Below are 57,671 nucleotides of genomic sequence, written 5' to 3' on the forward strand. Positions count from 1 at the left end.
GCTGATGGCGCGGCGGTACAGGCGGCGTGGGTCGTGACCGGCTCACGCCCCACCTGGGCCGTCACCGTGGTGGCCGAGCCCGCTCCAGACCACCGCCCGGTCATCCGCGAGCAGTACGCCGCCGCCCGGGCCTGACCGTGCGCCTCCACTCGCGAAGGGCTGTGGGAGGGGCGCCGGCCTCAGCGGGCTGGCACGTCGACCCCGGCGCGGTGCGAGGCGATCCACGAGATGAGCGCGGCGTCACGGGTGCCGGGGCGCGTTCTCGAGGTGCGGAGAGCGTCGTCGAGTCCCTTCGGACGCGTCGCCCCCGGCGCTCCGAGGCCGAGCGGCGCCCTCACGGTGCCGTCTCGCCCGTCGGCCCCGAGACGGAGTCCACCCCGACGCCCCCGACCGGCTCGCCCTGCCACGACGTCAGCGACCATCGCATGCCCGAGCCCTCGAGCACGACGACCCCGGTGTTCTCAAGCAGATGCTCGGAGACGAACCGCGCGTCGAGGTCCGCCGCCCGCATCCCGGCCCAGCAGCGGATGGCGGCACCGTGGCTGATCATCGCGACGCTCCCGTGCCCACTCGACTCCGCCTCCGCGACGACCGCGTCGTAGCGTGCCGCGAATTCGTCGCCGGTCTCGCCACCCGCCAGACGGAGCGAGGTCTCGCCGTTCGCCCAGCGGAACACCGTGCCCATGTACTCGCGGACCGCCTCCTCGTCGCCGCGCATCTCCAGCCCCGCGGCCGCGATCTCGCGGATGCCGGCCCGTTCGATCGGCTCCAGCCCGAGGGCGGAGGCGAGAGGCGCCGCCGTCTCGTGGGTGCGCCTCATCGTCGAGACGAAGAGGGCGCCGATCCGTTCCCCCGCCATGGTCGCGGGCAGGGCCTCGGCCTGTTCGTTCCCGAGCGGGGTCAGACCCGGACCGGGAAGACGGGTGTCGAGCAAGCCCGCGACGTTCGAGAGGGTCTGGCCGTGCCGGATGAGAAGGAGGCGCATCCGCCCACGGTACCCGCGAAGACACGGCGGGCCGCCCCGAAAGTGACGTTCCGCGAGGGCGGCCATTGCAGCCGCTCCTCGGCGCTGGCACGATGGGGCGTCCGCCCTCTCGATCCTGCGCGGACCCGACAGGAAGAGCACCGACATGGTCAGCGACACCGGCTTCACCAAGGACGAGCGCGCGGCGATGAAGCAGCGTGCCGCCGAGCTGCGGATCGAGGCGAGACGCCAGAAGCTCGCCGACAAGGCGACCGCAGAGCGCGAGGATGCGCTGGCCGCGATCGCCGCGATGCGCGACGACGAACGGCCCCTCGCCCAGCTGCTGCACGACGTGGTCGGCGAGGAGGCGCCCGAGCTGCTCCCGAAGACCTGGTACGGCTTTCCCGCCTATGCCCGCGAGGACGGCAAGGCCGTGATCTTCTTCCAGCCGGGCGCGAAGTTCGGCACGCGCTACTCGACGATCGGCTTCCAGGACGGGGCACAACTCGACGACGGGACCCTCTGGCCCACCGCCTACGCGATCACGGCCGCCGACGATGCGACGCGCGCCTCCGTCATCGCCCTCGTGCGCCGAGCGGCGGGCATCGCCTAGCACCATCGAGGGGGTCTGCGCCTCGCGGCAGACCCTCAGCCCGAGGACTCGCGCGGAACCAGTCGCACCGGCATGAGCCGCACGCCGGGGGTCGAGCGCCCGTGGATGGCCGCGGAAAGCTCCTCCGCTGCGGCGCGTCCGAGCGTCTCGAGCATCATGTCGACGCTCGAGAGGGGCGGACGTGCGGCCTCGACGAGCATCTCCCAGTTGTCGAAGCCGATGACGGCGATGTCTTGCGGCACGCGACGCCCGCGCTCGCGGAGGTGGTCGAGTGCGCCGCGCGCGATCTGATCGCTCGCGCAGATCACGGCGTCGAGGTCGGGATGCGCCGTCAGGAGCGTCTCGGCGCACTGCCGACCCCAGCTCTCTGACCACTGCCCGTAGAGGACGTCGCCGCCGGCGAGCGGAAGGCCGGCCTCGGCGAGGGCCGACTCCACGCCGCGGGCTCGATCGCTGGCGGCCGTGTAGCTCGGCTCGCCGTTGATGAGGGCGATCCTGCGGCGTCCGCGTTCGATCAGGTGCCGAGCGGCGAGCACGCCCGCCTGTGCGTTGTCCGGGGTGAATGACGAGTCACGAGGATCCTCCGAGGGCGCGTAGGCGTAGACCACCGGCACCGGGATCGTGCGGGTGATCGAGGGGCGCGGGTTCGTGGTGCGCCCGAGCACGACGATGCCGTCGACGCGTTTGGCGAGCAGGTTCTTGATGTGGTGCTGCTCGCGGATGGAGTCGCCGCGCGCGTCGCACAGGAACACCGAGGTCGAGCCGGCGCCGAACGCGTCCTCGGCCCCCAGCAGCACGGGCAGGACGAAACGATTGTCGAGATCGTTGGTCAGCATCCCGATCGTGCCGGTGCGGCGTGAGTTGAGCGCCTGAGCGAACGGATTCGGGGTGAACGACAGCGCTTCCGCGGCGTCGAGAACCCTCTGACGCGTTTCGGCCCTCACCTGGTCGCGCCCGTTGAGGGCCTTGGAGGCGGTGGCGATGGAGACGCCAGCGGCGGCGGCGACATCGCTGAGGGTGACCGCCCCCGTGGTTTTGCGTGGCGCCATGTGCCGTCCCTTCCGGGCACGCTCGGCGCCTCCCGCCGATCTTCCCATGTGCGACCGAAAAAAAGAAAAGACCGAAAACCTGATTCTCCTTGACGCCACAGCCTGACGTGCCTAGGTTGAACCCGCAGAAAGTGGTTTCGGTTCTCGATCGTTCGAGACCGACTTTCTGAGGAATCCATCAACGACGAAGGGATCATCCGTGATGACGAGGAAGTACGCGCGGGGCCTCGCCGCCGCCGTCATTCTGGGGACGGCCGCTGCCGCCCTGACCGGCTGCGCAGCAGGCTCAGGAGGCGACTCGACCTCCGCCGCGGGCGGCACCTACACGTTCTGGGATCCGTATCCCCAGTTCGACTCCTCCTCCGCCTGGTCGAAGCTCATCGACAGCTGCGGGACCCAGGCCGGGGTCACCATCGAGCGCACCGGCTACGACACGACCGACTTGACCAACAAGGCGCTCCTTGCCGGCCAGCAGGGCAACTCGCCCGACATGCTGCTCGTCGACAACCCTGTCGTGTCGACGCTCGCCGACGCGGGCATCCTCACGACGACCGCCGAGAGCGGCCTCTCGACGACCGGCATCGACGCGAACATCCTCGCGGCCGGCCAGAGCGGAAGCGACACGTTCGGCGTGCCGATCGGCGCCAACACGCTGGCCCTGTACTACAACAAGGCCGTCCTGCAGAAGGCAGGCGTGGACGCCTCGTCGATCAAGGACTGGGCCAGCCTCACCGACGCGCTCGGAAAGGTCACCGCCTCCGGAGGCAAGGGCATCACGTTCTCCGCCATCGGCACCGAAGAGGGCAGCTTCCAGTTCCTCCCCTGGTTCTGGGGCTCCGGTGCCGACCTGACCACGCTCGACTCTCCGCAGGCCGTCGACGCCCTGTCGCTCTGGACCGACTGGGTGAAGAAGGGCTACGCACCCAACTCCGTCATCGGCAACACGCAGACCACCAGTTGGCAGGAGTTCGCGACCGGCGAGTACGCGTTCGGCGAGAACGGCACCTGGCAGCTGGCCAACGCGAAGTCCTCGGGCATCGACTACGGCATCCTCAACATCCCGGCCATGTCCGGCGGTTCCGCGCCCGCACCGACCGGAGGCGAGTTCCTCACCATCCCCGTGCAGAAGGACACGGCCCGCTACGCCACATCCAAGGCGATCTCCGAGTGCCTGACCTCAACCGCCAACCTGGTCACGACCGACAACACCCTCTCGTACATCGCCCCGACGGCCGATGCGCAGAAGGCGCAGGTCGCCAGCAACCCCGACCTCGAGCCGTGGGTCTCGGCCGTGCAGGCCGCCAAGGGCCGCACCTCGGACGACCTGGGCACCAAGTACCCGAAGATCTCGGAGCAGCTGTGGGGCGCGGTGCAGAACGCGCTGAGCGGCTCGAAGTCGCCCCAAGACGCCCTGACGGCCGCGCAGTCGGCTGCCGCCGCCGCCACGAAGTGACCGACCGCCGGGCCGGTGCCTCACGCACCGGCCCGGCACTCAGGAGAGACAGATGACCACCGCCACCGAGACCGTCGGCCTTTCGCGCCGCGGTCGCAGCTCCACCGACGACCCTCTCGCAGCCAAGGCCTCGACCAGGCGCTCGCATCGCCCCGACCGTAGTCGGCTCGCGGCGGCAGCGTTCCTCCTCCCGCTGGTCGTCTACCTGCTCGTCTTCTACGCCTTCCCCCTCTATCGCAACGTCGAGCTGAGCCTGAAGAACTACACGGTCCGCTCGTTCGTGCAGGGCAACGCCCCCTTCGTCGGGCTCGACAACTACATCAAGGTCTTCCAGGACTCGACCTTCGGGCCGGCCCTGCTGCACACGGCGATCTTCACCGTCGTGTCGATCGTGTTCCAGTTCGGCCTCGGGCTCGCGCTGGCCGTGTTCTTCTACCGAGTGTTCCCGCTGTCCTCCACTCTGCGGGCACTGTTCCTCGTGCCGTGGCTGCTTCCCCTGATCGTGTCGGCGTCGACCTGGTCATGGATGCTGAACAGCGACTCCGGCATCGTCAACTCGTTCCTGGAGTCGTTCGGCATCGGCCAGATCAACTGGCTCACCTCGCCGAGCACCTCGCTGCTCGCGGTCCTCATCGCGAACATCTGGATCGGCATCCCGTTCAATCTGGTGATCCTCTATTCCGGCCTGCAGAACATCTCGCAGGACCTCTACGAGGCCGCCTCCCTCGACGGGGCGAACGGACTGCAGAAGTTCTGGCGTATCACCCTCCCCCTGCTGCGCCCCGTCTCGGCGATCACGATCCTCCTCGGTCTCGTCTACACCCTGAAGGTGTTCGACATCATCTGGATCATGACCAAGGGCGGTCCGGCCGACTCCTCGACCACCCTCGCCACCTGGACCTATCAGCTCGGATTCGGCTCGATGCTCCCCGATTTCGGGCCTGCAGCGGCGGTCGGCAACCTGCTGATCGTGCTCGCGCTCTTCTTCGGCCTCGTGTACATCCGCGTCCAGCGCAAGCAGGCCGACGCATGACCGCCCGTCGCCCGTGGTTCCTCACGGCCCTCGGGATCGTCCTCACGGCGATCATGCTGTTCCCGATCTACTGGATGATCAACGTCTCACTCACGCCCACCGGCCTGATGCGCAAGGATCCGCCGGACTGGTTCCCCTTCACGCCCACCTTCTCGGGCTACCAGGCGGTGCTCAGCGAGCAGCTGCCCTACCTGGGCACGAGCCTCATCATCGGTCTCGGCACGGTCGTCCTCACGGTCGTGATCGCCGCTCCCGCCGCCTACTCGCTCGCCAAGCTGAGGCCGCGGGGAGGAAGCGCCCTGTCGTTCATCCTGCTGATCGCGCAGATGGTCCCGGCGATCATCATGGCGATGGGCTTCTACGCCATCTATCTCAACCTCGGGCTGCTCAACTCGATCCCCGGTCTGATCGTGGCCGACTCCACCATCGCGGTGCCCTTCGGCGTACTGATCTTCACCGCGTTCATGTCGGGCATCCCGGACGAGCTGACCCAGGCGGCGCGCATGGACGGCGCGGGATCGTGGCGCACCTTCATCTCGGTGATCATGCCGATCAGCCGGAACTCGGTCGTGACCGTCTCGCTCTTCTCGTTCCTCTGGGCGTGGTCGGACTTCATCTTCGCCTCGACGCTAGACAGCGGCGGGAAGCTCCAGCCGATCACCCTCGGCATCTACAAGTACATCGGCAACAACAACCAGGAGTGGAACTCGATCATGGCCACCGCCGTCGTCGCCTCGCTCCCGGCGGCCGTGCTCCTCGTCGTCGCTCAGCGGTACGTCTCGGCGGGTGTCACCGCCGGCGCCGTCAAGGACTGACCCCTTCCAGCCCCTAGGAGAGTTCTCGTGACCATCACCGCTCCCACGTCCCCCGTCGGCACGGCCGTAGGAGGGCCCGTCGCCCCCTCGACGAGCATCCTCCGACCGCTGCGGCAGGACGAGATCCACCTCACCGGAGGCTTCTGGAAGCACTACCAGGACCTCGGAGCGGAGGCGGTCATCGGACACTGCCTCGCGTGGATCGAGCGAGTCGGCTGGGCCGGCAACTTCGATCGCGCGGCCGACGGCTCACTCTCCTCCATCGAGGGGGGCGACCACCACGCGGGCATCGAGTTCGTCGACTCGGAGGTCTACAAGCTCCTCGAGGGGATGGCCTGGGAGCTGGGCCGCTCGGGCGACGCGGCACTCGCCTCCCAGTACGAGGCGCTCGTGCAGCGCGTGGCGGCCGCCCAGGAGCCGGACGGCTACCTGCACACGAGCTTCGGCCGGCCGGGCCAGCGCGCGCGGTACTCGGACCTCGAGTGGGGCCACGAGCTGTACTCGTTCGGGCACCTGATCCAGGCGGCCGTCGCGCGCTTGCGAACGGGCCACGACGACCTCCTGCCCGCTGTGGCCCGCCGTCTCGCCGACCACCTCGTGCGCGAGTTCGGGCCAGAGGGACGTGTCGCGGTCTGCGGACACCCCGAGATCGAGCCCGCGCTGGCCGAGTTCTCGAGAGCCACCGGTGACGCGCGCTACCTCGAGCTCGCGCGATTGTTCGTCGAGCGCCGCGGCACCGGCACCCTCGGCCCGATCCCCTTCGGCCCCGAGTACTTCCAGGACGACGTGCCCGTGCGGGAGGCGGACGTGCTGCGCGGCCACGCCGTGCGCGCGCTCTACCTCGCCGCCGGTGCGGTCGACGTGGCCGTCGAGACCGGCGACACCGAGCTCGAGGCCGCGGTCATCCGCCAGTGGGAGGCGACGGTCGCGCGCCGCACCTACCTCACCGGAGGCATGGGCTCGCACCACCAGGACGAGGCGTTCGGCGCCGACTACGAGCTGCCCCCGGACCGCGCCTACGCGGAGACCTGCGCGGCGATCGCCTCGAACATGCTCAGCTGGCGCCTCCTGCTCGGCTCGAACGACACACGCTACGCCGACCTGATGGAGCGGACGCTGCTGAACGCCGTGCTGCCCTCGATCCGCCAGGACGGCCGCGCCTTCTTCTACACCAACACCCTCCAGCAGCGGGTCGACGGAGTCGCGCCCGACGAGTCGGTCGAGACCGACCGCGCGCAGTCGAGCCTGCGGGCTCCGTGGTTCTGGGTGTCGTGCTGCCCCACCAACGTCGCGAGGACCCTCGCGAGCGTCGAGCTGGGCTTCGCGACGGCCACCGACGAGGGCGTGCAGCTGCACCAGTACGGCTCCTACGAGGTCCGCACAGGAGGGGTCGCGCTGCGTGTCGAGACCGAGTATCCGGCCGACGGCGAGATCAGCGTCGAGATTCTCGAGGACGCGGAGTTCGCGCTCAGCCTGCGGATCCCGCCGTGGGCCCGTGGTGCCGCGGTGCTCGACGGGGAGACCATCGATGCCCAGCTGACGACGGTGACGGTGCGGCGCGCATTCCGCGCGGGCGAGCGCCTTCGCCTCTCACTGCCGATGCATGCGCGCTTCGTGACGCCGCACCCGCGGATCGACGCCGTGCGCGGCCAGGTGGCGATCGAGCGCGGGCCCTTCGTCCTCGCGATCGAGTCGACCGACCTGCCGGAGGGGATGGACACCGAGCACATCGCCGTCGACGTCGACGAGGAGCCGACCGTGAACGAGAACGGCGCTCGCGTCGGCCTGGTCGCACGCAGCACCGACGAGCAGCTGTGGCCCTACGACGTGGAGGCGCACACCGCATCGCGGTTCACGGCGGAGTTCCGCCCGTACCACACGTGGGCGAACCGCGGCCCGTCGACGATGCGGATCTGGGTGCCGACCTCGTAAGGCGGCGCCTTCCCTCGTGCAGAACGGAGGCTGGAGCGTCCCCTGTCGAGAACACCGTGGCGACCACGCACGAGGCGATCGGCACCCCTCCTCCGGGCGGCCGTTTCGCGGCGGAAACGCACATCGCGCGAGCGGTCACGACCCGTCTGAAGCGGCGCCGTCAAGCCCGAAAACGTCTCCATGCGCCACAGTAAGGTGAGCCAGCGCTGCCGCCATCGGAGCGGGCGCCAGCTCCATGAGGAACGGACCCGTCATCGACGACCATGCGCGCCCGCTCTCGGCCTCCGACGCCGTCGCCCTGACAGCGGTGCTGGCCGTCGTCGAAGGCAGCTTGGCGGCGGGCGCGCTCCCGTCGGCTCTCGCGGACATCTTGACGCACCATTTCGAACGCGCCGAGCTGCTCGACGTGGGAGCCGATCGGGTGGCGCTCGCCCAGGCTCTCGCAGGCGTCGGCGAACGCGTCCGCGCCTCCCTCCTGTGAGGGTCGGCCACCCCGGCCGCCCGGAGGCAACCCGGAACCTGGGGCGAGTCCCGGACCGGGCGAGGCCACCAAGACACTCGCGCGGGCCCGCCCCTCCCGCCCGGAGACCCGCACGTCGACCGCCGTCGGGAGACGTAAAGTGTGCTCACACGCGCCCGCGGATGGGCGGGCCCGAGCCGCACGGTCCCCGCGACGAAGCGCCGCCCGATCACAGGAAGCCACGGTGTCCGATGCCGGAAGACAAACCCGCGGCCCGGGCGCCGAGCATCTATGACGTCGCTCGCGCGGCCGGTGTCTCGCACCAGACCGTCTCGCGCGTGCTCAACGACCACCCGAGCCTGCGCGCGGAGACCAAGAGGCGTGTGCTCGACGTCATGGCCGAGCTCGACTACCGCCCGAACCTCGCCGCACGTGCTCTCGTCACCAGCCGCACCCGGACGATCGGGGTGCTCTCGTCACAGAGCCTCCAGTACGGGCCCGCCTCCAGCATCCAGGCGATCGAGGTGGCCTCCCGCGACGCGGGCTACCTCGTCGTCACGGCGAACGTCGACGGGACCGACGGCGCCTCCATCCAGGCCGGGATCCGGCACCTGCTCAACCAGGCGGTCGAGGGTCTCGTCGTGGTCGCGCCGCAGATCCGCGTCTTCGACATCCTCTCGGGTGCCGGCCTGCGCATCCCCCACGTGACACTGCAGACCTCGGAAGACGAGCGTGACGACGCGCTCTACGTCGACCAGATGGCCGGCGCGAGGATGGCGACGGCCCACCTGATCGAGCTCGGGCACACCGAGATCGTGCACCTCGCCGGCCCGCAGGACTGGATCGAGGCGGAGGCGCGCATGCGCGGCTACCTCAGCGAGCTCGACCACCAGAATCTGCCGTCGCGGCCTCCGCTGCTGGGCGACTGGAGCGCCGTGCGCGGCCACCGCATCGGCCTCGAGCTCTCGCGCTTCGTCGACTTCACCGCGGTGTTCTCGGCCAACGACCAGATGGCGCTCGGACTCATGAGCGCGTTCCACGAGCGGGGAGTGCGCGTTCCCGAGGATGTCAGCGTCATCGGCTTCGACGACATCCCCGAGGCGGCGTTCTACTGGCCGCCCCTGACCAGCGTGCGCCAGGACTTCGCCGAGCTCGGTCGCCGCTGCGTGGCGGCACTGCTCAACCTCATCGAGGGCGAGCGTCCGGAGGTGTCGGCGCCGATCGCGCCGCAGCTGGTCGTCCGCGGCTCCACGGGCGTTCCGCGCACCGCCGCCGCTCGTCGATGAGCCGGGGACGTTACCGAGTCGAGACATCTGCGTTGGCGCGAACGCCTCTGACGGAGCTAGCATGACGCAATGTGATCGCTCACATGAGCATCGCACGGACCGCCGCCCGCATCCGCAGCGGACTCTGCTCCCACTGCATTCAATGACGAAGGAATCACAGTGACCACAATGAAGCGCTCTCTCATCGCCGGCATCGCCGGCGGAGCGATGATCCTCTCTCTCGCCGCCTGCTCCAGCGGGAGCGGCGACACCGGCTCCGGCTCCGGCTCCGGCTCCGGCAACGGCGGCCTCGTCGGCGTCGCGATGCCCACCAAGTCGTCCGAGCGCTGGATCGCCGACGGCAACAACGTCAAGTCGCAGCTCGAAGGAGCCGGCTACCAGGTCGACCTCCAGTACGCCGAGGACGACATCCCCACCCAGGTCTCGCAGATCGAGAACATGATCACCAAGGGCGCCAAGGCCCTCATCATCGCCTCGATCGACGGCACCACCCTCACGAGCGTCCTCGACGAGGCGAAGTCGAACAACATCCCGGTCATCGCCTACGACCGCCTCATCCGCGACTCCGAGAACGTCGACTACTACGCGACCTTCGACAACTACAAGGTCGGCGTGCAGCAGGCCACCTCGCTCCTCGCCGGCCTCGGCCTGACCGACCTCGAGGGCAAGAAGACCGACAACGCCCCCGCGGGTCCGTTCAACATCGAGCTCTTCGCCGGCAGCCCCGACGACAACAACGCGACGTTCTTCTTCACCGGCGCGATGGACACCCTCAAGCCCTACATCGACGCGAAGACGCTCGTCGTCAAGTCGGGCCAGACCGACTTCACCACGGTCGCCACCCTCCGCTGGGACGGCGAGGTCGCGCAGAGCCGCATGGAGGACATCCTCACCAAGTCGTACTCCGACGGCTCCAAAGTCCAGGGCATCCTCTCGCCCTACGACGGCCTCAGCCGCGGCATCATCTCGGCACTGACCGACGCCGGTTACAAGGTCGGCACCGACTTCCCGATCATCACCGGTCAGGACGCCGAGCTCGACTCCGTGAAGGCGATCAACGCCGGCGAGCAGTACGCCACCATCTACAAGGACACCCGCGAGCTCGCCAAGGAGGCCGTCACCATGGCCCAGGCGGTCCTCGAGGGCACCGAGCCGCAGGTCAACGACACCAAGACCTACGACAACGGCAAGAAGGTCGTCCCGTCCTTCCTGCTCCAGCCGGTCATCGTGACCAAGGACCAGATCCAGTCGGTCCTGGTCGATGGCGGCTACTACACCGACGCCGAGATCAACGGTTAGCATTCACGGTTCCCACCGGGAGGCCCTCTTTCTCTGAAAGAGGGCTTCCTGCGGCGCTCTGGCGCCGGACTACCACCGATGCACGACCCGGCGGGTCCTCCACCACGGGGGACCCGCCTCTATAAAGAGGAGTGAGGCGTACGTGAGCACGAACATTCTCGAGATGCGCGGGATCACCAAGACGTTCCCCGGCGTCAAGGCGCTGCAAGACGTGACCCTGAACGCAGTGCGTGGCGAAGTGCACGCGATCTGCGGAGAGAACGGCGCCGGCAAGTCGACGCTGATGAAGGTGCTCTCGGGCGTCTACCCGCACGGCACCTACGAGGGCGACATCGTCTTCGAGGGCGAGGTGATGCAGTTCGCCAGCATCCGCGATTCGGAGGCGAAGGGCATCGTCATCATCCACCAGGAGCTCGCCCTCAGCCCGTACCTGTCGATCGCCGAGAACATCTTCCTCGGCAACGAGGTCCGCGGGTTCGGCGGCCTGATCGACTGGAACAAGACGAACCAGGAGGCGGCGGCGCTCCTCGCCCGCGTCGGCCTGCACGAGAACCCGACCACCAAGATCCTCGACATCGGAGTCGGCAAGCAGCAGCTCGTCGAGATCGCGAAGGCGCTGTCGAAGCGAGTCAAGCTGCTCATCCTCGACGAGCCGACCGCCGCCCTGAACGACGAGGACTCGGACCATCTGCTCGACCTGATCCTGCACCTCAAAGAGCAGGGGATCACGTCGATCATCATCAGCCACAAGCTGAACGAGATCAAGAAGATCGCCGACACCGTCACGGTCATCCGCGACGGCAAGACCATCGAGACGATCGCTCACGACGACGTCACCGAAGACCGCATCATCAAGGACATGGTCGGCCGCGATCTCGACCACCGCTATCCGGACCACACCCCTCACCTCGGCGAGGAGATCCTCCGCGTCGTCGACTGGACCGCGCACCATCCTCAGGACTCGAGCCGTGTCGTCGTCGACAAGGTGAACCTCACCGTGCACCGCGGCGAGATCGTCGGCATCGCCGGCCTCATGGGCGCGGGACGCACCGAGTTCGCGATGAGCCTCTTCGGTCGCTCCTACGGCAGCCGCATCTCCGGCCAGGTCTTCAAGGCCGGCAAGGAGATCAAGATCCGCAACGTGTCGGAGGCGATCGCCCACGGCCTCGCCTACGCCACGGAAGACCGCAAGTACTACGGCCTCAACCTCATCGACGACATCAAGCGGAACATTTCGCTCGCCTCCCTCGACAAGGTCGCGCGCGGCGGACTGGTCGACGACAACAAGGAGTTCGAGGTCGCGAACGAGTACCGCACCAGCATGAACATCAAGTCGCCGACCGTGCTCGCCAAGACCGGCAAGCTCTCGGGCGGCAACCAGCAGAAGGTCGTCCTGTCGAAGTGGATCTACTCCAACCCGGACGTCCTCATCCTCGACGAACCGACCCGCGGCATCGACGTGGGCGCGAAGTACGAGATCTACACCATCATCAACCGGCTCGCAGCGCAGGGTAAGGGGATCATCGTCATCTCCTCCGAACTGCCCGAGCTGCTCGGCATCTGCGACCGCGTGTACGCGCTGTCGGAGGGCCGGATCACGGGCGAGCTGCCCATCGCCGAGGCGACCCCCGAGGCGCTCCTCACCCTCATGACCCAGGAGAAGCAACGATGACCGATCTGCAGAACGGCCCGTCCGCCGCGGCGGGCGCGCAGGTGAAGCCCACCGAGAACGCGTTCACGAAGCGCCTCAGCCACGTGCTGGGCGACCTCGGAAAGAACGGCATCTTCATCGCCCTCATCGTGGTGGTGCTGCTGTTCGAGGTCATGACGGGGGGAATCCTCCTGCGCCCGCAGAACATCTCCAACCTGATCGTGCAGAACGGCTACATCCTGATCCTCGCCATCGGCATGGTGATGGTCATCGTGGCCGGGCACATCGACCTCTCCGTCGGCTCGATCGCTGCGTTCGTGGGCGCCATCTCGGGCGTGTTCGCGGTCAACATGGGGCTGCCGTGGTGGCTGTCGATCATCCTCTCGCTGCTGATCGGCGCCGCGGTGGGGGCCTGGCAGGGCTTCTGGATCGCCTTCGTCGGGATCCCGGCGTTCATCGTGACCTTGGCGGGCATGCTGATCTTCCGCGGCCTGGCCCTCGTCGTCCTCGGCAACGCGAACATCGGCTCCTTCCCGACCGAGTACCGCGCCCTGGGCAACGGCTTCCTCACCGACCTCTTCGGCGACTCCGCGCTCGATCCGTTGTCGCTCGGAATCGGCGCCCTCGCGATCATCGCGATCATCGTGCAGGCGGTTCGCACCCGTCGCGGACGCCAGAAGTACAACCAGGGCGTGGAGCCGGGCGCATGGTTTGTCACGAAGCTGGTGCTCATCGCCTTCGCCATCGGCGCCTTCGCCTACGCTCTTGCCACCTTCAAGGGCATTCCTGTCACGCTGATCATTCTCGCCGTGCTCGTCCTCGTCTACGGCGTCGTCATGAACCGTTCCGTCTTCGGCCGCCACGTCTACGCGATCGGCGGCAACCTGCACGCCGCCGAGCTGTCGGGCATCAAGACCCGCAACGTCACCTTCTGGCTGTTCGTCAACATGGGCGTCCTCGCGGCGCTGGCCGGCCTCGTCTTCACCGCGCGTCTCAACCTCGCGGGTCCGAAGGCGGGTGATGGCTTCGAGCTCGAGGCCATCTCGGCGGCCTTCATCGGCGGCGCGGCGGTCCAGGGCGGTGTCGGCACCATCGGAGGCGCGATCCTCGGTGGCCTGATCATCGGCGTCCTGAACAACGGCATGTCCATCATGAGCATCGGCAGCGAGTGGCAGCAGGCGGTCAAGGGCCTCGTGCTCCTGCTCGCGGTCGCCTTCGACGTCTACAACAAGCGCCGCTCGGGCGGACGCTAGGTCCTGCGGCCGTGCCCGACTGGTCGCGGTTCCTCCCGCTGAGCACCAGAGTGTCGGTCGACGAGTCGGGCGTCAGCAACGACTGGCGCCCGCTCGTCGCCGAGCGGCTCGACCGCCTCGCCGTCCTGGCCGCCTCCCCCTCCTTCACGGAGGGCGAGGCGGCCAGCGCCGTCTCCGGTCGTCTCCTCGGCGAGCTCGTCGTGCGGCTGTCGAGCACCACGGGCCAACGGCTGGCGACGCGGGTCGGCGCGCGCGAGGCGGCCACTCCTCCCCCACCCGCCGCCCTTGCTGCTGCTCTCGCCTCGATCGCAGCGGCGCGTCGCTCCGGCATCGGCCCGCACTCGGTTGCCGAGCTCGTGGAGGTCGTCCGGGTCGAGCTGGCCCTGACGCCCGATGCGGTGCTGCCCGAGCGTGTGTCGGGAGGCGTCGCCCTCGATCGCGTGCAGCGCGCGCCGCTCGCGATCCGCGCGACCGTCCGCGGACACACGCTCGCCCCTCCCGATGCGGAGTGGACGCTCGGCTCCGGTCCCGAGCTGCGCGCGCCGTCGACCGCGATCCTCCGCTTCCTGTTGGGTCTCGGTCCCTTCCCCGCCGGGACGACTCCGTAGATCGCGGCCGTGCTGCGGGCACCCCGCACGACAGAGGCCGACCGCCGCCTCCCGCGCGCTGCGACGGGACGGACGATGGTCGGCCTCTGCTGCGCCCTCCGCGAGGCTCTGGCCTCACGCGCGCCGCTACGGCGTCAGCCGTTGGAGCCGGACGCGGGGAACAGGACGTAGGTCGGGGTGGGGCGAGCCTGCTGGGCGGCCTGGTTCCAGGTGACCGCGCCGACGTTGTAGTAGGGGATGTCCGCGGCGGGAACCCCGAGCGCCTCGGATAGTCGGTTGAAGGTCGTGATCATGGCGTTGTAGGTGCCCATGTAGGTGTTCTGGGCATTACGGATGCCGGCGATGCCGTTGACTCCGGCGACGGTGACGGCGGCGACGAAGGCGATCGCCGCCAGAGGGTTCGCCCCGTTGACCACCAGCAGAGCGATGCCGGTGCCGAGCGCGACGAGCGCTCCACCCGTGTACTGCCGCACCGCGTTCTGGTAGTTGGCGAACTGGGTGCTGAGGGTGTGCGCCTGATCGATGAAGGTAGAGAGCAGACTGGTGACGGCAGCCGGCGAGCTGCTCCGCGGGACCTCGCCGAAGTGGTGACGTCCGTTGTTGCCGAGAACCTGGAACCGCACGACCTGACCCGGCCCACGGAACACCACGATGCCGAACCCGTTCACGTTGATGCGGTACTGCTCGTCGGTGCCGGTCTGACCGAAGATGCCGACCTGCGGGTTGATCGGATACGTCTGCAACACGCGGCCCTCGTGGGGATCGCGGTTCCACCAGCGGGTGTTGTCGCCGGAGTCGCCCCAGTCGAGGCGGTTCTGCTCGAGGATCTGGCCGTCTCGAGTCCACGTCGTCATCGCGCGGTTGAAGCCGTAGTTGGTCACCGTGAGCGTGTCGCCTCCGGGCAACCCGCTGAAGGTGCACTCGAGGTATTCCGCTGCGGCGAAGGCGGGTGGGGCGAATGCGGTCGCGCCGACACCGGCCGCGGTCGCCGCACCTCCCAGGATCAGGCCTCGTCTACTCAGTAGTTCCGTCATGAACACGTCCTCCCTGTCCGTCACTCTCGTGTGGCGAGCGAAGCCGGTGGTGCCCACAGGCAGACTCACCCTGACGCGAGCACCCTACGATCCGCGGCCTCGACCGACGGTGAAGGCCGCTGAGAGCATGCGAAGATTCATCATTTCTCCGAGAGGCGTGGTCGGTCTCCCGACGACGGGATCGGCACGACCCGCGCCCTTTGCCCGCCCGTAGCATCGGACGATGACGCGCTCGCTGCCGAGAAGCTCCCCCTCCGCCCACTCGTATGACGCCGACGGCGTGCTCGCCTTCGTCGAGGCTGTCGAAGCAGCGCCTCGTCTCGAGCTGCACGGTCTCGTGGTCGTGCACGGTGGGGAGGTGCTCGCGGAGGGCTGGTGGGCGCCGTACACCGCCGACCGTCTGCACCTCCTTTACTCAGTGAGCAAGAGCGTCACCTCCACTGCCGTCGGGCTCGCGGTCGGGGAGGGCCTGGTCGACCTCGACGCGACGGTCCTCTCCTTCTTCCCCGAGCTCGACGCCGAGGTGACGGATCCACGGTCGCGCTCGATCCGCGTGCGCCACGTTCTCGCGATGGCCAGCGGTCACACCGCCGAGACCGTCGATCTGGCCGAGGAGCTGGACCCTGTCGACCTCGTGCGCGGCTTCCTCCTCCTCCCTCCCCAGGAGGAACCGGGCAGCGTGTTCGCCTATAACCAGCCGTGTACCTTCGTGGCCGGCGCGATCGTCCAGCGGGTGTCGGGCCAGTCGCTGACCGAGTACCTCCGCCCGCGCCTGCTCGACCCGCTCGGGATCGGCGAGGTCGCGTGGCTGCGCGACGCCTCCGGCCGCGAACTCGGCTATAGCGGACTGCATGCGACGACCGAGGCCGCCGCCGTACTCGGACAGCTCTACCTGCAGGAGGGTCGCTGGGGCGATCGGCAGCTGCTCCCGGCCGGCTGGGTCGCCGAGGCCTCGCACGCCCACGTCCCGACGCAGGAGGAGGGCGGACCCGACTGGCAACGGGGCTACGGGTTCCAGTTCTGGGTGTCGCAGCATGGCTTCCGCGCCGACGGCGCGTACGGGCAATTCAGCCTGATCGTCCCCGAGCACGATCTCGTGGTGGCGCTGACCGGGCAGACGAACGATGCTCAGACACTCCTCTCTCTAGTGTGGGAGCACCTGGTCCCCGCGGTCGGGCGCGGATCGACCGCGGAGGCCGACGCGCGGCTGGCCGAGCGGCTCGCCGCGCTCGCACTCCCGGCGCTCTCGGGGGCGGAGCCGGTGCTCGGCGAGTACGCTCCGGTCGACGGCTCGGAGGTGCGCTCGCTCACCGGCGTCGAGGTGTCGGGCGGCGACGGCGGCTGGACGCTCACGCTCGAGGAGGGCGGGGGACGGCTCGTGGTGGCGGTGGGCTCCGAGGGGTGGACGGTCGGAGGCGCGGTGGCGGCGAGCGGGGGAGCCGCCTCCGCCGACGCGACCGCGGTCGACATCGCGTTCCTCGAGACGCCGCACCGGCTGCATCTCGTACTGGCACCCGCCGACGGGAGCTTCACCGCCCGCTGGGAGACGGCTCCACTGCACGACGGCCCGCTCGGTGCAGTGCGCGCCCCGCGCTGAGACAGCTCCAGCGATCTCCCGCGACGGCGGGCAGCCGCAGCATGTTGACGTCAACACCCTGCCGTGCAAGCCTGAAGGCCGCGCGTTCCTCCGCGAAGTCCCCCGTGCAAAGGAGCACAGAATGACGTCTCGAACACGATCGGCAGCAGCGGCGGTCGCCGCGCTGCTCGTCGCGGCCCTGCTCGGAGCCGGAGCGCAGCCCGCGCTCGCCGCCTCCGGAGTAGTGACGGACCCCAACGACGGAGTCCCCCGCACGAGCTCACCGCCCACCTACAGCGACTACCCCGCGATCCAGGATCCGGGCCCGGGCTCCCCCGACTACTTCCAGCCCTTCTGGTACGACACCGACGGCCGCCACATCCAAGCGCACGGCGGCCAGATCGTCACCGTGCAGGAGAACGGCCAGCAGGTGCAGTACTGGTACGGGGAGGATCGCACCAAGGGCTACTGGAACAGCCCCGGCGTCGCCGTCTACCGCTCGACCGACGGCCACAACTGGGTCAACAAGGGCACGGCGCTACGCAGCGTCTCGTCGCCGGATGACCTGAAGGCCCCCTACTTCGACGCGCTCTACGACACGGTCGACGACGCGGGCCAGCCGCGCGCCTCCCGCATCGCCGAGCTCGACTACCACCTCGACACCACGCAGGCATCGCCGAACACCGCGATCTTCGAGCGCCCGAAAGTGCTCTTCAACGCCAAGACCGGCAAGTGGGTCATGTGGTGGCACTCCGACGGGCGCATCACCCCGGGCGGAAGCACCTACGCCCGGTCGATGGCGGGCGTCGCCGTCTCGGACAGCCCGACCGGCCCCTTCACGCTCCAGGGCGTCTACCGGCTGTACAACCGCGCGAACTACCAGGACTGCACCACCTCGGCGGTGCCGGGACAGGCGCGGGACATGACCGTCTTCCAGGACGCCGACGGCACGGCCTACATCTCGTACTCGTCCGAGGAGAACTATTCGCTCTACGTGGCGAAGCTCAACAGCAGCTACACCAACGTCGAGCGCACGACGACGACGGACACGCTCAACGCCCGTCAGTACTCGGCGGACGGCACCTACCCCTACGTCTTCGCCGACGGCAAGGCCGGGGCTCCCGTGCGCGGCACCGACTTCCAGATCGTGAAGGAGTGCGGCCACCTCGAGGCGCCGGCGATCTTCTCGAACGCAGGCAGCTACTACGCCATCGCCTCCGGAGCGACCAGCTGGGCGCCCAACCCACAGACCTACTACACCGCCGATTCGGTGCTGGGAACGTGGATCCGTGGGGTCGAGAAGGGAGACGCGAACGAGACCGTCGCGTACAACGCGATCCCCGAGGGAGGCGACGGCCTGCTCTCGGTGGGCGACACACGCGGCAGTACCTTCGGCTCGCAATCCACGAACGTGCTCACCCTTGCACCCGGCAAGTACGTCTACATGGGCGACCGCTGGAACGAGGGCGAGGCGAACTCGACCTACGTCTGGCTGCCGATGACCGTCGGGGAGAACGGCCGACTCGAGATGCGCAACCCCGCCGTCGAGGACCCGGCGCGCTGGGGCAAGGGCTGGAACGCCTCCTACTGGGACGACAAGGGTGTCGGAGCCGGCATCTGGTCGGTCGTCGACGACCGGCTGCCGAAAACCGTGCGCAGGGGCGCGAACCTCGCCGCGGCGCTGCCCTCGAGCGTGTCGGTGTCCTCCGGAGGCGCGACGCACGACGTCGCCGTCACCTGGGCCCCCACCGGTCCGGCGATCCTCGGCACTCTCTCGGTCACGGGAACCCTCGCGGCCGATTCTGGATTCACGGCCGGTCGCCGCTTCACCCGGACCATCGAGGTGGCCGAGCCGGGCATCGCGAACGTCGCTCCCGGCGCGTCGGTCTCGGTGACCAGTCGCCCCGAACTCGCGACCACGCTGATCGACGGCAACACCGAGGCGAAGGGCTGGGACGACTGGTCCTCGAGCGGCTACCCGCGCGACAGCCGCCTCTCCTTCACGTGGAGCACCGCGCAGAACCTCGACTCGGTGACCGTCCACGCCTTCAAAGACGGCACGAAGGCCACCTGGCCCTCGCGGATCGACGTCGAGTACCAGGCGAACGGCGCCTGGACCACGACCTCGGTCAGCGCGAACCTGACGCAGCTCGACTCCGACGCGGCACCGACGGTGGTGCTCGATCTCTCCTCCCTCCCGGACACGACGGGGCTTCGCCTGCACCTCACCAGCGCCGCGAACACCTGGCAGTCGATCTCGGAGGTGCAGATCTGGGGCGCCGCTCCCCCGACGAACGTCTGCCGTGTGCCGGGAGCGGTCGTCTCGGCGTCGTTCAGCCAGACCAAGTACGCGACCCTCCCCGCCTCGAACGCGTGCGATGGGAACGCCACGACACCCTGGTCGACCTGGACCGACGGCACCCTCGCCGGCACCGCCGATTTCACGCTCACCACCACGGAGGCGCACCGCGTCGCCGGAGTCTCGTTCACCAACATCGAGGGGACGATCGCCTCGGTGAGCGTGGCCTACCGCGGCACCGACGGCACCTGGCGGCCCACCTCCGCGCAGAACGTCGCCCCTGCCGCGAACAACGCGCTCACGACGATCCCGTTCGCGGCGGTGTCGGCGACCGGAGTGAAGCTGACCTTCTCGACGCCGAACTCGTACCTGAAGATCACCGAGATCACCGTCCCCGAGGTCGCGGCTCCCGCGCTCACCGTGCCGGTGACGGTGTCGTCGCGGTGCATCGCCGGCAAGGCCGTGCTCTCGGTGACGGCGACGAACGGCTCGCAGGTACCGGTCGACGTCTCGATGAAGGCGAGCTACGGCACCAAGTCGTTCAGCGGAGTCGCGGCCGGCTCGAACGCGGTCGGCGCCTTCACGACCCGTCAGGCGAGCATGCCTGCCGGCCAGGTCGTGGTGACCGCCACGGGCACCGTGGGCGGCAGCCCGGCGACGCTGTCGCAGACGGCGAGCTACCCGGCCAGGACCTGCTGAGAGCCGGCGGGCGGCCGCGGCCGCCCGAATACGGAGCACCGAAAGAGGGGCGGCCCGCGCGAGCGGACCGCCCCTCTTTCGTACGCGGAGCGAGGCGTGCGGGGCTGTCTCGCGCTTGTCGCACCTCCCTCGGCGCTGCCGCACAAGAAGGCCCCGCGGGCCCTCGAGGAGGAGCGCCGCGGGGCCCTCAGTGGGGCCGAATGCTCAGCAGGTGGCCGCCGGGTACGCCGTCGCGCTCGTGACCGCCGAGCCTCCCGCCGGTGTGACGCTCACGCTGACGCTGCCCGCGGGGAGCTGCGCCGTGCGCGTCGTGAACGAGTGGAAGACGGAGGCGCCGGGAGCCACATCGGTGAACGTCTTCGTGCCGTACGCACTGGTCAGAGCGATGGTGGCACGGGCTCCCGAGCGGTTGACGGTCGTGATGCCGAGCGAGACCTTGCCCGCGAGGCATCGCGGGGCGACGGTCGTCGACGAGGAGTCGACCACGGTGACGGTCGCCGTGACGAGTCCGCCGTCACCGACCGCTCCGGTGACGCGGAGCACCGCTCCTGCCTTCACGTCGCCGATGGCAACCGAGTCCCATCGGACGGGTGCCGCGCCGAGGTCCTTCTGCGAGGCCGTCCCCACGCCCTGGACCGCGGCGACCGTCGCGGGGAGCGCAGGCTGGACTCCCGGTGTCGTCGTCAGGGCGACATCGGTCGTCGTGATGAGGCGGTCGGGCTGGTAGGCCGCGAGGATCCGCTCGTACTCGGCCGTCGTCACCGGCAGCACCGTGCCGTGGCGGGCGGAATCGGGCAGGTTGCGGTTCTGCACCAGGGTCCAGTCGCCGGCGGCCATGCTGCTCGCGTGGAACGGCACGTAGCCGTCGCCTCCGTAGTACGGCGCCTGATCGATGAACACGTAGACCCCGGTGTCGCCGTTCGCGTCGCCGCGGTTCGGGCGGAACATCGTCGTGCCTTCGCCCTCGTCGAAGGTGAGCCGGCGCCCCGAGGTGCCCGTGTAGGTCTGGCCGTAGCCGACGGCGCTCTGCCGCGGCTCCCACGCCGAGCCGGCGCCCTGACCGAGCCAGGGGTTGTTGCCGGGCGTGATCGTGGCCGTGATGTCCTTCGTGCGGTCGACGCGGGGGATGTTCGAGCCCTCCGTGACGGTGAAACGGTAGACCCAGCCGTCCTCCTTGATCATGGAGGAGTCGATGGTGCCGTTGCCCTGGCCGGGCTGCTTGTCGTCGATCCAGACCTTCGGAGTAGAGAAGGTGACGAAGTCGCGCGTCGTCGCGTACATCATCCGGTTGTAGCTCGTGTTGGCGTCGCGGGCGACGGAGGTGTCGCCGCTCGGGTAGAGGTTCGAGGCCCAGTAGACGATGTACTGGCCTGTCGCGGTGTCGTAGTACGCCTCCGGAGCCCAAGTGTTGCCGGCTTCGGGCGCCGAGACGAGCACGTGGCGCTGCTGACCCCAGTTGACGAGGTCGGTCGACTCCCACACCTCCATGTAGCGGCTGCCGAAGACCTGCGACTGGTCGAGGCCCGTGCGGTAGGCGTTGAGGTCGGTGGCGATGAGGTAGAAGCGGTCACCCTGGGGCGAGCGCATGATGAAGGGGTCGCGCAGACCCTTCTCGCCCAGAGTGGAGGAGAGGATCGGCTTGTCGTCGTTCACCGTCGTCCAGTCGAGGGCGTTGTTGCCCTTCGACAGGCCGTAGCGCACCTTCTCGTCCTCGGCGTTACCCTCGCCGGTGAAGTAGGGGAACAGGTACGCCTTGGTCTCCTCGACCTTCGGCAGCGCGCGCACGGTCGCGGTGAAGCGGCGGGTCGAAGTGGCGGTGCCGATCTTCACGGTCGCGTCGAGCTGCACGGTGGCGTCGGCCTGGCCGTTGGCGGGGCGGGTGACGCGGCCGTCGGAGGCGATCATGGCCGGGGCCGAGGAGACCCAGCTCACCGTCCCGGCGCCGGCTGTGGCGGGCAGCGTCAGGTTCTCGCGCACATCGGCGAGGTGCGGGACCACGATCGCCGCGGCCGCTGCCGCGGCGTCGGCGGCGTCGTTCCGCGGAGCGACGGTCACGGTGAAGGCTCGCGTCACCGTGTCGCCTCCGCGCCGCACGGTCGCGGTCAGGACCGCCGACGCGGGCGCGCTGCCCTCGGGTCCGCGCTGCACGGCTCCGGTCGCGGTGACGACGGAGGCGTCGCTCGTCGCCCAGGTGATGGAGGTGCCGTTCGCGCCGGACGACGGGAGGGTCAACGGTGCGGTCACCGAGCTGAGAGAGCCGAGGTCGATGGCCGCCGCGTCGGTCTGCGCCGCCTCGTGGAGCACGTCGGTCGCGAGGGTCGTGACCTCGGCCGGAGCCAGGGCCCTGTCGTAGATCCGGAAGTCGCGCAGGCGCCCCTGGAAGGACGGATCGGCCTGGTAGGTGCTGCGGCCGAGGTAGTTGAACACGGTAGTGCCCAGCGCCGACGGCGCCGTCGTGACCGAGGTGTTGCGCGCCCGCTCGACGCCGTCCTCGTAGAGGATGCCGGTCGTTCCCGTCTGGGTGTAGGTGACGTGCTTCCAGAGGCCCCGCTGGAGGGTGGCATTCGAGGACGGCTGGATGTTGATCTCCTGCTGCTGCCGGCCGGCCGTGATGACCGTGTGGAACGAATCTCCGGAGGAGAACAGGTAGCGCTCCCCCGCTCCGTCCGAGGCCCGATTGCCGATCGCGTAGATCATGTAGTAGTTCGCCTGCTCGGGCGCGATCTTCACGTCGAAGTCGACCGAGATCGAGGTGAGTCCCGCGTTGAGGTCGTTGGGGAGCCGGATGGCGTTGCCGGACCCGTTCGCGCCGCCCGAGAACGAGAAGCCCTGCGCGCCGCCCCACGACGCCGTGCCGTCGACGACGCCGTTGCCGAACCGGCTGGCGGGAGCCGAGTTGACGGCGGTCGTGCCGCTGGTCTCGTCGAGCTTGTAGCGGGCGATGAGGCCCGACGTGATGTCGTCGCCCGAGGCGGCGGAGGCGGGACTCGGCACGAGGACGGCGAGCAGCGCGGCGACGCCCGCCATCACCAGCACGCGAAAGAGGGCACGGCGGGGCCGCGGGACAGGCTTGTGCATGGTTTCTCCATTGACGACCGTGCAGTGCCGGAGAGCCCGGACTGATGTTAACGTGAACACTAGAGGCCGAAAAGGGCGAGGGCAATGTCGCGAACTGCGAATGGCACCCGACCGAGGGGTGCCGCCCCGCCGCCGGTACTGTTAGGAATCACGAGCAGGCACATTGCACCGCCCGCAGAACTGGAACGACCGTGACCCGCACCCTTCGCTCTGCCGCGACCGCGCTCGTTCCGCCTGCCGCCGTCGCGGTCGCGGTGATGTTCGCCTCCATCGCGCTCGCGCCCGAGGCCGCCACCGCGCCGGTTCCGACCTCGACACCCGTCGCCACGGCGACACCTCTCGCCACGGGGTCACCCATTTCGGAAGCGACCTCGGAGCTCGGACCCTGGACGAGGGACGACTCCCCGCAGCACGAGGGGGCACGCGGCGCCGACTCGCCGGACGAGACGGTGCAGACCGGCGATCCGGCCGCAGTGCCGACTCCGACCGCGACCGACCCTGGCGCGGGCCAGGGGACGGGCCCAGGAACCGACCCGGGCACCGATCCCGGCACCAGCCCGGCCCCCGTGCTGCACGACACCGACGGAGTCGGCGTCGACGTCGACATCGACCCGCCGGTCGGTCCCGGGGTGCTCGCGCTCTCGGTCGACAGCGCGAGCACCGACCTCTCCGAGTCCGACTCGACCGCGCTCCTGCGACGCTTCGTCGGTGGGCTCCCCCGGGTCTCCGTCACCGACACGCGCCCCCGGGCGTCGGTCGCTCCGGGGGCGGGCTGGTACGTCCTCGCCTCGGCGAGCGACTTCACCGGCTCGAGCGGCACCTTCTCCGGCGAGCACCTCGGCTGGACCCCCCGACTGCTCGCCGGCGACGCCGACTCGGTCGAGGCCGGACCGAGCGTCGCCCCCGATCTCGCGGGAGGCGCGGGCGTGCGCGACGCGGTTCTTCTGACCACGACCGAGGGCAGCGCGGCGACCAGCCTCGGCTCCTGGTCGGCCGGCGCCGACCTGCTGCTGCTCACCGACCCGAACGTCGTTCCCGGCGGCTACCGCTCGACGATCACGCTGTCGCTCTTCGAGTAACGGTTTCGCCCGGCCCGCGCCCCGCCGTCATGGCGGGCGGTGGCGTCAGTCGCGGGCGAGCGCGAGCGAGACCACGAGCGCCGAGTGCACGACCGGCTCCGAGATCGCGAAGTAGCGCGAGGAGCCGTCGACCCACGCCTCCGTGCGGCCCTCTCGTGTGCGCACGCGCACCGCCTCCTCGAGGGAGGCGCCGCGGCCGTCGGCCTTGGCGACCGCCTGCGTGCGCAGCTCGGTCAGCACCTCCTCCGCCGTCGCGGCCCCGGAGGCGACCCGCTCGCGGACGGACCGGGTGCGCGCCGCGTCGATGCCGACGTCGCGTCCAGTCGCCAGCACGGCCACCACAGCGCCCTCGCAGTGCGCGATGCTGACGCGCATCCGCTCCAGCGCCGAGTGCTCGCCCGCGAGCCGCGGCCGACCGTGGGGGCCGCCGCAACGCTCGCACCGCGCCTCGACGACGACCTCGAGCGGGTCGATGTCGAGGGCCTCGGCGGCGAGCTCACGCACCAGCACGCGGCCCAGCAGAAAACTGTCGCGGGCCTCGCGACGGCTCGTCGCCTCGTAGCGCAGCCGCTCCGCGAGGGTGAGGAGACGGAGCATGCGGTGGCGAGCCGAGTCGAGGACCTCGGGTCGCGCCCAGCGCAGCTGCACGTCGTCGGTAGCGAGGAGGGGGAGTCCGGTCATGCGCCGCACGCTACGCCGCACAGGCGACATCGACGTGACGAACGAGTGGCCTGCGGGAGACGGGTCGGACCTCAGGCGGCACGCAGGCCCTACCCGCTCAGGCGCGGAAGAACGGGATCGCGATGCGCGGGCGGAACACCACCCGCTGGTTGGTGCGGACGAGCCCGACGATGATCAGCACGAGGTGGACCACCCACAGCACCGCGAAGATCGTCATCGGGATACCCACGGGGGAGAAGCCCCTCGCGAGCGGAGTGCCCGACGCGAGGAGCAACAGCACCACATGCGCGGCGACAAGCACGACTCCGACGGACGCGACCGTGAGACCCCAGTTCGCGGCGTAGCGGGCGTTCTCGGCGGCGAGCCCACCCTTCCTCCTCGCCGAGGGGTAGACCGCCGCCATCACGATTCCGGCGATGATCAGGCCAAAGAAGGGGATGGCGAACGTGAGGAATCCGAGCGCATAGGAGAGCGCACCGGTCGGCCCGGCGGGCGCCGCGGGAGGCGCCTCCTGCTCGCTCGCGTCGACCGGACGAGGATCGACGGCGGGCGTGTCCATGGCGTCGGCCTAGGAGAACAGTCGCGCTCGGGTCGCGTTCAGCGGCGGTTCAGGGCTCTGGCCTGGCCTTCGTCTTCGGGAGGTGTCAGGCTAGTCTGTCGGGATTGACCTGGGTGCGGTACGCGTGCAGGGCGTCGGCCACGGCCGTCGCGAGTTTCGGGGGGATTCAGCGAAGGAGAAGGTTTGGCGTCCGAGAGTAGGACCATCGGTGGCGTGGTCAAGGCGACCGTCGGCTTCCTGGGCATGAGCGTCGTGGCCGGAGTCCTGGTCACGGCGACCGTGACTCCCGCCGTCGCCCTCGCAGGCGTCGCCGCCAACCAGTCGATCGGCGTCTTCGATGGACTGCCCGAGTACCTCGAGGTCGACAAGCTCTCCGAGAAGTCCAACATCTACGCGACGCGCGCCGACGGCTCGCCGCAGCTGCTCGCCTCCTTCTACGTCGAGAATCGCGCCGAGGTGCCGCTCGACAAGATGTCGCAGTTCGCGAAGGACGCGACCGTCGCCGGCGAAGACCCCCGCTTCTACGACCACGGCGGCATCGATCTGCCCGGCACCCTCCGCGCGGTCGCGCAGACCTATGTGCTCGGCAACGACACACAGGGCGGCTCCTCGATCACCCAGCAGTACGTGAAGAACGTCCTCGTCGAGAAGGCCGTCCGCAACATCACCGACGAGGCCGAGCGCGCCGCGGCGATCGACGCGGCGACGCGCACCTCCCCGGAACGCAAGCTGCGCGAGATGAAGCTCGCGATCGGCATCGAGAAGCAGTACACGAAAGACCAGATCCTCCAGGGCTACCTCAACATCGCCTTCTTCGGAGGCACCACCTACGGTCTCGAGACCGCCGCGAACTACTACTTCAACACCTCCGCCGCGAACCTCTCGATCGCTCAGGCCGCGAGCCTCATCGCCATCGTCAATAATCCCGCGGCCCTCCGGCTCGATCAGCCCGACAACCCCGACAACGGCGCGGCGAACGGCTACGCCCGCAACAAGGACCGCCGCGACTACATCATCGGCAAGATGCTCGAGGAGGGGAAGATCTCGCAGGAGGACCACGATGCGGCCCTCGCGACTCCCGTCGAACCGGCGATCACGCAGCCCAGCACGGGGTGCTCGACCGCGGGCAACGCCGGCTTCTTCTGCGACTACGTCACCAACATCCTCAAGAACAACGAGATCTTCGGCGCCGACGAGGACACCCGCTGGTCGAACTTCCGCCGCGGCGGACAGGACGTCTACACGACGCTCGACGTCGATCTGCAGAACGCAGCAGTCGACGCCGTCAACGCCCAGGTGCCGCAGACATGGAACTTCGACGTGGGCGCCGTCTCGGTCAGCGTCGAGGTCGGTACGGGTCGCGTCCTTGCGATGACGCAGAACAAGAACTACTCGCAGGATCCGGACGTCCTCACCTCCGACCCTTCCTACAGCGCCATCAACCTCAACACCGACAAAGCGTACGGAGGCTCGTCCGGCATCCAGCCAGGATCGACCTACAAGCTCTTCACCCTGGTCGAGTGGCTCAAGGAGGGACACAGCATCAACGAGTCCGTCGACGGAACCCGAAAGGCGATCTGGGGCACATTCAGGGACTCCTGCGTGGACGGTGGAACCGTCTACGAGGGCAGCACCAGTGCGAAGAACGATGAGGGTGGGAGCGGGCAGATCGGCACCGCGGTCGACTTCACGCGGACGTCTCTCAACACCGGATTCGTGGGGATGGCTCGCGAACTGGACCTCTGCGCCATCCGCGACACCGCGGTCACGATGGGCGTCCAGCAGGGCAGTGGTCTCGAACTCGAGCACAATCCGTCCTCTGTACTCGGCACCAACTCGGTCTCGCCGCTCTCTATGGCCGGTGCATTCGCGACCATTGCATCAGGCGGTACGACCTGCGACCCCGTTGCCATCGATCGCATCACCGACGCGACGGGCGCCGAGCAGCCGATCCCCTCGGCGAATTGCCGGCAGTCGATCGACCGCAATGTCGCTGCAACCGCCGCTATCGCGCTCCAGTCGACCTTCTCAGGGAGCGGCACGGCCTACGAGTCGCGGACCGGTGACGGGATCCCCCTGATCGGCAAGACGGGCACGACGGACGACGCGAAGGCAACTTGGATGACCGGAGCGAGCACAAAGGTGGCGACCGCAGTCGGCGTCTTCAACATCCAGGGTGACGCCAACCTCCGCCTCGGCCGCTATTCCTTCGATTCGGGCTCCGCCGCCACTGCCCGCCACAGGATCTGGCCCGTCGTGATGCGTGCGGCGGACTCTCGCTACGGCGGAGACGCGTTCCCCGAAGCCAACGGCTCGCTCCAGGTCGTGCCCAAGGTCGACATCCCCAACGTGACCGGACTCGCCCTCGCTGACGCGAAGGCCAAGCTCGAGGCCGCCGGGTTCACCTTCGCGCAGGGCGCCAGCGAGGCCAGCGACACTCCGGCCGGCACGGTGACGCGATCCGATCCGTCCGGTTCGGCCGTCTCCGGTTCGATCGTCACGGTGTTCGCCAGCTCCGGGCCACAGCCGAAGGCGACCGAACAGCCGAATCCGGCCGGTCAGACGAAGGTGCCCGATGTCACGGGTCAAAACCTGGAGGCGGCGAAGGCTGCGTTCTCGGCGGCGGGTTTCACCGCCATCACGCTGCAGTGCACCGCCGATGACAAGGCACCGGCCGACGGGCGGGTGACTGGGCAGGATCCGGCGGGCGGCGCCTCCGTCGCCCCCACCGCGACGCTGAAGGTCGCGATCGCCGCCAAGAAGTGCCCGTGACGCGCCGGGTCTGCTGACCCGCCGCCTTCGTCACACGTTCGGCCCGCGGAATCCACGGATTCCTGCGGGCCGAACGCGTCGTGCCGCCTACTGGCCGCGGCCGCGGATGGCACCGACGACCGCGACCGTCGCGAAATAGGCGATGAGCGCGAGGATCCCGAAGGAGGCCAGCGTTCCGCTCGCATCGGCGTAGGGCCGGCGTGCGTCGCTCATCGTGCCGGGGGTGACGATGTCGAGAGCGAAGAGGCCGACGGCCAGCCCGAAGCAGACGAGGCTGAGCACGAGCAGTGCCCGCACAGCCTTGCCTACCGGATCGTAGTAACGCGGGTTCGACATCATGCCTCCGGTTCTCGTCCCCCCGGTCTATCCCCCCGCCCGCTCCCCGGCAAGCACTTCCCCCTCCCGCGAGATGCCACTTATGCGCACCCGACACGGCGTGTCGTGCGCATAAGTGGCATCTCGCGGGGCGGAGGGGGAGGGCGGGAGGCGCGCTAGGCGGCTAGGGGGAGGGTGGAGGTGACGACCAGCTCGCCGGCGAGCGCGTCGACGCGCACCGCGCCTCCGTCGGACACCTCGCCTGCGACGAACAGGTCGGCGATGCGGTCGTCGACCGAGCGCTGCACGAGCCGGCGCAGCGGGCGCGCCCCGTACTGCGGCTCGTAGCCGTGCTCGGCCAGCCAGTCGATCGCCGACTCCGTCACCTCGAGCGAGACCTCGCGCGGGGCGAGGCGGGCCCGGGTCGCGTCGAGCACGATCGAGACGATCTCGCGGAGCTGCTCACGACCGAGGCGGCGGAACAGCACGATCTCGTCGATGCGGTTCAGGAACTCGGGCCGCATCGCCTCGCGGAGGCGACCCATGACGCGATCGCGCAGGTCCTTCTCCGAGGCGAAGCCCTCGGCACGGTCGTCGCTGTGCGCGACGAAGCCGAGCGCTCCCGACCTCGACGCGAGGAACTCCGACCCGAGGTTCGAGGTCATGATGATCACCGTGTTGCGGAAGTCGACCGTCCGGCCCTGACCGTCGGTGAGACGCCCGTCGTCGAGCACCTGCAGCAGCAGGGTGAAGACGTCGGGATGCGCCTTCTCGATCTCATCGAAGAGGATCACGGAGTACGGGTTCCGCCGCACCCGCTCGGTGAGCTGGCCCGCCTCGTCGTAGCCGACGTACCCGGGAGGGGCACCGACCAGGCGGGAGACCGTGTGGCGCTCACCGAACTCGCTCATGTCGAAGCGGATCACCGACTGCTCGTCGGCGAAGAGCGAGCCCGCGAGAGTCTTCGCCAACTCGGTCTTGCCCACTCCGGTCGGGCCGAGGAACAGGAACGACCCGACCGGGCGCGACGCGTCGCCGAGCCCGGTGCGGCTGCGGCGCACGGCGCGGGCGACCGCGGTGACCGCGTCGTCCTGGCCGATCACGCGCTGGTGCAGCTCGGTCTCGAGCTGCGCGAGGCGGTCGCGCTCCCCCTCGGTCAGCCGCGACACCGGGATGCCGGTGGCACGGGCGATGACCGCAGCGATCTCGGTCTCGCCGACGACCGCCTCCGGAGTCGTGTGCCCGGTCGCGGCGTCGAGCTCGGACTGCACGGCGAGGATCTCGTCGCGCAGTCGCGACGCCTCCTCGTAGTGCTCGCCCGAGACGGCGGCGTTCTTGTCGGCCTCCAGCGTCGCCAGCTTCGCGAGAAGAGCGGCGGTGTCGGCCGCGGTGCCGAGTGTCAGGCGGAGGCGTGCCCCTGCCTGGTCGATCAGGTCGATCGCCTTGTCGGGCAGCACCCGGTCGGTGAGGTAGCGGGCCGAGAGCTCGACGGAGGCGCGGAGGGCTTCATCGGTGTACCGCACGCGGTGGTGCTCCTCGTACGCCGGGCGCAGGCCGTGGAGGATCGCCACGGCATCCTCGACGCTCGGCTCGCCGACGCGGACGGGCTGGAAGCGGCGCTCGAGGGCCGGGTCCTTCTCGATCGTGCGGTACTCCTTGAGCGTCGTCGCACCGACGAGGTGCAGCTCGCCGCGAGCGAGGCGGGGCTTGAGGATGTTCCCCGCGTCCATGCCGCCCTCCCCGCCTCCGCCCGCGCCGACGACGGTGTGAACCTCGTCGACGAAGACGATCAGCTCGCCCGCGTGCGCGGCGATCTCGTCCATGGTTCCGGTGAGACGCTCCTCGAAGTCGCCGCGGTAGCGGGTGCCCGCCAGCATGGCCGGGAGGTCGAGCGAGACGACGCGCTTGCCGCGCAGTTGCTCGGGGACCTCCTCCGCCACGATCGCGCGGGCCAGGCCCTCGACGATCGCGGTCTTGCCGACGCCGGCCTCACCGACCAGCACCGGGTTGTTCTTGGTGCGGCGGCTGAGGATCTCGATGGTCTGCTCGATCTCGTCGGCGCGCCCGATCACGGGATCGAGTCGGCCCTCGCGGGCGAGGGCCGTGAGGTCGGTGCCGAACTTGTCGAGCAACGGGGTCTCGGAGGCGCGCTGCGCCGGCTCCTGCTGCGGCGGCGCCTCGGCCTCACGCATGCCCTGGGTGAGAGCCTCGGCGGTGACACCGGCGCGCGCGAGGACCTGCCCCGCGGGGGCGTCCTGACCGAGCACGAGCGCGAAGAAGAGGTGCTCGGGATCGATGTAGGTCGAGCCGCTGGAGCGAGCGACCTGATAGGCGTGGAACAGCGCACGCTGGGCGCTGTTCGTGATAGTCGCGGCGTTCTGCGAGGCACCGGACTCGGTGGCCTGAGGGAGGCGCGCCTCCGTCGCCGTCACGATGGCGCCCGGGTCGATGCCGACGCGGCGAATGGCCTGCGAGACGGCCTCGTCATCGACGAGGACCCGCAGCACGTGCAGGGCGTCGAGCTCGGTCTGGCCGCGCTCGAGGGCGAAGCGTCCTGCGGACTGCAGGATGCTCTGAGTGCGAGCGGTGAGGAAGCGGCTGAGGTCGATCGATCGCGCTGCGCGGGCTCGCTCGCCCTCGAGGTAGCGAGCGAGGAAGTCGTCGAACGAGCTCGATCCGGCCTCGCTGAAGTTGTCGGGCACCTGTCCTCCTGGAAAGTTGAGTCACTTGCACTCAAGTCCAACGCGGGGCGCGGCGTCCTATTCCCGACGGCCTCCACGCTTCTCGCTGTACACCTCGCCGCGGGGTCGTTACGGTCGGAGGATGAGCAGTCTGACGGTGAACCATGCACCTCGACGGACTACTGCGCCAACCCTCGACGCGATTCGAGCGCGCCGCGCAGAGCTCCTCGCCCTCGCGGCACGCTCCGGTATCACCGGAGTCTCGGTCTTCGGCTCCGTAGCCCGCGGTCAGGCGACCGATGCGAGCGACATCGACCTGGTGGTCGATGCTGAAGCGAACATCAGCTACTTCTCCCTGGCGGCGTTCGCCCTCGAAGCTGAATCGCTACTCGGCCATCCGGTCGACGTGATTTTCAGGTCCGGGCTGAGGGACATCCGCGACGACAGCATTCTCGCGGACGAGGTCTCTCTGTGACGGGACGCGCAGAGCGATGGCTGTCACTGCTCGCCGACGATTGCGAGAATGCTCGACTTCTCGTCTCGAGGGGACGGCATGCGTTCGACTCCGACCCGGCACTGCCACTCGCCTTCGAGGCACTCGCCAACCGGATCGGCGACATCTCTAAGCGGCTGATGAACGACGACCCGGCTCGCTTCTCCGAGCCGCTCTGGTCGCTCGCGGCGCGGAACCGCGACTTCGTCGTTCACCACTACGACGTCGTCGACCGGAATCGCCTGTGGCTGACTGTCGTGAACGACTTCCCCTCGGTCGCAGCGCTCGTGGCGGAGAAGCTCGCTCACAAATCACCTGACGACTGATCGACTTCTGGCCGTGGAGCTGGAGCACGTGGACGACATCGCTCTGGCCGAAGGACGGCAGCTTCCTCGTGCCGATCAGATCGTGGTGGTCCGCGATGCGCAGACCGCGCGAGCAGAGGCGGGAGCTCCGAGGGCGAGACGAGCCTCGACGAGCCCTCGGGAGAGACGGAGTCCCCCGGCTACACCGAGCTCCCCATCACACCGCTCGAGATGCCTCCGGCGCCCCCGATTCCGGACCTTCCGACGCTCGGCTGATGCCGGAGCGACCCGGAGACGGGAAGGAGGCACGGGCCCTGTCCGGTCCGTGCCTCCCTGTGCGCCGACGCGCGTCTTCTCCGGGGTGGGAGCTCTAGGGGACGATGTGTCCGGCCGCGCGGAACAGCTCGTACCACTCCGGGCGCGTCAGAGGGATGTCGGAGCCGAGGGCTGCCTCGCGGACGCGCTGGGCGTTGGTGGTGCCGAGCACGACCTGCATCTTTGCCGGGTGGCGGGTGATCCACGCCGTCGCGATCGCGAGCGCGGGCACGTCGTACTGCTTCGCGAGCCGGTCGATGACCGCGTTGAGGTCGGCGAACTCGGGATTGTCGAGGAAGACGCCGGTGAAGAACCCGCTCTGGAACGGCGACCAGGCCTGCACGGTGATGTCGTTCAGGCGGCAGTAGTCGAGGATGCCCGCATCGCGCATCGTCGACTGGTCCTCGGCGAGCATGTTCGAAGCGACGCCCTGCGCGATCATCGGCGAGTGCGTGATCGAGAGCTGCAGCTGGTTGGCGACGATCGGCTGGTTCAGTGACTTCTTCAGCAGCTCGATCTGGTACGGCGTCTGGTTCGAGACTCCGAAGTGCTTCACCTTGCCGGCCGCGTGCAGCTCGTCGAACGCGCGCGCCACCTCATCGGGCTCGACCAGCGCGTCGGGCCGGTGCAGCAGGAGCACGTCGATGTAGTCGGTGCGAAGCGCCTTCAGCGACCCCTCGACAGACTCAATCAGGTGCTCGTACGAGAAGTCGAAGTACGGGCCGTCGCCGACGATGCCGGCCTTGGTCTGCAGCACGATCTCGGCGCGCTCGCTCGGCGTGAGCGCGAGCGCCTCGGCGAAGCGCTCCTCGCACTGGTGCAGCGAATTGCCGTAGACGTCGGCGTGATCGAAGAAGTCGATGCCGGAGTCGCGGGCAGTGCGGACGAGGTCGCGGATGGCGTCGTCGGTCATGTCGGGGATGCGCATGACGCCGAGGACGACGTTCGGGGAGTCGAGGCCGGAGGCGCCGAGGGGGACGTGCTTCAAGGGAGTGCTCCTTCGTTGGATACCTCGTCCACGCTAGGCCGGGTGCCTGGATGGCGTCCAACAGCGGGTGCTGGTGCGATTCATGCGCCGGAGTGGTGAATCGAGTCGAGATGTTCACAACGTAGGAAGAATGCGGTCAACCGACACCGCTCAAGCGGATCGGAGCGGATTCTCCGAGGTTCTTCCTACGTTGTGAACGCTTGTCCGCCCGGTGGAACGGTGGAAGGCTGCCGGCATGACCATCGAGGTGCGACCCGCCACCGACTTCGACGATCTGGCGACGATGAACGGCCCGAAGCGCCCCGATGCGAGCTCGTGCTGGTGCCTCAGCTACCGCCTGCTCTCCTCGACCGAGAACAACGCACTGCGGGGCCCGGCCCGCGGCGAGCGGATGCGCGAGCTCGTCGCCGAGGACCCGCCTCCCGGCGTCCTCGCCTACGACGGCGACGACGTGGCCGGCTGGGCGGCCGTGCACCCGAGAGCCGACACGAGCTATGCGAAGAACCGCCGCATCCCGCGCGTCGACGACCTCGACGTCTGGAGCGTCTGGTGCATCCGCGTCCGCCCCGGCTTCCGCAAGCGCGGGATCTCGCACGCTCTGCTCGCCGGTGCCGTCGACTTCGCTCGCGCTCACGGCGCTCCGGCGATCGAGGGCTACCCCGTCGACAACGCCGGCGCGAAGGTCGAGCAGACGATGGCCTATGTCGGCACGCGCGCCCTCTTCGAGCGCGCGGGCTTCTCGTGGGCGGCCGACACGACCTCCGTGCTGAACGGGTTCCCGCGCGTCGTGATGCGCCTGGCGCTCTGACCCATTGGTCACGAAAGGCCCCTCACCCGGAGGCGGAGGGGCCTTTCGCAACGGATCGGAGTATCGCTAGAAGTCCCAGTCCTCGTCCTCGGTGTTCACGGCCTTGCCGATCACGTAGGAGGAGCCGGAGCCCGAGAAGAAGTCGTGGTTCTCGTCGGCGTTGGGCGAGAGGGCCGACAGGATCGCGGGGTTCACGTCGGTGACCTGCTTGGGGAACATCGGCTCGTAGCCGAGGTTCATCAAGGCCTTGTTGGCGTTGTAGTGCAGGAACTTCTTGACATCCTCGGTCAGGCCGAGCTGGTCGTAGAGGTCCTGCGTGTACTGCGCCTCGTTGTCGTAGAGCTCGTAGAGCAGCGAGAACGTGTAGTCCTTGATCTCGTCGCGCTTGGCCTGGTCGACCAGCTCGAGCCCCTTCTGGAACTTGTAGCCGATGTAGTAGCCGTGCACGGCCTCGTCGCGGATGATGAGGCGCACGAGATCGGCGGTATTGGTGAGCTTGGCGCGCGAGGACCAATACATCGGCAGGTAGAAGCCCGAGTAGAACAGGAACGACTCCAGCAGGGTGGAGGCGACCTTGCGCTTCAGGGGGTCGTCACCGCGGTAGTAGTCCATCACGATGGAGGCCTTCTTCTGCAGGTTCGGGTTCTCGACCGACCAGCGGAACGCCTCGTCGATGTCCTGCGTGTTCGACAGCGTCGAGAACACGGAGGAGTACGACTTGGCGTGCACCGACTCCATGAACGCGATGTTCGTGTAGACGGCCTCCTCGTGGGGAGTCAGCGCATCGGGGATGAGCGAGACGGCCCCGACGGTGCCCTGCACGGTGTCGAGGAGCGTCAGGCCCGTGAACACGCGCATCGTGAGCTGCTGCTCCTCGTGGGTCAGCGTGTTCCACGACTGGATGTCGTTGGAGAGCGGAACCTTCTCGGGCAGCCAGAAGTTGCTCGTGAGGCGGTTCCACACCTCGACGTCCTTGTCGTCCTGGATCCGGTTCCAGTTGATGGCCTGGACGGAGTCGACGAGCTTGAGCTTCTCGGGGGGAGTCATGATTCCTTCTCGCTGCTGCGACGGGGGGATGCGGAGGGGACGGGGGCTACAGCATGCACGAGACGCACTGGTCGAGTTCGGTGCCCTCGAGCGCCAGCTGGCGGATGCGGATGTAGTAGATGGTCTTGATGCCCTTGCGCCACGCGTAGATCTGCGCACGGTTGACATCGCGGGTGGTCGCGGTGTCCTTGAAGAAGAGCGTGAGCGAGAGTCCCTGGTCGACGTGCTGCGTCGCCGCGGCATAGGTGTCGATGATCTTCTCGTAGCCGATCTCGTAGGCGTCCTGGTAGTACTCCAGGTTGTCGTTCGTCATGAACGGCGCCGGGTAGTAGACGCGGCCGAGCTTGCCCTCCTTGCGGATCTCGATCTTCGACGCGATCGGGTGGATCGAGGACGTCGAGTTGTTGATGTACGAGATCGAGCCTGTGGGCGGGACCGCCTGGAGGTTCTGGTTGTAGATGCCGTGCTCCATGATCGAGGCCTTGAGCGCACGCCAGTCGTCTTGCGTGGGGACGGCGATGCCGGCCTCCGCGAAGAGGCGGGCGACGCGCTCCGTGGCCGGCACCCACTCCTTCTCGGTGTAGGTGTCGAAGAACGCGCCCGAGGCGTACGTCGAGTCGGCGAAGCCCTCGAAGGTGGTGCCGCGCTCGATCGAGAGGTTGTTGGAGGCGCGCAGGGCGTGGAACAGCACCGAGTAGAAGTAGATGTTCGTGAAGTCGATGCCCTCCTCGGACCCGTAGTGGATCCGCTCACGCGCAAGGTAGCCGTGCAGGTTCATCTGGCCGAGGCCGATGGCGTGCGACTTGTCGTTGCCGTCCTCGATCGAGCGCACCGAGGTGATGTGCGACTGGTCGGACACCGAGGTGAGGCCGCGGATCGCGGTCTCGATGGTGCGGCCGAAGTCTGGCGAGTCCATCGTCAGCGCGATGTTCAGCGAGCCGAGGTTGCACGAGATGTCCTTGCCGATGGTGGCGTAGGAGAGGTCTTCGTTGTAGGTCGTCGGGGTGTTGACCTGCAGGATCTCGGAGCACAGGTTGGACATGTTGATGCGGCCCTTGATCGGGTTCGCCTTGTTCACCGTGTCCTCGAACACGATGTAGGGGTAGCCCGACTCGAACTGGATCTCGGCGATCGTCTGGAAGAACTCGCGCGCCGAGATCTTGGTCTTCTTGATGCGCGGGTCGTCGACCATCTCGCGGTACTTCTCCGAGACGGAGATGTCGCCGAAGGGGATGCCGTAGACGCGCTCGACGTCGTAGGGCGAGAAGAGGTACATGTCTTCGTTGTTCTTCGCGAGCTCGAACGTGATGTCGGGCACGACGACTCCGAGGGAGAGCGTCTTGATGCGGATCTTCTCGTCGGCGTTCTCGCGCTTGGTGTCGAGGAAGCGGAGGATGTCGGGGTGGTGGGCCGAGAGGTACACGGCTCCCGCGCCCTGGCGCGCGCCGAGCTGGTTGGCGTAGCTGAAGCTGTCCTCGAGGAGCTTCATCACGGGGATGATGCCCGAGGACTGGTTCTCGATCTGCTTGATCGGGGCGCCGGCCTCGCGGATGTTCGAGAGCGAGAGGGCGACGCCTCCGCCGCGCTTGGAGAGCTGCAGAGCGGAGTTGATGCCTCGCGCGATCGACTCCATGTTGTCTTCGATGCGCAGCAGGAAGCACGAGACGAGCTCGCCGCGCTGGGCCTTGCCGGTGTTGAGGAAGGTGGGGGTCGCGGGCTGGAAGCGACCCGCGACGATCTCTTCGACGAGGGCGGTCGCGAGCGTCTCGTCGCCCTGGGCGAGCCCGAGGGCGGTCATCACGACGCGGTCCTCGAAGCGCTCGAGGTAGCGCTTTCCGTCGAACGTCTTGAGCGTGTAGGAGGTGTAGTACTTGAAGGCGCCGAGGAAGGTCGCGAAGCGGAACTTCTTGGAGTAGGCGAGGTCGTTGAGCTTCTGGATGAACTCGAACGAGTACTGATCGAGGACGGCCTTCTCGTAGTACTCCTTCTCGACCAGGTAGTCGAGGCGCTCCTTGAGCGTGTGGAAGAACACCGTGTTCTGGTTGACGTGCTGCAGGAAGAACTCGCGAGCGGCCTCGCGGTCTTTGTCGAACTGGATCTCTCCGTTCGGGCCGTAGAGGTTCAGCATCGCGTTGAGCGAGTGGTAGTCCATCTGTGCGGCGTCGCGGGGAGCGTCGATCACTGCTGCGTCCAAAACGTGTCCAATCCTTCATCGACGGCGCGGACGTCGTCGGGGGTTCCGAATACTTCGAATCGATAGAGGTGCGGCACCGCGCACTTGCGGGCGATGATGTCGCCGGCGAGGCAGTAGGCCTCGCCGAAGTTGGTGTTGCCTGCGCCGATGACGCCGCGGATCAGCGTGCGGTTGCGCGGGTCGTTGAGGAATCGGATGACTTGCTTGGGGACGGCGCCCCCGTCGTTGCCGCCTCCGTAGGTGGGCAGCACGAGCACGTAGGGGTCGTGCACGGAGAACGTGTCGAGGGCGACCCCGTCGCGTCGAGTGTGGAGCGGGATCCGCTGCGCCGGTCGGCCGAGCTTCTCGATGAACCGGTGTGTGTTGCCCGAGGTGCTCGAGAAGTACACGAGCCCACCCATCCGCCGACCCCGCCTTTCCCTTTCTCGATGCACCGCGTCTGCCCTCTGAGGTGTCTGCGCGGTGCGCCGCACGGCGGAGGAGGACGCCGTGGCGGAGCTGGGGCGCCCGGCGGACACGCCGCGCAGGCCTTAGAGCGTGGCGATCTTGTCGGGCCGGAAGCCGGACCAGTGGTCGTCGTCCGTGATGACGACCGGCGCCTGGAGATAGCCGAGCGCCTTGACGGCCTCGAGGGCCTTCTCGTCGACGGAGAGGTCGAAGACCTCGTAGTCGATGCCCTTGCTGTCGAGGGCCCGGTAGGTCGCGGTGCACTGCACGCAGGAGGGCTTCGTGTAGACCGTCACAGCCATGGGTGTCGTCCTTTCCGAGGAGGTGTCCGGGGCCGCTCCTCAGGGCCGGCCCGGCGAGCGGGAGGGCGGAGGTGGCGGTCGTAGGGGGTGTGGAGGGAGGTTCTGGGGGCGGGCGGGGCTCTCGCTCCGGCCTGCTTAGCAATACTACATATAGGGGGGCGGGCGAGGACAGCCCACTAGACGTAGTAGTTACATCCGTGTAGTTATCCACCGGTTCCTCCCCCGTTCATCCACAGGCCGAGGCCCGCGAAGCCGCGGAAGGACGCGGGTCGTGGCGAGTTATCCACCGCTGTGGAGAGCGGCGAACGGATCCCTGGGTACAACGCGCCCCGGCGTGTCGCCATGCCCGACATGTGGGTGCGGGAGCAGCGACAGACCACCAGATGTGGGATCGATCGAGAAGCGGGTCCATAGGGGCGACGCTACGCCCGACCACCGACACGGGAGGAGGGCGTCGCGAGCGCGAGCCTCGCGCCGACCGCTCGCAGAGCGGGGAGCGGCTCGGCCATCGCCGCGGCCACCGACCCCGCCGCCTCCGCGAGCGACGCCGACACCGCGAACCCGGTCGGGGGCGCCTCGAGAGAGCCCGCGACGAGGTAGGCCCACGCTCCCGCCGCCTCCGCCAGCGCGAGGACAGAAGACGGCACCTTGCCCGCCTGGGACTGCTCGTCGAAGCGCCCCTCCCCGGTCACGACCACATCGGCGCCGGCGACCGCGGCGGCGAGCCCGAGCGCCTCCGCGACCGCCGCCGACCCGAGGCTCAGGCGCGCACCCCAGGCGAGGAGCCCGAAGCCGGTGCCGCCCGCCGCGCCGGCACCCGCCGCCTCCGGATCGGCGTCGAGATGCGCGGCGAGGTGGCGCAGCCCGTCCTCCAGGCGCAACACGTCGTCGGGCGACGCTCCCTTCTGCGGTCCGAAGACGCGCGCCGCGCCGACGTCGCCGAGCAGCGGAGAGGTGACATCGCTGAGGATGCGGGCTCCGCCGGGCGGCAGCGGACGCATGCCGCGCAGATCGACGGCGGCGAGTGCGCGCAGTGCGCCGCCTCCGTCGCCGAGCTCACGCCCGGACACGGTGACGAACCGCGCGCCGAGCTCGCGCAGGGCTCCAACGCCTCCATCGGTCGAGGAGCTGCCGCCGATCGCGAGAAGGAGCGCACGGGCCCCCGCGTCGAGGGCATCGGCGATCGCGCGGCCGAAACCGCGCGTGTGCGCGGTGAGCGGGCGGAGGGGATCGAGCAGCGAGAGCCCGCTGGCCGAGGCGAGCTCGACCACCGCGGTGGCGTCGGGGAGCATCAGCCACGCGGCCTCGACCGGCCGATCGTCCGGCCCGGGAACGGTGACGAGGTGGCGCCGCGCGCCGGGAAAGGCGACCGCGAACGCATCGACGGTCCCCTCCCCTCCATCGGCCATCGGAACGAGCACGAGCTCGTCGTCCGGTCGCACCTCGCGCCAGCCCGCGGCGAGCGCCTCGGCGACGTCGACCGCGCGAGCCGAGCCCTTGAACGAGTCGGGGGCGACGACCACCCTGCGCGGCACGCTTCCCATGCCCCTCAGTGTGCCAGCGCTCGAGACACCCGGCTCCGTTCGCGGCACCTACAGGGGAGTCGCCAGCCGGTACCCGCGCTTGATCACCGTCGCGACGAGCCGCGGCTCCGGCAGCGCCTGGCGCAACCGGCTGATCGCGACGTCGACGGCGTGGTCGTCGAGCGCCTCGGGGGCGGAGGCGGCCAGCACGTGACGCGCGACTGTCGCGCCCTCCGCGGCCACGAGGGTGCGGAAGAGGGCGAGCGCGACGGGTGTGAGCGGCATACGCTCGCTCCCGAGGACCACGTGCCGGCCGCGCAGCTCGAGCAGGCCGAAGGCCGTCTCGATGCGGGGAGCCGACTGCTCGAGGTGCTCGCAGAGGAGGCGGATGAGGGCGCCCATGCGAAACCGGTCGGGCACGATGGGCAGGATCTGCGCCTCCACGAGGGGGGCCGCTGTGACCGGGCCGACGGCTGCCGCGACGACCGTCTCCCGGAAGGCGGCCTGCACGTCGTCGAGACGACCGGCGCCCTCCGCGACGGTGAACAGCGCCTCGACGGCCGGCGCGCTGGTGAAGGTGACCGCGTCGATGCCTCCGCCGCATATGGCCTCGATCAGGCGGAGCACGCGGGCGGTGTCCTCGTGGAGGGTCCACCGGTAGGGGGCGACGGTGAGCACGGTGGCGCCGGCGTCGGACAGCCGTCGCAGCTGGGCGGGGTCGGTGAAGCCGTGCAGCTGCACGGCGATCGTGCTGCCGTCGACTCCCTCGCGCAGAGCGAGGTCGACCAGGGAGGTCGTCGTCTCGCGCTCGCTCATGCCGTGGTCGTCCAGGCCTGCGGCACGGACGGCTCCCCGCGCCTTCGGGCCGCGCACGAGGATGCGGGAGGAGGAGAGGGCGGCGGTGAGCCCGTCGCCCAGGCCTGCCGCGTCGGCAGCCTCGAGCCATCGCCGCAGCCCGTAGGAGGTGGTGGCGAGCAGAACGTCCGGCCGCGCGGCCACGATGGCGCGCGTCTCGTCCTCGAGCACGCCCTCGGTGTCGACGCCGCGCATCCGGATGGTGGGTGCGTGGGTGACGTCGGCTCCGCGGCGCTCGAAGGCGGCGATGAGATCCTCGGAGCGGCGATCGGAGGTGACGCCGATGCGGAAGCCGTCGAGCTGATCGGGCCGGAACGCCGGGGAGGCGTCGAGGTCGGTGCCGGTCATTCTCGGCCCCCTCCGGCGGTCACGGGGTCAGCGCATCGACCGCGCGGGCGATGCTCTCGGGATCCGAAGCATCATCGCACGCCGTCTGACGCACGACCTCACCGATCACGATGACGGCGGGCGAGCGGGGCGCGAGGGCCGGGAGCAGCCCCATCACGCCTCCCACCGAGGAGATGGTGGTGCGCTGGGCGTGCGACCATCCGCGCTCGACGATCGCGAGCGGCATGTCGGCGGCCATGCCGGCGCGCTGCAGTCCCGCGACCAGGTGCGGGAGGGTGTTCACGCCCATCAGGACCACGAGCGTCCCGCCGAGCCCGGCGAGGTGCCCCAGCTCCTCCTCGCTGAAGGGCGCATGACCCGAGACGACCGTGAAGGCACGGCTGACCTCTCGGTGCGTGACCGGGATGCCGGCGGCCGCAGGCACCGAGATGGCGCTGGTCACTCCGGGGACGATCGTGAACGGGACGCCGGCGAGGCGGCACGCGCGCACCTCCTCGGAACCGCGGCCGAAGACGAAGGGGTCGCCGCCCTTGAGGCGGACGACGTCGAGGCCGTCGAGGGCGCGCGCGACCATCAGCCGTTCGATCTCGTGCTGGGGCACCGCGTGGTGTCCGGGAGTCTTGCCGACATCGATCAGTTCGGCGCCGGGCGCCCAGTCGGCGAGCCCCTCGTGGGGGCCGAGGCGGTCGAAGAGCACGACGTCGGCCTCGTGGAGCGCGCGACGGGCGGCGAGCGTCATCAGCTCCGCGTCGCCAGGGCCGCCGCCGACGATGCTGACGTGGCCGACGGCGCGGGTCGCGGCAGCCGCCTCCTCGACCACCCAGACGCCGTGACGCGCCGCCTCCGCCGATGCCTCGGCGCGGAGGGAGGCGGGACCCTCCACCCACACCAGCAGGGCGGGACGGCTCGCGGGCAACAGCGCGGCGGAGGCGACGCGCAGCGGCACGCGCTCCTCCGCCTCCCAGCGCTCCACCACGGCGCCGGCGGCGCGGTACCGGGCGAGCACGCGGCGGGTGGCGGCGACGGCGCCCACCACGATCACACGGCGGCCGGTGAGATCGACGGTGAGCTGCATCACGCCTCCTGTCCGGGAGCCGCGGCGGGCCCCACGGGGATCCTCGGCCCGGCGACGAGGACCGGGCCGTCCGGCCGCTCCGACCGGCCGGCCGGCCGCGACTGGCCGCGTTCACGGACGGTCACGACGCGCGGATCGGCGGCGTCGGGAGCGTTGACGAAGGAGCGGAAGCGGCGGAGGCGGTCGGGGTCGGCCAGCGTCGCGGCCCACTCGTCGACGTAGGTGCCCACGTGCGTCGCCATCGCCGCCTCCAGCTCGGCCCCGATGCCGAGCGAGTCCTCGCAGACCACCTCGCGCACGTGGTCGAGGCCGCCGGGGAGCTCCTCCTGCCAGCGCGCGGTGCGTTGGAGGCGCTCGGCCGTGCGGACGTAGTACATGACGTAGCGGTCGATGTAGCGGATGAGCGTCTCGTCGTCGAGATCCTGCGCGAGCAGCTGCGCGTGCGCGGGCTGATAGCCGCCGTTGCCGCCGACGTAGAGGTTCCAGCCGGTGTCGGTCGCGATCACGCCGATGTCCTTGCCGCGCGCCTCCGCGCACTCGCGCGCACAGCCGCTGACACCGAGCTTGAACTTGTGCGGCGAGCGCAGGCCGCGGTAGCGCTCCTCCAGGCGGATCGCCATGCCGACCGCGTCCTGCACGCCGTAGCGGCACCAGGTCGAGCCGACACACGACTTCACGGTGCGCAGCGACTTGCCGTAGGCCTGGCCCGACTCGAAGCCCGCGTCGACGAGCAACGTCCAGATCTCGGGCAACTGCTCGAGGCGAGCGCCGAACATGTCGATCCGCTGACCGCCGGTGATCTTCGTGTAGAGGCCGAACTGCTCCGCGACCTCGGCGATGACCTTGAGCTTCGCGGGGGTGATCTCTCCGCCGGGGATGCGCGGGACGACCGAGTAGGTGCCGTCCTTCTGCATGTTGGCGAGCGCGCGGTCGTTGGTGTCCTGCAGCGGAGCCTGCCCCTTGTCGAGGATGTAGGCGTTGGTCTGGGTGGCGAGCACGGAGGCGATCACCGGCTTGCACACGTCGCAGCCGAGCCCGGAGCCGAAGCGCTCCATGACGTGCTCGGCCGAGTGCAGGCCGAGGATGCGCACCGACTCGAACAGCTCGCTGCGGCTGAGCGAGACGTGCTCGCACAGCGCGCGCGACACCTCTACCCCCGCGCGAGTGAGCTCGATGTCGAGCAGCTTCTTGACCAGCGGCACGCACGAGCCGCACTGGGTGCCCGCGCGGGTGCAGGCCTTCAGGGGCCCGAGCTCGGTGCAGCCCTCGCCGATCGCATGGCGCACCTCACCGACCGAGACGGCGTTGCACGAGCAGAGTTGCGCATCGTCCGGCAGCTCCCCCGAGGGTGCCTCGGCGCCGGCCGCCGCGAAGTAGGCGCTGGGCTCCGCGGGCAGCTCGCGACCGAGCAGCGGGCGCAGGGAGGAGTAGGGGCCGGCGTCGCCGACGAACATGCCGCCGAGGAGGGTGCGGGCATCGTCCGAGACGACGATCTTCTGGTAGAGCCCGCGGGCGGGATCGGCGTAGACGACCTCGAGCGCACCCTCCCCCGCGCCGAGCGCGTCGCCGAAGCTCGCGACCTCGACCCCCGAGAGCTTGAGCTTGGTGGCGTCGTCGACGCCCGGGAACGTCGCATCGCCGCCCAGGAGGCGGTCGGCGACGACCTCGGCCATCGCGTTGGCGGGAGCGACGAGGCCGACGGTGCGACCCTCGATCGCGGCGACCTCGCCGATCGCCCAGACGTGCTCACGGCTGGTGCGGCAGGCGCTGTCGACCACGACGCCTCCGCGCGGGGCGACCTCGATGCCGACGGCGCGCGCGAGCTCGTCGCGGGCCGTGATGCCGATCGAGAAGACGACGAGATCGGCGCTGACGCTGCTCCCGTCGGTCATCGTGACTCCCAGGACCGTGCCGGTCGGCGAGGTGAGCACCGCCGTCGGCCGGGTGCCGAGGTGCAGAGCGATGCCCTGCGCGGCGATGATCCGGCCCAGGGCCTGGCCCGCGCCCTCGTCGAGCTGCGCATTCATCAGCCAGCGGCCGGAGTGGATGAGCGCGGTGCGCGCGCCCAGCCGGTGCGCACCTCCCGCGGCCTCGAGCCCCAGCAGACCGCCGCCGACGACGACCACGTTCGCCGGCCGACCCCGGCGCGCACGGAAGGAGGCGAGCTCGGCGACCAGGCCGTCGACGTCGTCGAGAGTGCGGTAGACCCTCCCGTGCTCGGCGCCCTCGATGGAGGGGACGGTCGCGGAGGAGCCGGTGGCGAGCACGATCTCGTCGCCGTCGAACACACGGCCGTCGGCGAGCTCGACACGGCAACGCTCGGGATCGATCGCCGTCACGCGGGAGGAGGTGACCAGGCGCGCCGACTCCCAGAGCGCGGCGTCGCCGAGCGTGAGGTCGACAGCACCCTCGAGGCGGCGCGAGAGCGCGACGCGGTCGTAGGGACGGTGCAGCTCCTCGCCGAAGACCGTGATGTCGAGCGCTCCAGCGTCGGCGCGGGCCAGGAGGGCGTCGACGAGGCGGTGGGCGGCGGGCCCCGCTCCGACCACGAGCACGCGGCGGGGAGGCGCGGTGCTCGCGTCGGGGTTCGCTCCTGCGGTTGTCATGTACGCCACCGTAGGCAGGCGCGGTTTCGCCGCCATTGCCCGTGCGTAACGTCGTGTGACGGGCGCCTCACGCTCGATGCCCGACTCCGTGAGAGCTTCGTTACGCCGACGTCACGGCGCACGTGTTCCCGTGAAACGTGGCGTCCCTACCGTGGCCTCACCGCCTCCGACCGGATGCGACACCACCCCTTGGGAAGAGACGGGACGATGACCCTCCTCGATCACGCCGCCTCCGCGACGACCACCGCCTGGGTGCCCGTCTGCGGCCGGGTCGAGCTCGAGCCGCTCTGGGGCGAGGCCGCGCTCGTCGGAGGCGTGCAGCTCGCGCTGTTCCTCCTCCCCGACGGCCGCGTGTTCGCGGTGTCGAACCTCGACCCGGCGACGGGCGCGGCCGTGCTCTCGCGCGGCATCGTCGGCTCGCGTGACGTCGACGGCGTGCAGCGGCCCACGATCGCCTCTCCTCTGCACAAGGACGTCTTCGACCTCGAGACCGGCCGCTGCTACACCTCCGAGTCGCTGCACCTGGCGACGTGGAACGTGCGCGAGCGCGACGGGATGATCGAGGTGGCGCAGCGCACGGCGCTCGTCGCCGCCTCCCACGGCACCTCGGACGACGCCGGCCGACGTGCCGTCGCTGCGCTCGTCGAGGCCGTACGGCAGGCGAATCCGGCGCTCGACGTGCTCGACTCCTTCGTCGACGTGCAGGAGCCGGACGTGCCCGCCACTCTCGACACCCTCGAGCCCGGGCGTCCCGCGGTCGTCGTGCCCCTGCTGCTCTCGGCCGGCTACCACGTGCACGTCGACCTGGCGGAGGCGGCGGCCGAGGCCGACCGGCCCGTCCGGGTCACCGGGGCGCTCGGCCCCGACCCGCGGCTCGCCCGTGTGCTCGCGCGGCGACTCGAGGAGGCGGGACTCGACGACGACGACCGCATCGTGCTCGCCGCGGCCGGCTCGAGCGACGCCGGAGCCGTCGCCGACTGCTGGAGCACCGGGCGGCTGCTCGCGGCAGAGCTGGATCGCGACGTGAGCACCTCCTTCCTCTCGGCGGCCGAGCCGCGGGTGGCGGAGGCGGTGGCCGCCGAGCGCGCGGCCCACCCCGATGCCCGCGTGATCGTCGCCACCTACTTGCTCGCGCCCGGCTACTTCGCCGACCTGGCCGCCGCCGCCGGGGCCGACCGCACCAGCGCTCCGCTGCTCACCGCCGTCGATGCACCTCCGCACGAGCTCGTCGACATCGTCTCGGAGCTCTTCGGCCGCAGCGCCTGAGCGCCTCTTTCTCGCCTCTCACCCGCACCACCACCGCTCCACCTCCCCACCTCGACCGCGCCCGCTCGACGAGCCACGCCACTCCCCCGGAGGACACGATGACCGCTGCACCCCCCACCACAGCTCCTCCGACCGCGCCCAGCGCTGTCGGTCTCACCCGTCGGCCCGGCCGCTGGATCGACGGCTGGAACCCCGAGGACCCGGCGCAGTGGGAGGCGGAGGGGCGCTCGGTCGCCTCGCGCAACCTGCGGTGGTCGATCGTCGCCGAGTTCCTCGGCTTCGTCGTCTGGCAGCTGTGGTCGGTCGTGGTCGTCTCGCTGCCCGCGGCAGGCTTCTCGTTCGACACCGGCCAGATCTTCTGGCTCATCTCGATGCCGAGCCTCGTCGGCGCGACCCTGCGGATCCCCTACACCTTCATGGTCCCCCGCTTCGGTGGCCGCAACTGGACCATCGTCTCGGCGGGCCTCCTGCTCATCCCGAGCATCGGCCTGGGCCTGGCCGTCTCGAACCCCGAGACGCCGTTCGGCGTGATGCTGGCCATCGCCGCTCTCGCCGGCTTCGGCGGCGGGAACTTCGCCAGCTCCATGGCCAACATCACCTTCTTCTACCCGCACGCGCAGAAGGGCTGGGCGCTGGGGCTGAACGCGGCAGGCGGCAACCTGGGCGCCTCCGTCGCGCAGTTGATCGTGCCGATCGCGGTCACGGTCGGCGCCGCCGCGACCCTCAACCTCCCGCTCGCAGGGTTCATCTGGGTTCCGCTGATCGTGGTGGCCATGATCGGCGCCTACGCGCGCATGGACAACCTCTCGGCAGCGAAGGCCGACGTCGCCGCCTCACTTGCCGCCCTGCGCGAGCCGCACCTGTGGTTGCTGGCCGTGCTCTACATCGGCACCTTCGGCTCGTTCATCGGTTTCGCGGGAGTGTTCCCGAAGCTCATCGCCGACACGTTCCCGTCGTTCTCGGCCTTCACCGTCGGCACCGCGACCCTCTCGCTCGCCTTCCTCGGCTCGCTCGTCGGCTCGCTCTCGCGGCCCTACGGCGGGCGCTTGGCCGATCGCTTCGGCGGAGCGCCGGTCACCATCGCGGCGTTCGTCGCGATGGGTCTGGGCATTCTCGGCGTCATCGCCACCCTGCCGCTCGCGAGCTTCTGGCTGTTCCTGCTCTGCTTCCTGGTGCTCTTCGCGGCCGCCGGCGTCGGCAACGGCGCGACCTACCGCATGATCCCGACCGTGTTCGCCCTCCGCGCCCGCCAGAAGGGCGACGACGGGATCGGAGCGCAGCGCACCTCCGCCGCCGCTCTCGGCCTCATCTCCGCGATCGGCGCCTACGGCGGCTTCGTGATCCCTCAGCTGCTCGGATTCTCGAAGACGACCTTCGGCGACTACACCACGGCCCTGGGGTGGTTCGTGGGCGCCTATGTGGTGATGCTCGCGATCACCGCCGGCGTCTACCTCCGCCTGGCCGCCCAGACCGGGACCCGGATCTGATCGTGAGCGCGGCGCCCGCCTCGACCGACTCCCACTGCCCCTATTGCGCCCTGCAGTGCGCGATGTCGCTGACGCGCTCCGCCGCGGGCAGTACGGGCGCTCCGGTGTCGATCGCGGGACGGGAGTTCCCCACCAACCGGGGCGGGCTCTGCGCGAAGGGCTGGACCGCGGCCGAGCTGCTCGCGAGCGGGCAGCGCCTGACGGCTCCGCTGCGGCGCACCGCCGACGGCTTCGTCGAGATCTCGTGGGAGGAGGCGCTCGACGCGGTCGCCGCGGCTGTGCGCACCACCCGAGAGCAGCACGGCGCCGACGCGGTCGCGGTGTTCGGCGGCGGCGGCCTGACCAACGAGAAGGCCTACCAGCTGGGCAAGTTCGCCCGGATCGCCCTCGGCACCTCGCGCATCGACTACAACGGTCGATTCTGCATGTCGTCGGCGGCCGCGGCAGGCAACAGGGCCTTCGGCGCGGACCGCGGGCTCCCCTTTCCCGTCGCCGACCTCGACGACGCCGACACGATCCTCCTGCTCGGCTCGAACGTTGCCGCGACGATGCCGCCGTTCCTCGCGCACCTGGCCGGGGCGCGCTCCCGCGGAGGCCTGATCGTCGTCGACCCCCGCCGCTCCGCGACCGCCCGCCTCACCGAGGACGGCGCGGGCACGCACCTGCAACCCGCCCCCGGCACCGATCTGGCGCTCCTGCTCGGCCTGACGCATCTCGTTCTGGCCGAGGGTCTGGCCGACCACGCCTACCTCGAGGAGCGCACGAGCGGCTTCGACACGGTGCGGCGGAGCGTCGCCGCGTGGTGGCCCGAGCGCACGTCTTCCGTCACCGGCGTGCCGACCGCTCTGCTACGGCACACGGCACGACGGCTGGCGGAGGGGCGCGTGTTCGTGCTCACGGGGCGTGGCGTCGAGCAGCACGTCAACGGCACCGACACCGCGACGGCCGCCATCAATCTCGCGCTCGTGCTCGGGCTGGTCGGGCGACGCGGCTCGGGCTACGGCACCCTCACCGGGCAGGGCAACGGCCAGGGCGGCCGCGAGCACGGTCAGAAGGCCGACCAGCTGCCGGGCTATCGGTCGATCCGCGACCCGGAGGCGCGCCGCCACGTGGCGAGTGTCTGGGGTGTGGATCCGGCCTCGCTCCCGGGACCCGGGCTCCCCGCCGTCGCGCTCCTGGGCGAGCTCGGTCGCTCGGTGCGGTGCCTGCTCGTGCACGGCTCGAACGTGGTCGTCTCGGCGCCCGACGTGGCCGCCGTGCGCGCCGGTCTCGAGGCGCTCGACCTGCTGGTGGTGTGCGACTTCTTCCTCTCCGAGACGGCGGCCCTCGCCGACCTCGTGCTCCCGGTGCCGCAGTGGGCGGAGGAGGAGGGGACGATGACGTCGCTCGAGGGCCGCGTGCTCCGGCGCCGGCGAGCGATCGAGCCGCCGGCCGGGGTTCGCAGCGAGCTGTGGATTCTCAGCGAGCTAGCCCGCCGGCTCGAGGCCCCCTCGCGCTGGCCGACCGATCCCGCGGAGGTCTTCGACGAGCTCGCCCTCGCCTCGGCGGGAGGCATCGCCGACTACTCGGGGCTCTCGCATGCGCTCCTCGACACGGGAGTCGCGGCGCACTGGCCGTACCCCGTGGGGAGCAGCGGCACCCCGCGCCTGTTCGCCGAGCGCTTCGAGCACCCCGACGGTCGCGCGCGAATGGTCGCCGTCTCGCCCACGCCCGTCGACGCGAGCGATCGCGGGGAGGAGCTGACCCTCATCACCGGGCGCTACCTCCAGCAGTACCAGTCGGGCACCCAGACCCGCCGGGTCGCCGAGCTCGACGCGGCGCGGCCGGAGGCGCGGCTCGAGATCCACCCGGCCACCGCCTCCCGGCTCGGCGTGCGCGACGGCGCCCCAGTCGCCATCGGCAACGGGCGCGGAGTCGTGCGGGCGCGTGCCAGCGTGACGGCGGACATCCGGCATGACACGGTCTTCCTCCCGTTCCACTACGCGGGCGAGCAGTGCGCCAATCTGCTGACCGAGTCGCTCGTCGACCCGGTGTCGTCGATGCCCGAGTTCAAGCGCACGCGGGTTTGGATCCGTGCGGAAGGAGCAGCGGATGACTGAGTCGGCCCTTCGGGTGGTCCTGATCGGCTACGGCCCGGTCGGCGCCCGCCTCGTCGACGAGCTCCTGCCGGCCGTCCGCGCCGGTGGCGTCGCGCTGACCGTCGTCGGTGCCGAGCTCGACGACGCGTACAATCGCGTCCTGCTCGCCGAGTACGCCGTCGGCCGCGCCTCCCGGGAGCGCCTCGAGCTCGGCGACCGCGCCGCTGCCGAGGAGGCGGGGGTCCTCTTCCGTCTCGGCCGCGCCGCCGTCGGCCTCGACCGTGCCCGCCGTGTGCTGCGGCTGCACGACGACGAGCGCCTCCCCTACGACCGCCTGGTGTTCGCCACCGGGGCGCGCGCCAACGTTCCGACGCTCGCCGGGATGGAGCGGGCGCGACGCGATCGCCGCGTCCGCTCCGCCTCCCCCGAGGCCCTTGACCGCGGCACCGAGCCCCTGCCTGAGCGTGTGGTCGCGTTGCGCGACCTGGACGATGCGCGCGTGGTGCGCGAGGCGGTGGCCGCCGGCTCGCGGATCGTCGTGCTCGGCGCGGGCGTGCTCGGGGTCGAGTTCGCCCTCGCCGCCGCGGAGCAGGGCGCTGAGGTCGTCGTCGTCTATCACGGCGACATCCCGATGGCTCGCACTCTCGATCACGGCGGCGGGAGGATGCTCGCCGCGACCGCGCGCGCCGCGGGCATCGAGATGGTGTCGCATGCGCGCTCCGAGAGCGTCCTGCTCGCGCACGACGAGCTCGGCCGCGCGTACTTCCAGGCGCTGGTCTGTGCCGACGGCAAGCAGATCGAGGGCGACCTGCTCGTGCTCTCGTGCGGTGTCGGCGCGCGCATCGAGCTCGCGGCGAGCGCCGGTCTCGCCGTCTCGACCGGCCTCCTCGTCGACGAGGAGCTGCGCAGCTGGAGCGATCCCGATGTCTTCGCGATCGGCGACTGCGCGCACGTGGCGCCTCGCGGCTCCGCGCTGCCGGACGGGAGGGTAGCGGGCGGCCCGAGCGGACTGATCGGGCCGGGCTGGCAGCAAGCCGACCATGTCGCCGCTCGGCTGCGGGCGGAGTCGGAGGGTAGGGCCGGCGACGGGCGGGGGGCTGCCGCGCGCCCCGCTGTCGTGATGCTGAAGGCCGAGGGAGTCGACCTCGTGGCGGGCGGCGACACCTCCGCCGAGCCGTGGGACGCGCATGTGCCCGGGCAGGAGCACACGGAGGTGACGGTGTGGGCGGATCCGGCCCGCGGCGGCTACGCCAAGCTCGTGACCGTCGGTGGAGTGCTGCGCGGCTTCGTCTCGGTGGGGCTGCCGCGCGCGGGGGCTGAGCTGACGCTACTGTTCGAGCGGGGCTCGGAGCTGCCCGCCGACCGATCGAGCCTGCTGCGCCTCGACGCGCCCGACGCGGGTGCAGCTCCGACCGGCGACCCGTTCGCTCCTGACGCCACGATCTGCTGGTGCAATGGTGTCTCGGCGGGGACCATCGCCGCCGCGGTCGCCGGGGGCGCGGACTCGGTCGCGTGCGTTGGCAGCGCCACTCGCGCGGGCACGGGCTGCGGCGGCTGCGCTGGGCGCATCGCGGAGCTGCTCGCGCGCGCTCCGGTCACGGCCTGAGCCGGGAGTCGTCACCGCGCAGACCCTCAGGCGCGGTCCAGCACCTCCGCGAGACGCCTGGTCGCCGCCCGTAGCTCCAGTTCGAGCCCGCGCACCCGCTCCTCGAGCACCTCGTACCGCTCGTCGAGAGCGGAGGTACGAGCGCCCTCCGCCGCGAGAGCCTCCTCCGACGCCGTTCGCAGCGCGGCCAGCGAGGACGTCACCTCGTCGATCCCCGCCCGCAACTCGTCGAGCGAGGTAGCGGTGTCGGCGCGCGCACACTCCAGCTCTCCGCGCACGGCCGCGAGCTCCTCCCGGAGGGCCGCCGTCTCAGCGCGCACCTCCTCGGTGCGCAACCGCTCCTGCTCGAGCCACGGCGCGATCAGGCCGTGCACGGCGGAGCGCAACGCCACACCACCGCGACCGAATCGGGAGGGCGCGGAGGCGGGGTCGTGGAGGAAGTCGTGGTCACTGGTCATCGTCGTCGTCCCGTCCGGAGAAGCGGCGATGGAGCACGTCCATCGCTCGCTCGTTCTTGTCCATGATGTCGGCTTCGAGGGTGGTGTCGGCGGCGCGCTCGGCCAGGCTGCCCGGTCGCGTGCGCCGCTCGAGGGAAGCCTCGATCAGCTCGATCGAGCGCTCGAACGAGAGCGGCCCGCGGGCGGAGGCGCGCCCCCGCCTGCCCAGCGTCTCGAGGTCGGTGACTCCCGTCACGACATCGCGCAGCGCGTCGAGCAGGGCCGAGGCCGAGCGGGTGATCTTGATGCAGTCGACCCCGTCGAGGAGGAACTCCGCCACTCCGCTGGTCGCCGTCACGATCGGCACGCACCCCGCCGCCGCCGCCTCCACCGGCGCGACGCCGAAGGGCTCGCCCTCCCAGGTGGGGAACAGGAACGCGTCGGCGCTCCCGTGCGCCGCCAGCACCTCATCGTGGGGCGTCGCCCCGTGGAACTCGACCAGGCCCTCGAGCCCCGCCTCCCTCGCCTTCGCGCGATACCCGTCGACGTCGCCGTCGCCGTAGAGGTCGATGCGGAACTCGCGCGTCTCGTCCGCGAGCGCGGACGCCGCCTCGAGGACGAGCCCGACACCCTTGTGCTCGCCGAGCGAGGCGGCGAACGTGAAACGCGTGATGCCGTCGCGGCGATAGCGGCGCGGCTCGTCCGACTCCGGGGGCGCCGACACGCCGCGCCCGATGACCTCGACCTCACCGAGATCGAGACCGCCCTCCTCGATGGCCTCGACGAGCGAACGGCTGACGGCCACGATCTCGCCGCGCGCGAAGTGGTCAGGGGCCTGGGCCCCGTATACCGCGAGCACCCGCTCGGGCAGGCCGTCGACGAGGGCGTTCGGCGTGCGGTCGCCGAGGTTCCACATCCACGGCGCGTCCACGGTGCGCAGCAGGTCGATGAGCGCGAGGCCGCCGAGTCCCACGAGGTTGAAGGCGACGACGTGCGTCGGCGCGAAGTCGCGCAGTTCCTCGAGCAGGATCCGCGTGTTCTCGAAGCGGGACACGGCACTCTCGTGGTGCAGCAGCTGGGCGATCTCGCCCCCCGTTTGCGGCAGCGGGAAATACGTGCGCAGCCCGAGCGTGCGATGCACCTCGACCCCGGCGGGCTCGGGAGGGAGGTAGGTCGGGCTTGTGAGCACGCGCACGGCGTGTCCGCGCGCGGCCATCGCCTCCGCGACACGGGCGCAGGTCATCTCGTAGCCGCCGAGCACCTGTGGGGGGTACAGGTTGCTGATGAAGAGCAGGCGCATCACGACCGTGCCTCCTGCTCGGTCTGGATGCGGGCGGTCACCTCGGGCGAGTAGGCGGCGGCGGTCTGGCGGTCGTTACCGCCGTCCCAGTAGTTGACGAGGTAGAGCCCGGTCTGTTGCGTGCGAGGCACGAAGGGGAACAGCTGCGCGCGTGGCTCGATCTGGGCGATACGGTAGCCAGCCTCGACCGCGCGCACGTGCAGCCAGATGTCGTCGGCGTCGGGCGCGATCTCGCGGAACGCGTCCCCGTGCGTCGCCACCGTCTCCATGAGCTCGCTCGGGAAGAGCTGCCCCGAGACGGAGGTGCCGAACACCTCGAAGCCCGCCCGCGTGTCCTCGACGGGCCTCCAGCTCGTGTACGGCGCGACCGCGCCCTCCACGATCCCGACCCGGTGCGCCCGGTAGCAGAGCACCGTCTCGCGCGGGTAGCGGGACCGGGCGTCGAGCAGGCCGCGCAGCCAGGTGCGCGGGTAGACGATGTCATCGTCGGAGGTCACGAGGTCGCGCTCGCCCGCGCGGCCCGACAGCAGATGCGGGAAGTACTTGGTGTGCACGCGGTAGCCCTCGACGAGGCGGATCTCGACGCCCCTGCCGCGGAGGCGGCGGAGCGGAGCGGGCAGCTCGGCGTACAGCGCCGGGTCGTCGAGCCAGAGCACGAGGCGCGCGGGTCGGGCCTCGCCGCGCGCGATCGACTCGAGCGCCACGTGCACGCGTCGGAGGCGTTCGCCGTGCGTGGTCATGGTCACGACGACCGAACCCGCGGGATCGATCGCGGATCGGCGCGAGAAGCGGTTGGCGAGCGCGAGCACCAGCAGCTCGCCCCGGAACGCGAGCGAGGAGGGGTAGTCGATCGGTCGAGCGGCGACCGCGGCGACGCGTCGGGCCTGGAGGCGCTGCGGCACGCCGACCGCCGCTCGCGTCGCCTGCAGAAGGCGGGTTCTCGGCCGCACGCGACGGCCGAAAGCCGCAAGGCGGGTGCGGGGGCGCACGCGACGACCGAGGGCGGCGAGGGCGGGATGCATCGGACCAGGATAGCCAGCGGGTCCTGTGCGCCCGGTGGCCGTCAGCTGCCGTCGACCACTGCGAAGGCCCGCACCGGGAAGGTCCCGAAGCCCTTCACCTTCGGCGGTACCGCGGTGAAGTGCGCTCCCGTCGCGGGTAGCGCCTCCAGCCCGGTGAGGTGCTCGACGACGTGCACTCCCGCGGCCAGGAGGAGGCTGTGCGCCGGTCGCGCGCCTCCCGATTCGGTGTCGTCGATGTTGACGGAGTCGATGCCGACGAGCACCGCGCCGGCCGCGATCAGGGCCTGGGCGCCCGCCTCGCCGAGGAACGGGGCGCCGCGGCCGTACTCGGGCGTGCCGAAGCGCGCGTCCCAGCCGGTGCTCATCAGCACCGCCGCCCCGCGCACGTCTCGCCCGGCGAACGCCTCCGGCCCGATCTCGCGTGCGGAGGCTCCGCGCGCGTCGATCACGACGGCCGGGAGCCCGACGAGGGTCTCGAGGTCGAGGGCGGCGAGGTCGGCGCCGCCCTCGTAGCGGTGGAAGGGGCTGTCGAGGTAGGTCCCCGTGTTGCCGATCATCTCGATGACATCCATCGCGAACTCGGTGCCCGGCTCGTAGGAGGCGCGCGACGCCTCACGGGTGAGGTGCGGTCGGATGCGCGGCGCCGGTAGCCCCGGGTAGGTGACCAGCCCCTCCGCGATCGTGTGGCTGAGGTCGACGATACGGCGGGACACGGGGGTCATGTAGTCGATGCTGCCAGTGCCCGCCGTCTCGTGTCCACGCGGCGGGGTGTCGCTATCTCTTCGGCAGCGCTCCCGCGAGGTCCGCGATCAGGTCGTCCGCGTCCTCGATGCCCACCGAGAGCCGCACCAGCGACTCCGAGACCTCGAGCGGCGTGCCCTTGACCGACGCGTGCGTCATCTCGCTCGGGTAGCCGATGAGGGACTCGACCCCGCCGAGCGACTCGGCGAGCTGGAACAGCTCGGTCGACTCCGCGAACTTCCTGGCCGCTCGGGGAGTCGCGAGCTCGAGCGAGAGCATCCCGCCGAAGCCGGACATCTGCCGCTTCGCCAGCTCGTGTCCGGGGTGGCCCGGCAGCCCCGGGTAGTGGACCGCGCTCACCGCGGGATGCTCGGCGAGGAACTCGGCGACCGCCTGCGCGTTCGAGGAGTGCCGCTCCATGCGGACACCGAGCGTCTTGATGCCCCTGACCGTGAGCCAGGCATCCATCGGGCCCGAGATCGCCCCGACCGCGAACTGGAGGAACGCGATCTTCTCGGCGAGCGGCCCCGAGCGCAGGGCCAGAGCGCCGCCCACCACGTCGGAGTGGCCGCCGAGGTACTTCGTCGTCGAGTGCACGACCACGTCGGCACCGAGCGCGAGCGGCTGCTGCAGCGCCGGGGAGGCGAAGGTGTTGTCGACGACCACGATCAGGTCGTGTGCGTGGGCGAGGTCCGCCAGCTCGGCGATGTCGCTGATCGTCATCAGCGGGTTGGACGGCGTCTCGACCCACAGCATCGATGTCTCACCGGGGACGATCGCCTTCTGCACCTCGCGCAGGTTCGACATGTCGACCGCCGTGTTGCGGATGCCCCACGCGCCGTGCACCCGATCGATCAGGCGATGGCTCCCCCCGTAGGCGTCGTTGCCGAGCACGATGTGATCGCCGGGCGAGAGCGCCGCGCGCAGCAGGGTGTCCTCGGCGGCGAGGCCGGACGAGAAGGAGTACGCCACGTCGGCGCCCTCGAGCGAGGCGATGAGGTCTTGCAGCGAGTCGCGGGTCGGGTTGGCCGAGCGCGCGTACTCGTAACCGCCGCGCAGACCGCCGATGCCGTCTTGCACGAACGTCGACGTCAGGTACACGGGAGGAACGACGGCTCCCGTCGTCGGGTCGAACTCCTGTCCAGCGTGGATGGCTCGGGTGTCGAAGTGCTGCTTCCTGGGCATGGCGCGGGGCTCTCTGGGTCGGAGGTGTCGGGAAGGTCGCGAGCGGTCAGGCCGTCGCGTAGGTGAGGAGGTCCTGGCGGGTGATCACGGCGACCGGCTTGCCCTCGTCGATCACGAGCAGCGCGCTACCGTCACGCAGCGCCACCCTGGCCGCCGAGATGCTCTCGCCGAGGCCGATCAGAGCGAGCGGCGCCCCGACGCTCGAGCCGAGCGGATCGTTGAGCGACGCCGAACCGCTGAACACCCGGTCGAGCAGCTCGCGCTCGTCGACGGCTCCGATGACCTCGCCCATCACCACGGGCGGCTCGGCGCTCAACACCGGCAGCTGAGAGACGCCGTACTCGGCCATGATGCCGATCGCGTCGCGCACCGTGTCGCTCGGATGCGCGTGCACGAGCGCCGGCAGCTCGTGAGGGGTCGAGGCACGGGCCCGGAGCACGTCGCGGACCGTGCCCTCGTCCCGCATCTCGAGGAACCCGTAGGAGCGCATCCACCGGTCGTTGAAGATCTTGCCGAGGTAGCCGCGCCCCCCGTCGGGCAGCAGCACGACCACCACGTCGTCCGGCCCGAGCTCCGCCGCGGCCTTGAGCGCCACCGAGACGGCAAGGCCGCTCGAGCCGCCGACCAGCAGCCCCTCCTCGCGGGCCAGGCGCCTGGTCATCGCGAACGACTCGGCATCGCTGGAGGCGATGATCCGGTCGACCACGCTGGGGTCGTAGGCGCTGGGCCAGAAGTCCTCTCCGACGCCCTCGGTGAGGTACGGGCGACCGCCGCCTCCCGAGTAGACGGAGCCCTCGGGGTCGGCGCCGACGATCTGCACGCGGCCCTCCGAGACCTCCTTGAGGTAGCGGCCGACCCCACTGATCGTGCCGCCCGTGCCGACCCCCGCGACGAAGGCGGTGACACGTCCCGCGGTGTCGCGCCAGATCTCGGGACCGGTGGTCTCGTAGTGGCTGAGCGGACCGTTGAGGTTGGCGTACTGATTGGGCTTGAACGCGCCGGGGATCTCGCGCGCGAGGCGATCCGAGACGGAGTAGTAGGAGGCCGGGTCCGCGGGAGCGACGGCCGTTGGCGTCACCACGATCTCGGCCCCGTAGGCGGTCAGCACGTTGCGCTTGTCCTCGCCGACCTTGTCGGGCAAGACGAACACGCAGCGGTAGCCGCGTTGCTGAGCCACCAGCGCCAGGCCGATCCCGGTGTTGCCGCTCGTCGGCTCGACGATCGTGCCACCGGGCTTCAGCAGCCCGTCACGCTCGGCCGCGTCGATGATGCGCGTCGCGATGCGGTCCTTCGAGGAGCCTCCGGGGTTGAGGTACTCGACCTTGACCAGCACGGTCGCCTGCACGCCCGCCGCGACCGGACCGAGCTTCACGAGAGGGGTGTCGCCGATCAGATCGAGCACCGAGTCGGCGTAGACCATCCCGGTGTCCGGGCGGGCTGGCAGGGTTCGGTCGAGGCTCATGCCGTCAGCGTAGCAACCGGTTCTTGGCGTGTGACGGGAGTCGTGAGGTTCGCTCGACCGCGCGTTGGCGGCCTCCCCGCTGCCCTCGGCGCGACCTCCGTGAGCGCTGTCGCCGAGCCCGAGAGTGCCTTATCGTGGGGGTCCGCGAGCGCCACCGTCGACCCGGAACGGACCCCATGACCACTCCGATCGCCGCACCGCCGCAGCGTCCGGCCGAAGGACATCTCCTGCGCCTGCTCGGCCCGGCCCTGGTCGCCGGAGTCGCCTACCTCGATCCGGGGAACGTCGCCAGCAACATGACGGCCGGCGCCCGCTTCGGCTACCTCCTCGTGTGGGTCGTCGTGCTCGGCAACCTGATGGCCTGGCTCATCCAGTACCTCTCGGCGAAGCTCGGCCTGATGACCGGCCGCAGCCTGCCCGAGCTCCTCGGCGAACGTCTCCGCGGGCGCTGGGGCCGTCGCGCCTACTGGTTGCAGGCCGAGACCGTGGCGATGGCGACCGATCTCGCCGAGGTCATCGGCGGCGCGATCGCTCTGAACCTCCTCTTCGGCCTGCCCTTGCTCGCGGGCGGATTCGTCACCGGAGCCGTCTC

The 57,671-nt window shown here is 70.1% G+C and carries 47 protein-coding genes (2 of these 47 cut by a window edge); 24 read left to right on the top strand and 23 right to left on the bottom strand.

Annotated elements, in window-relative coordinates; all coding sequences use genetic code 11:
* A protein-coding gene (gene xylB, locus ITJ45_RS10245; protein ID WP_194609584.1) for a xylulokinase crosses the window boundary here: on the top strand, positions 1-135 show its 3' portion. Its footprint begins 1,251 nt before the window's first position; 135 of the gene's 1,386 nt are visible here — the last part of the coding sequence; its start codon lies beyond the left edge, outside the window; it ends in the stop codon at positions 133-135.
* A 199-nt stretch (positions 136-334) separates the two neighbouring features.
* On the opposite strand, the gene ITJ45_RS10250 is transcribed toward xylB, so the two are convergent.
* Positions 335-985, bottom strand: coding sequence for a histidine phosphatase family protein (locus tag ITJ45_RS10250; RefSeq protein ID WP_194609586.1), 651 nt, complete (start codon positions 983-985; stop codon positions 335-337).
* A 145-nt stretch (positions 986-1,130) separates the two neighbouring features.
* Between ITJ45_RS10250 and ITJ45_RS10255 the strand changes: the two genes are divergently transcribed.
* Complete coding sequence (locus tag ITJ45_RS10255) at positions 1,131-1,577, top strand: hypothetical protein (protein ID WP_194609588.1); 447 nt, start codon at positions 1,131-1,133, stop codon at positions 1,575-1,577.
* A gap of 35 nt (positions 1,578-1,612) precedes the next feature.
* Here the strand turns inward: ITJ45_RS10255 and ITJ45_RS10260 are convergent, their stop codons facing one another.
* Positions 1,613-2,626: a LacI family DNA-binding transcriptional regulator gene (locus ITJ45_RS10260; protein WP_194609590.1), complete on the bottom strand. Its 1,014-nt coding sequence runs from the start codon at positions 2,624-2,626 to the stop codon at positions 1,613-1,615.
* A gap of 202 nt (positions 2,627-2,828) precedes the next feature.
* On the opposite strand from ITJ45_RS10260, the gene ITJ45_RS10265 reads away from it, so the two are divergent.
* The 10 genes from ITJ45_RS10265 (at position 2,829) to ITJ45_RS10310 (ending at position 14,416) form a co-directional block, all read left to right on the top strand.
* Positions 2,829-4,079: a sugar ABC transporter substrate-binding protein gene (locus ITJ45_RS10265; RefSeq protein WP_194609818.1), complete on the top strand. Its 1,251-nt coding sequence runs from the start codon at positions 2,829-2,831 to the stop codon at positions 4,077-4,079.
* 52 nt (positions 4,080-4,131) lie between these two features.
* Positions 4,132-5,112 (top strand): carbohydrate ABC transporter permease, encoded by a 981-nt coding sequence (locus ITJ45_RS10270; protein WP_194609592.1) that lies wholly within the window; start codon positions 4,132-4,134, stop codon positions 5,110-5,112.
* Complete coding sequence (locus ITJ45_RS10275; protein ID WP_194609593.1) at positions 5,109-5,927, top strand: carbohydrate ABC transporter permease; 819 nt, start codon at positions 5,109-5,111, stop codon at positions 5,925-5,927. The genes ITJ45_RS10270 and ITJ45_RS10275 overlap by 4 nt, the downstream gene beginning before the upstream one ends.
* Positions 5,928-5,954: 27 nt before the next feature.
* Positions 5,955-7,859: a glycoside hydrolase family 127 protein gene (locus ITJ45_RS10280; RefSeq protein WP_323742982.1), complete on the top strand. Its 1,905-nt coding sequence runs from the start codon at positions 5,955-5,957 to the stop codon at positions 7,857-7,859.
* A 235-nt stretch (positions 7,860-8,094) separates the two neighbouring features.
* The gene (locus ITJ45_RS10285) at positions 8,095-8,340 is read left to right on the top strand and encodes a hypothetical protein (RefSeq protein ID WP_194609595.1); all 246 of its coding nucleotides are present in this window, start codon (positions 8,095-8,097) and stop codon (positions 8,338-8,340) included.
* 230 nt (positions 8,341-8,570) lie between these two features.
* On the top strand, positions 8,571-9,605 hold the full coding sequence (locus tag ITJ45_RS10290; protein WP_194609597.1) for a LacI family DNA-binding transcriptional regulator: 1,035 nt from the start codon (positions 8,571-8,573) through the stop codon (positions 9,603-9,605).
* A 168-nt stretch (positions 9,606-9,773) separates the two neighbouring features.
* A complete protein-coding gene (gene chvE / locus ITJ45_RS10295; RefSeq protein WP_194609599.1) occupies positions 9,774-10,904 on the top strand; it encodes a multiple monosaccharide ABC transporter substrate-binding protein in 1,131 nt (376 codons plus the stop codon).
* Between the two features lie 142 nt (positions 10,905-11,046).
* Positions 11,047-12,576, top strand: coding sequence for a multiple monosaccharide ABC transporter ATP-binding protein (gene mmsA, locus ITJ45_RS10300; protein ID WP_194609601.1), 1,530 nt, complete (start codon positions 11,047-11,049; stop codon positions 12,574-12,576).
* Positions 12,573-13,808, top strand: a complete 1,236-nt coding sequence (mmsB, locus tag ITJ45_RS10305) for a multiple monosaccharide ABC transporter permease (protein WP_194609603.1) — start codon at positions 12,573-12,575, stop codon at positions 13,806-13,808. The genes mmsA and mmsB overlap by 4 nt, the downstream gene beginning before the upstream one ends.
* Positions 13,809-13,819: 11 nt before the next feature.
* The gene (locus ITJ45_RS10310; RefSeq protein ID WP_194609604.1) at positions 13,820-14,416 is read left to right on the top strand and encodes a hypothetical protein; all 597 of its coding nucleotides are present in this window, start codon (positions 13,820-13,822) and stop codon (positions 14,414-14,416) included.
* Between the two features lie 134 nt (positions 14,417-14,550).
* Here ITJ45_RS10310 and ITJ45_RS10315 read toward each other — a convergent pair whose 3' ends face one another.
* Entirely contained in the window at positions 14,551-15,450 is a 900-nt protein-coding gene (locus tag ITJ45_RS10315; RefSeq protein ID WP_194609606.1) for a hypothetical protein, read from the bottom strand.
* Positions 15,451-15,673: 223 nt separating this feature from the next.
* Between ITJ45_RS10315 and ITJ45_RS10320 the strand changes: the two genes are divergently transcribed.
* The gene (locus ITJ45_RS10320; protein ID WP_194609608.1) at positions 15,674-17,047 is read left to right on the top strand and encodes a serine hydrolase domain-containing protein; all 1,374 of its coding nucleotides are present in this window, start codon (positions 15,674-15,676) and stop codon (positions 17,045-17,047) included.
* A 121-nt stretch (positions 17,048-17,168) separates the two neighbouring features.
* Entirely contained in the window at positions 17,169-20,024 is a 2,856-nt protein-coding gene (locus ITJ45_RS10325; RefSeq protein WP_194609610.1) for a glycoside hydrolase family 43 protein, read from the top strand.
* A gap of 204 nt (positions 20,025-20,228) precedes the next feature.
* Here the strand turns inward: ITJ45_RS10325 and ITJ45_RS10330 are convergent, their stop codons facing one another.
* Complete coding sequence (locus ITJ45_RS10330; protein ID WP_194609613.1) at positions 20,229-23,102, bottom strand: immunoglobulin-like domain-containing protein; 2,874 nt, start codon at positions 23,100-23,102, stop codon at positions 20,229-20,231.
* Between the two features lie 191 nt (positions 23,103-23,293).
* Here ITJ45_RS10330 and ITJ45_RS10335 point away from each other — a divergent pair, with 191 nt between their 5' ends.
* On the top strand, positions 23,294-24,181 hold the full coding sequence (locus tag ITJ45_RS10335; protein WP_194609615.1) for a hypothetical protein: 888 nt from the start codon (positions 23,294-23,296) through the stop codon (positions 24,179-24,181).
* A gap of 45 nt (positions 24,182-24,226) precedes the next feature.
* Here the strand turns inward: ITJ45_RS10335 and ITJ45_RS10340 are convergent, their stop codons facing one another.
* Together ITJ45_RS10340 and ITJ45_RS10345 are read right to left on the bottom strand one after the other, a co-directional pair.
* Positions 24,227-24,862 (bottom strand): 4'-phosphopantetheinyl transferase family protein, encoded by a 636-nt coding sequence (locus ITJ45_RS10340; protein ID WP_194609617.1) that lies wholly within the window; start codon positions 24,860-24,862, stop codon positions 24,227-24,229.
* A gap of 97 nt (positions 24,863-24,959) precedes the next feature.
* Complete coding sequence (locus tag ITJ45_RS10345) at positions 24,960-25,421, bottom strand: DUF4870 domain-containing protein (protein WP_194609619.1); 462 nt, start codon at positions 25,419-25,421, stop codon at positions 24,960-24,962.
* Positions 25,422-25,634: 213 nt separating this feature from the next.
* Between ITJ45_RS10345 and ITJ45_RS10350 the strand changes: the two genes are divergently transcribed.
* Positions 25,635-28,193 carry a transglycosylase domain-containing protein gene (locus tag ITJ45_RS10350; RefSeq protein WP_194609621.1) on the top strand — a complete coding sequence of 853 codons (2,559 nt, stop codon included), beginning with the start codon at positions 25,635-25,637 and terminating at the stop codon, positions 28,191-28,193.
* A gap of 87 nt (positions 28,194-28,280) precedes the next feature.
* Here the strand turns inward: ITJ45_RS10350 and ITJ45_RS10355 are convergent, their stop codons facing one another.
* Both ITJ45_RS10355 and ITJ45_RS10360 read right to left on the bottom strand, forming a co-directional pair.
* Positions 28,281-28,532 carry a hypothetical protein gene (locus tag ITJ45_RS10355; protein ID WP_194609623.1) on the bottom strand — a complete coding sequence of 84 codons (252 nt, stop codon included), beginning with the start codon at positions 28,530-28,532 and terminating at the stop codon, positions 28,281-28,283.
* A gap of 152 nt (positions 28,533-28,684) precedes the next feature.
* Positions 28,685-31,210: an ATP-dependent Clp protease ATP-binding subunit gene (locus tag ITJ45_RS10360; RefSeq protein WP_194609625.1), complete on the bottom strand. Its 2,526-nt coding sequence runs from the start codon at positions 31,208-31,210 to the stop codon at positions 28,685-28,687.
* 121 nt (positions 31,211-31,331) lie between these two features.
* On the opposite strand from ITJ45_RS10360, the gene ITJ45_RS10365 reads away from it, so the two are divergent.
* Entirely contained in the window at positions 31,332-31,664 is a 333-nt protein-coding gene (locus ITJ45_RS10365) for a nucleotidyltransferase family protein (protein WP_194609627.1), read from the top strand.
* Entirely contained in the window at positions 31,661-32,008 is a 348-nt protein-coding gene (locus ITJ45_RS10370; RefSeq protein WP_194609628.1) for a DUF86 domain-containing protein, read from the top strand. Before ITJ45_RS10365 ends, ITJ45_RS10370 begins: the two co-directional genes overlap by 4 nt.
* A 349-nt stretch (positions 32,009-32,357) precedes the next feature.
* On the opposite strand, the gene ITJ45_RS10375 is transcribed toward ITJ45_RS10370, so the two are convergent.
* On the bottom strand, positions 32,358-33,290 hold the full coding sequence (locus ITJ45_RS10375; RefSeq protein ID WP_267238159.1) for an aldo/keto reductase: 933 nt from the start codon (positions 33,288-33,290) through the stop codon (positions 32,358-32,360).
* 235 nt (positions 33,291-33,525) lie between these two features.
* Between ITJ45_RS10375 and ITJ45_RS10380 the strand changes: the two genes are divergently transcribed.
* Positions 33,526-34,098: a GNAT family N-acetyltransferase gene (locus ITJ45_RS10380; RefSeq protein ID WP_194609630.1), complete on the top strand. Its 573-nt coding sequence runs from the start codon at positions 33,526-33,528 to the stop codon at positions 34,096-34,098.
* Positions 34,099-34,164: 66 nt separating this feature from the next.
* Here the strand turns inward: ITJ45_RS10380 and nrdF are convergent, their stop codons facing one another.
* The 8 genes from nrdF to nirB all read right to left on the bottom strand — a co-directional run bounded on the left by nrdF (position 34,165) and on the right by nirB (position 44,495).
* Positions 34,165-35,145: a class 1b ribonucleoside-diphosphate reductase subunit beta gene (nrdF, locus tag ITJ45_RS10385; protein WP_194609632.1), complete on the bottom strand. Its 981-nt coding sequence runs from the start codon at positions 35,143-35,145 to the stop codon at positions 34,165-34,167.
* A gap of 46 nt (positions 35,146-35,191) precedes the next feature.
* Positions 35,192-37,297 carry a class 1b ribonucleoside-diphosphate reductase subunit alpha gene (gene nrdE / locus ITJ45_RS10390; RefSeq protein WP_194609824.1) on the bottom strand — a complete coding sequence of 702 codons (2,106 nt, stop codon included), beginning with the start codon at positions 37,295-37,297 and terminating at the stop codon, positions 35,192-35,194.
* A gap of 26 nt (positions 37,298-37,323) precedes the next feature.
* Positions 37,324-37,740, bottom strand: a complete 417-nt coding sequence (nrdI, locus tag ITJ45_RS10395) for a class Ib ribonucleoside-diphosphate reductase assembly flavoprotein NrdI (RefSeq protein ID WP_194609634.1) — start codon at positions 37,738-37,740, stop codon at positions 37,324-37,326.
* 129 nt (positions 37,741-37,869) lie between these two features.
* Complete coding sequence (nrdH, locus tag ITJ45_RS10400) at positions 37,870-38,088, bottom strand: glutaredoxin-like protein NrdH (protein ID WP_068255139.1); 219 nt, start codon at positions 38,086-38,088, stop codon at positions 37,870-37,872.
* Positions 38,089-38,510: 422 nt separating this feature from the next.
* Complete coding sequence (locus ITJ45_RS10405) at positions 38,511-39,632, bottom strand: glycerate kinase (protein WP_194609636.1); 1,122 nt, start codon at positions 39,630-39,632, stop codon at positions 38,511-38,513.
* Between the two features lie 48 nt (positions 39,633-39,680).
* A complete protein-coding gene (locus ITJ45_RS10410; protein WP_194609638.1) occupies positions 39,681-40,814 on the bottom strand; it encodes a uroporphyrinogen-III synthase in 1,134 nt (377 codons plus the stop codon).
* A 19-nt stretch (positions 40,815-40,833) separates the two neighbouring features.
* Positions 40,834-41,889 (bottom strand): uroporphyrinogen-III C-methyltransferase, encoded by a 1,056-nt coding sequence (cobA, locus tag ITJ45_RS10415; RefSeq protein WP_194609640.1) that lies wholly within the window; start codon positions 41,887-41,889, stop codon positions 40,834-40,836.
* Positions 41,889-44,495, bottom strand: a complete 2,607-nt coding sequence (gene nirB, locus ITJ45_RS10420) for a nitrite reductase large subunit NirB (protein ID WP_194609642.1) — start codon at positions 44,493-44,495, stop codon at positions 41,889-41,891. The genes cobA and nirB overlap by 1 nt, the downstream gene beginning before the upstream one ends.
* Positions 44,496-44,702: 207 nt before the next feature.
* Here nirB and nirD point away from each other — a divergent pair, with 207 nt between their 5' ends.
* From nirD to ITJ45_RS10440, 4 genes are all read left to right on the top strand, one after another.
* Complete coding sequence (gene nirD, locus ITJ45_RS10425) at positions 44,703-45,761, top strand: nitrite reductase small subunit NirD (RefSeq protein WP_194609644.1); 1,059 nt, start codon at positions 44,703-44,705, stop codon at positions 45,759-45,761.
* Positions 45,762-45,859: 98 nt separating this feature from the next.
* Entirely contained in the window at positions 45,860-47,248 is a 1,389-nt protein-coding gene (locus ITJ45_RS10430; protein ID WP_194609645.1) for an MFS transporter, read from the top strand.
* A gap of 2 nt (positions 47,249-47,250) precedes the next feature.
* Positions 47,251-49,347 (top strand): molybdopterin oxidoreductase family protein, encoded by a 2,097-nt coding sequence (locus ITJ45_RS10435; RefSeq protein WP_416365294.1) that lies wholly within the window; start codon positions 47,251-47,253, stop codon positions 49,345-49,347.
* A complete protein-coding gene (locus ITJ45_RS10440) occupies positions 49,340-50,932 on the top strand; it encodes an FAD-dependent oxidoreductase (RefSeq protein ID WP_194609647.1) in 1,593 nt (530 codons plus the stop codon). Before ITJ45_RS10435 ends, ITJ45_RS10440 begins: the two co-directional genes overlap by 8 nt.
* A gap of 26 nt (positions 50,933-50,958) precedes the next feature.
* Here ITJ45_RS10440 and ITJ45_RS10445 read toward each other — a convergent pair whose 3' ends face one another.
* The 6 genes from ITJ45_RS10445 to ITJ45_RS10470 are packed head-to-tail and all read right to left on the bottom strand — an operon-like array spanning position 50,959 to position 57,037.
* A complete protein-coding gene (locus tag ITJ45_RS10445) occupies positions 50,959-51,390 on the bottom strand; it encodes a hypothetical protein (RefSeq protein WP_194609649.1) in 432 nt (143 codons plus the stop codon).
* Positions 51,380-52,669: a glycosyltransferase family 4 protein gene (locus ITJ45_RS10450; RefSeq protein ID WP_228493860.1), complete on the bottom strand. Its 1,290-nt coding sequence runs from the start codon at positions 52,667-52,669 to the stop codon at positions 51,380-51,382. The genes ITJ45_RS10445 and ITJ45_RS10450 overlap by 11 nt, the downstream gene beginning before the upstream one ends.
* Complete coding sequence (locus ITJ45_RS10455) at positions 52,669-53,691, bottom strand: glycosyltransferase (RefSeq protein WP_194609653.1); 1,023 nt, start codon at positions 53,689-53,691, stop codon at positions 52,669-52,671. The genes ITJ45_RS10450 and ITJ45_RS10455 overlap by 1 nt, the downstream gene beginning before the upstream one ends.
* 41 nt (positions 53,692-53,732) lie before the next feature.
* Positions 53,733-54,413, bottom strand: coding sequence for a cyclase family protein (locus tag ITJ45_RS10460; RefSeq protein ID WP_194609655.1), 681 nt, complete (start codon positions 54,411-54,413; stop codon positions 53,733-53,735).
* Positions 54,414-54,465: 52 nt separating this feature from the next.
* Entirely contained in the window at positions 54,466-55,617 is a 1,152-nt protein-coding gene (locus ITJ45_RS10465; protein WP_194609657.1) for a cystathionine gamma-synthase, read from the bottom strand.
* A gap of 46 nt (positions 55,618-55,663) precedes the next feature.
* Positions 55,664-57,037, bottom strand: coding sequence for a cystathionine beta-synthase (locus ITJ45_RS10470; RefSeq protein ID WP_194609828.1), 1,374 nt, complete (start codon positions 57,035-57,037; stop codon positions 55,664-55,666).
* 218 nt (positions 57,038-57,255) lie between these two features.
* On the opposite strand from ITJ45_RS10470, the gene ITJ45_RS10475 reads away from it, so the two are divergent.
* Positions 57,256-57,671, top strand: partial view of an Nramp family divalent metal transporter gene (locus tag ITJ45_RS10475; RefSeq protein ID WP_194609659.1) — the start only. The gene runs 829 nt beyond the window's last position; the window shows 416 of its 1,245 coding nt (coding positions 1-416); its start codon is at positions 57,256-57,258; the stop codon falls past the right edge of the window.

The organism is Rathayibacter sp. VKM Ac-2879 (assembly GCF_015351245.1).
Lineage (GTDB): Bacteria > Actinomycetota > Actinomycetes > Actinomycetales > Microbacteriaceae > Rathayibacter.

Coding starts and splice junctions, on each gene's coding strand:
- ITJ45_RS10250 (WP_194609586.1), bottom strand. CDS start 985: ATGCGCCTCCTTCTCATCCGGCACGGCCAGACCCTCTCGAACGTCGCG.
- ITJ45_RS10255 (WP_194609588.1), top strand. CDS start 1,131: ATGGTCAGCGACACCGGCTTCACCAAGGACGAGCGCGCGGCGATGAAG.
- ITJ45_RS10260 (WP_194609590.1), bottom strand. CDS start 2,626: ATGGCGCCACGCAAAACCACGGGGGCGGTCACCCTCAGCGATGTCGCC.
- ITJ45_RS10265 (WP_194609818.1), top strand. CDS start 2,829: ATGACGAGGAAGTACGCGCGGGGCCTCGCCGCCGCCGTCATTCTGGGG.
- ITJ45_RS10270 (WP_194609592.1), top strand. CDS start 4,132: ATGACCACCGCCACCGAGACCGTCGGCCTTTCGCGCCGCGGTCGCAGC.
- ITJ45_RS10275 (WP_194609593.1), top strand. CDS start 5,109: ATGACCGCCCGTCGCCCGTGGTTCCTCACGGCCCTCGGGATCGTCCTC.
- ITJ45_RS10285 (WP_194609595.1), top strand. CDS start 8,095: ATGAGGAACGGACCCGTCATCGACGACCATGCGCGCCCGCTCTCGGCC.
- ITJ45_RS10290 (WP_194609597.1), top strand. CDS start 8,571: ATGCCGGAAGACAAACCCGCGGCCCGGGCGCCGAGCATCTATGACGTC.
- chvE (WP_194609599.1), top strand. CDS start 9,774: ATGAAGCGCTCTCTCATCGCCGGCATCGCCGGCGGAGCGATGATCCTC.
- mmsB (WP_194609603.1), top strand. CDS start 12,573: ATGACCGATCTGCAGAACGGCCCGTCCGCCGCGGCGGGCGCGCAGGTG.
- ITJ45_RS10315 (WP_194609606.1), bottom strand. CDS start 15,450: ATGACGGAACTACTGAGTAGACGAGGCCTGATCCTGGGAGGTGCGGCG.
- ITJ45_RS10320 (WP_194609608.1), top strand. CDS start 15,674: ATGACGCGCTCGCTGCCGAGAAGCTCCCCCTCCGCCCACTCGTATGAC.
- ITJ45_RS10325 (WP_194609610.1), top strand. CDS start 17,169: ATGACGTCTCGAACACGATCGGCAGCAGCGGCGGTCGCCGCGCTGCTC.
- ITJ45_RS10330 (WP_194609613.1), bottom strand. CDS start 23,102: ATGCACAAGCCTGTCCCGCGGCCCCGCCGTGCCCTCTTTCGCGTGCTG.
- ITJ45_RS10340 (WP_194609617.1), bottom strand. CDS start 24,862: ATGACCGGACTCCCCCTCCTCGCTACCGACGACGTGCAGCTGCGCTGG.
- ITJ45_RS10345 (WP_194609619.1), bottom strand. CDS start 25,421: ATGGACACGCCCGCCGTCGATCCTCGTCCGGTCGACGCGAGCGAGCAG.
- ITJ45_RS10355 (WP_194609623.1), bottom strand. CDS start 28,532: ATGATGTCGAACCCGCGTTACTACGATCCGGTAGGCAAGGCTGTGCGG.
- ITJ45_RS10365 (WP_194609627.1), top strand. CDS start 31,332: ATGAGCAGTCTGACGGTGAACCATGCACCTCGACGGACTACTGCGCCA.
- ITJ45_RS10380 (WP_194609630.1), top strand. CDS start 33,526: ATGACCATCGAGGTGCGACCCGCCACCGACTTCGACGATCTGGCGACG.
- nrdF (WP_194609632.1), bottom strand. CDS start 35,145: ATGACTCCCCCCGAGAAGCTCAAGCTCGTCGACTCCGTCCAGGCCATC.
- nrdE (WP_194609824.1), bottom strand. CDS start 37,297: ATGGACTACCACTCGCTCAACGCGATGCTGAACCTCTACGGCCCGAAC.
- nrdI (WP_194609634.1), bottom strand. CDS start 37,740: ATGGGTGGGCTCGTGTACTTCTCGAGCACCTCGGGCAACACACACCGG.
- nrdH (WP_068255139.1), bottom strand. CDS start 38,088: ATGGCTGTGACGGTCTACACGAAGCCCTCCTGCGTGCAGTGCACCGCG.
- ITJ45_RS10405 (WP_194609636.1), bottom strand. CDS start 39,632: ATGGGAAGCGTGCCGCGCAGGGTGGTCGTCGCCCCCGACTCGTTCAAG.
- ITJ45_RS10410 (WP_194609638.1), bottom strand. CDS start 40,814: ATGACCGGCACCGACCTCGACGCCTCCCCGGCGTTCCGGCCCGATCAG.
- cobA (WP_194609640.1), bottom strand. CDS start 41,889: ATGCAGCTCACCGTCGATCTCACCGGCCGCCGTGTGATCGTGGTGGGC.
- nirB (WP_194609642.1), bottom strand. CDS start 44,495: ATGACAACCGCAGGAGCGAACCCCGACGCGAGCACCGCGCCTCCCCGC.
- nirD (WP_194609644.1), top strand. CDS start 44,703: ATGACCCTCCTCGATCACGCCGCCTCCGCGACGACCACCGCCTGGGTG.
- ITJ45_RS10430 (WP_194609645.1), top strand. CDS start 45,860: ATGACCGCTGCACCCCCCACCACAGCTCCTCCGACCGCGCCCAGCGCT.
- ITJ45_RS10440 (WP_194609647.1), top strand. CDS start 49,340: ATGACTGAGTCGGCCCTTCGGGTGGTCCTGATCGGCTACGGCCCGGTC.
- ITJ45_RS10445 (WP_194609649.1), bottom strand. CDS start 51,390: ATGACCAGTGACCACGACTTCCTCCACGACCCCGCCTCCGCGCCCTCC.
- ITJ45_RS10450 (WP_228493860.1), bottom strand. CDS start 52,669: ATGCGCCTGCTCTTCATCAGCAACCTGTACCCCCCACAGGTGCTCGGC.
- ITJ45_RS10455 (WP_194609653.1), bottom strand. CDS start 53,691: ATGCATCCCGCCCTCGCCGCCCTCGGTCGTCGCGTGCGCCCCCGCACC.
- ITJ45_RS10460 (WP_194609655.1), bottom strand. CDS start 54,413: ATGACCCCCGTGTCCCGCCGTATCGTCGACCTCAGCCACACGATCGCG.
- ITJ45_RS10465 (WP_194609657.1), bottom strand. CDS start 55,617: ATGCCCAGGAAGCAGCACTTCGACACCCGAGCCATCCACGCTGGACAG.
- ITJ45_RS10470 (WP_194609828.1), bottom strand. CDS start 57,037: ATGGTCTACGCCGACTCGGTGCTCGATCTGATCGGCGACACCCCTCTC.